Below are 48,639 nucleotides of genomic sequence, written 5' to 3'. Positions count from 1 at the left end.
CCGGAATTGTATTCGGTAGATTTTAGTGGGGAGACGTCATCTGACACAACTTATTCTGTAAGAAGTGAATGTAAACTGAGCAATTACCCTCAAGGAGGAGTTGTTCAGCAGATGAGCCTTTCTACTTACACTAACCTAATTTATTTAACGGTTAAGACGGGCTCATCCGAAAAATTGTTACAAATAGACGTCATGAGAAATATCGCAGATTTAGCACATCCGGGGGAAAAAATTAGTAGGATTAGCGCCTCGGATGAACAAGGTACTTTATATTTTCAATTCGTCTATAACGGAGTAGCCCAAATCGTTGCCGTTAAACAAAAAACTACCAGGCAACAGTTATTTAAGGGAAGTCAATATGTTCTTCTGGGACAAGAAAGTAATAAAGTAATGATCGGCGTACTGGCAAATGGAAATCTTACCAAAGTGCTTAGCATCCCAGACACAGGGCTTAGTACAAAAGTTAATTCGGAGACAACCACGGAATGGGAAGGTAATATTCCCTGGAAAGATTACCAGGTAACATACAGGAGTAATGGCGCAATTGTTTTGTATGATACCAAAGAAGCAATTGTCCTCGATCATGGCAACCAAAAGAAGATAACGATGAAAGGCTCTAGTAATTCCATTACGTTAAATGGGCAAGAGATTGTCGAAGTGATTTCTGGTGAAACAGATACAACTATCTCTGTTACACTACTCTAGCGCTATGCAAAATAACAAGAGATGGTGAATGTGATGAAAAAATTATCCATGAAGAAACTCTTTAGGTTTTCCATAGTCCAGCTTATCTTTGCGGTCATAATCACCCCATTTATTGTCTTTTGGGGACCTTTTAGTGCAATTAAAACGCTAGCGGTAGGATCGATTAGTACGTCTAGACATCCACAGGTACTGAGTCTTTTCTTAACACAAAGTAGTATTGATTCTATCCTTAAAAAGGGCAATGAAGTTATAAGTGCTGAAGGGACTACAGTTCAAAAAACGAATACCGTTACGATCGATGGGATTACCACAGAAGATATTAGCGGCAGTAACATTATGGGTGCATTTAAAGGCAAAGTTATGCTAATTAAGGATCCATCAAAGGTACATGTAGCAACGACAGCTTCCTTAGGCGGATCAGGAGAAATGGTTAGCAAAATTGCCTCTCGATTGAATGCAGTCGCCGCTATCAATGCAGGAGGCTTTGATGATCCCAATGGCAAGGGCAATGGGGGCTATCCCACAGGGATAACCCTTTCGAATAGCCAATTGATTTATAACACGATAGGATCCAAGAAAGATGACATTATAGGCTTATCTTCAAGCGGGACGCTGATCGTGGGACAATATAGTGCGGACCAATTAATGCAAATGAGTGTAAGAGATGCCGTGAGCTTTTTTCCGCAACTCGTTAAAAATGGGCAAGGCTTAATAACTAAAGGTGATGGAGGCTGGGGTGTAAACCCGAGAACTGGGATAGGGCAGTTATCAGACGGAACAATAATGTTTGTAGTTATTGATGGCCGACAAATAGGAACCGTTGGTGCCACACTACGCGATCTACAACAGGTCTTCCTTGATTATGGTGCGAAGACGGCGGCCAATCTCGATGGAGGATCTTCGTCCACCATGGTCTATAAAGGCCAAGTAATCAATAAACCGGCAGATATCTTTGGTGAAAGATATGTACCAACAGCCTTTATCGTTACTCCGTGATGAAGACAAAGAAAGTATACCGATTCCAAAGACGAGTTAGAATCCATCATCCCCGTCGCTTGGCCATCAACTGTGAGGTCAATGGATCAATTAAGGGTTCTTTAACAAATAAATGGTATATTTATTGTGGAGGTGGAAGCAATTTCTCCAATTTCTTCTCGTAGGAAGCCTTAACGCCGTAATAGATCTTGGTTTTCTAAAAGCAGATGTATTTGTTTTTCCCTCGATTACGGATACATTGGGGTTGGTCATTCTCGAGGCCATGACATCAGGATTACCCGTTATAGCAGCCCGAACGGGGCCAAGTTCTGAACAAATCGTTGATGGTTCAACAGGATTACTTTATATGCCAGACGATAAAAATAGTTTTAAGAAAGCTATATTTAAGCTAAGAGACAAGAGCCTGCGGCGAGAAATCGCTAATGCTTATAATGTTGCTCATCACCTTGGGTGGGGTGAGTCTGCTAAACAACTCTTCGAGTTTTATAAGCTTGCCTATAGTTCCCATGGACAACCCAGCTAAGCAGAACTCAATGGAATTGAGCTCTTAACCAGCGAGACTTTGACGGTGAGTAACTAAATAAGAATGAGTAATCCCGAAACCAGCTTATAGCAACGGTTCCGGGATTTTCGCTCATACCGTGTATTTGTATATTATTTCCATAAAAATATTCGCGGTTAAGTGCTATAATTTAATTCATCGACTCAATACGGAAAAATTTGAGATAAGCTTTTTAAAGGAAGCTATTTGTCTTCAATCAAACGTATAAAAAAGAACTGAATTGTTTTGTTCGGAGGCGTAACATGGCTCATACCCGTAATCATAACGATAGGAGGAGAAAGGTTTCTAAATTACGTGCCTTTCTCGTGATATTTTCCACCTTAATTTTAGCATCCGTTGTGGGTGCTGGTTTGTTTGTAGCTAAGGCTGCCACCAACCTCCCCGAATGGGACCCGACCGATTTAACTAATCAGAAGCAAGCATCCATCGTTTATGACAAAGATGGAATCCAAATCGCCCAACTTCATGCCAGTGAAAATCGCATCGCCACGAAGTCTGGGGATATCCCAGACCTTGTCAAAAAAACCTTTGTTGCCGTCGAGGATAAACGCTTCTATAGCCACATTGGGATCGATCCCATTCGAATCGCCGGTTCTGCAATCCACGATATTCTTTCCCAAAGTGCAAAAGAAGGCGCCAGCACGATTACCCAACAGTTAGCCCGAAACGCGTTTATTCAAGATCCCACAGCAAAGACTTTAACACGTAAAATTCAAGAAGCCATTATGGCTGTTGTCCTGGAACACAAATACACCAAAGATGAAATTCTTACCTTTTATCTCAACAAAATTTTCCTCGGAGAATCTTCTTACGGTATCCAAGCGGCTGCTAAAACATACTTCGGCAAAGACTTAAATCAACTGAACCCAGCGGAAATTGCAATGCTCGCGGGGATGCCTCAGGCCCCAAGTGGTTATGATCCCTACTATCATCCCGACGAGGCCAAGAACCGCAGAACGATCGTACTCGGGGTAATGCGAGACTCCGGAATTATTACAGCGGGTGACTATGCCAAGTATAAAGATGAGCCTTTCACCTATGTCGACACGATGAAACAAACCTATGGCGGAGCAAAGAATGCCGTTGTCACAACATCGGATTACAAATTCCCTTACTTTGTGGATTACGTCATTACAACGCTCGAAAATGATTACAATATAACTTCGGATCAAATTTATCATGGCGGTTTAAAAATCTATACTACCGTCGATCCCAAAATTCAATCGACCGCCGAAGCTGCGTTTAAGGATTCTGCCAATTTTCCCAAGAGCGTCGATAGTACCCTTATTCAAGGTGCAATGACCGTTCTTGATCCGACCAGCGGAGCGATTCGTGCTATTGTTGGTGGACGAGATTATACGCCCATGGGGCTCAATCGAGCGACGCAGAGCCAAAGACAGCCAGGTTCTACGATCAAACCGTTGGTTGTCTACGGACCCGCGATTGAGAAGGGTGGCTACTTCCCTGGTACGGTTCTCGATGATATGCCCGTTAGTTATAACGGAGGGAATGGTACGGCCTGGAGCCCCAAAGATTTTGATACGGAGAGCGCCGGCTGGAAAGGCCGTATTACGATGCGTTTTGCTCTGGAGGACTCCGTTAACGTTTATGCTGTTAAGCTGTTGAATCTCATTGGCGTCAATAACGGATGGCAATTCGGAAAAAATCTAGGACTTCCGTTAACGGAAAAAGATAAGGTTCTAAGTCTTGCCTTGGGTACCCCTCAAGTTACGACGTTAAATATGGCTTCCGCTTATGGAGCCTATGCTGACAATGGAGTTAGCGTAACCCCTCATGCCTTTGAAAAAGTTGTTGATTCAGCAGGTGCTGTTGTTGTCGCTCCGCAAATAACCAAGAACCGAGTGATGAAACCCACGACAGCTTATATCATCAATGATATGCTGAGAAGTGTAGTTACCAACGGAACCGCTTACGCAGCACAAATCGGCAATTGGGCGGTGGCCGGTAAAACGGGAACAACCTCTCTTGATCCACAAAAATATGAGAACAAAACAGGAAACCCTGATGCATGGTTTGCTGGCTACACCCCCAGTTATGTCGGTATTGTTTGGATGGGCTATGATTCCGACCCGGACGGTAAACACTATCTTCATCAAGTATTTGGAGGGGGCTACCCAGCTAACCTTTGGAAAAAGGTTATGACGACTGCTTTGGAGGGTACGCAAGTTCAGACTGAATTCCAAAAACCTAACGGTATCGTGAGCGGGCAAATTGACACCAAATCCGGTTTATTACCGAGCTCCTTAACTCCTTCTCAATTTATTCAAACGGAAATTGCCGCGAAGGGAGATCTTCCTACAGAAGTAAGCAATGTCTGGGTTATAAATAGTTCCGGACGATTGGTTTTAAACTTACCCGATCGCGATTCATCTGCAAACTGGCCTTCCGATGAAGCTCCTTATCGTCCTTATGCCAACTCCTTCAACGGAGCACAATCCACTGCACCCGAAAATTCGCAAACCTCAACTGATCCCACTACTCCCGCTTCAAATGTTCAAACCGGGAATTCACCTCCTTCGACTCCTCCGAGCGGACAACCGGCAACGGATAAAACAGCTCCACCAACCGGTGCAGCTCCTGGGCAGACAACTACTCCAACTATTCCAACTCCACCTGCGACTTCTACTAGCCCCACTTCACCCACACCGCCAACCCCAAGCAAAGGTCACTAACTAGAGGTCTGGCAAAGAAAACGGGTTCCGTTTTGAGATTAAAACTCTGAACGGAACCCGTTATAGATAGAAGCGGGTGTTTTTTTAGCGATATTTTGAAAAATGCCCAGAGGTTATGGTAGAATGCGATTATACTTCTAAATTTAAAATCCTGAGGAGGAACATAATGCAGAAAATCCAAATGAATGTCCCGTTGGTCGAAATGGATGGAGATGAGATGACACGAATCATCTGGAAATCCATTAAGGAAATTTTGCTTCAACCCTACATCGAATTAAAAACAGAGTATTACGATCTTGGACTTCAGAAACGGGATGAAACTGAGGATCAAATTACAATTGATGCCGCTATGGCTAATAAAAAATATGGTGTAGCTGTCAAATGTGCAACGATCACACCGAATGCTCAAAGGGTGGAAGAGTACAATCTTAAACAGATGTGGAAAAGTCCTAACGGGACTATCAGAGCGATTTTAGATGGAACTGTTTTTCGTGCTCCAATTCTTGTGAAGGGGATTCAACCCTTATTACCCACTTGGACAAAACCGATTACGATTGCCCGTCATGCTTATGGTGATATTTATAGAAATGTTGAGTATAGAGTAGGCGAGCCTGGTAAGGCCGAGCTTGTTTTTACCAATGAAAAAGGGGAAGAATCTCGTCAGACAATTTTCGAATTTCAAGATAAAGGTGTCATCATGGGGATGCACAATCTTGATCGTTCCATTGAAAGCTTTGCTCGCTCATGTTTTAATTACGCACTTGGCGTGAAACAGGATTTATGGTTTTCAACTAAAGATACGATCTCTAAACAATATGATCATACTTTTAAAGATATTTTTCAAGAAATCTATAATCATGAGTATAAGGAAAGATTTGAAGAGGCTAAGATCGAATATTTCTATACTTTAATCGATGATGCAGTCGCCCGAGTTATTCGCTCCGAAGGGGGATATATTTGGGCTTGTAAAAACTATGATGGCGATGTCATGTCAGACATGGTAGCGACTGCTTTTGGAAGTTTAGCCATGATGACGTCTGTTTTGGTATCACCGGAAGGTAATTTCGAGTTTGAGGCAGCACATGGTACAGTTACTCGGCACTATTATAAGCATCTCAAAGGTGAAGAAACATCGACGAATTCTATTGCTACGATTTTTGCCTGGACTGGTGCGTTAAGAAAACGTGGAGAACTCGATGGCTTGCCTGAATTAGTTCAGTTTGCAAATCAATTAGAGGAAGCTTCATTGAAAACAATTGGAGAAGGCATTATGACGAAAGATCTGGCGCTAATTTCCAACATCCCTAATAAGAAAATTGCCAATACAGTAGATTTTCTTCGAGAAATAAAGCGGACACTCGATAAAATTCGCTAAAAAATATCTTAACTTCCTTATAAATTATATAACTCTTATTTCAAAATTCTATGATTTAAGTTAAAATTAAAATTAGAGATTCTAATCTAATAATTTAAGCTTTTAATAAATTTAGTGTCTCTAAAGTTATAAAATGGGAGGTGAGACGGACTCTTCAACACTATATTAAAATATTCACGAAGTCTGAGAACCGCTCATTCGTACGTAAAGCACTCACAAAAAGTAGTAAATAATAGAGGAGGAAAATATAAATGCAATCTTATTACCGTGAAAGTGATTCAAACAGTCAAGGTAAGTCTTTTGACTTAGCTGAATTAAAGGCAGCACTCCTTCTGACCTTAGATTTAGGATACGAATTTGTCAAAGAAATCTCTCAAAAGCCTTTGGCAATGGGCGAAGAAGTTGTCGAAAAAGCAGGCGAAAAAGGTAAAGACGTGCTTGAAAAAGGTAAAGACGTAGTTGATAAAGGGGTTGACACAGCCAAGAAGTATCCTATCGCAACGCTTTTAGCAGCCTTTGGTCTTGGATTTTTGGTCGTAAAGCTCCTAAAAAGGAAGTAGAAAAATGGAAGTTATAGCGGATTTCGTTATTAAGATTGTTGATCTATTTGACGCAGAATTCACGGAGATTCGAGAAAAAGCGTTTAAGGTGTTAATCGCGATTGGCCTACTTCTCTCAGCCGCTCTGTTAGCCATGGCAGGCTTTGCCATGATTGTGTATGGAATTTTCCTGGCCTTCAGCATATTCATGCCACCTTTTCTTGCTGCCTTTGTCGATGCCTTACTGGCGTTTATCCTGGGAGGAGGGTTGGTTCTGTGCGCAAAAAGAAAGATGGCCTGACCGTTAGAGAGGCTAAACAGCAGCTCAGAGATTGTGCTGCTGGGATCCAACCCAAACAGTTAGTCGTTAAGAATTTCTGGCAGGTAACCTTGGCTAGCTTTGTGGTCGGTATGATATCTGCTGATTCTGTGAAAACTCGGGAAAGTCTTGTAAGTTTAGCCGTCTCGGCCTTAAAGAAAATAATCTAACGCTGATAAACAGCCCAACCGATATTTATTGATCGGTTGGGCTGCTTATACAATAATCAGAAAAATATCATACTAAAATAGGTGAGACTATTTAGACCATTGTTATATTTAATATTGCATTGAGAAGCTTGCTGAATTACCATAATTCCAAAGCTTTCAGTTGCCGGAAACATGCGGTTAGGAAATCTGCAAGGCTTTTCGGGATAAGTACATTTCTGGCAAAGGGTACATCCTTCTGTAGATAAAATGAGAGATTTTTCAAATTCAGCCCGAAAAAATCTGCGCCACTTTCTCGGTAATTGATTCATGAACGATCCGCGCCTCAAGCCATTCCGTAACATTATACCTACTTTTAAGATGGGTTAGAGAACTGAAAATAAAAGCATTTTCAAAATGCTGGCATCTTTTTTTACATTCTTCAACACTTCCTGTTGCAGGAGGACAAGCCCATGAAGTACCATACATACCACATGCATTTTTTACGCATAACCCTCTTACTTCATCAGAAAAAATGACAGTATTGGCTTTCATAAATGCGTATTCATGAATATTGAGATCTCCCTTTTCTCCAGAAATTATCTTTTCTATTCTCGTCATTTTTGCTACCTCTCGTTATAGATGCTACTATAAGATTAGGGGGGATTTTGATGACACTACTGGAAAGAGTAACGGGTACTTTTGATAATTTCAAAATAGTACCTCGGGAATCGATTATCCTGAATCCTGAAGTAAGGAAGATGTGTGCCCAAAATTCCTGCGGCAATTACGGAAAAACCTGGACTTGTCCGCCAGCACTGGCTCCACTCGAGGAAATTCAGGGGAGATTCAATAGCTTCGATAATTTTATTGTGGTATATCAGGTATATCCCTTAAAAAATAGAATGGATTGGCATGGAATGATGGCAGGGGTAGATGACTTCACAGACAAATTGTTAAAACTACAGATGGAGCTAAAAGGCGGAGAAAGATATTTGTTCCTTGGAGCAGGCGGATGCAGGCTTTGCAAAAAATGCACTTATCCGAATGAGCCTTGCCGAAGACCTGAAGAAGCCATCGTTTCAGCTGAAGCTTACGGCATCGACGTAATGAAACTGATGAGAGATAATCAGCTTAAATACAACAATGGACCAAATACGGTAACTTACATCGGGGGCATGCTGTATTAATCTGCTCATAATATTTCCCTTTTCTAAAGGATTCTCCTCTTTTCCGTCGAAGATTATTTGGATAGATATTAAAATAACAAGTTGATTAAGGGGATAACATATGGAAAACGATAGGAAAATTGCAGTTTTAATTGACGCGGATAACGTATCAGATAAATATATAAAATATATATTGGATGAAGTATCTAATCACGGAATACCCACCTATAAGAGAATTTACGGAGATTGGACAAAGCCTCAACTGGGATCCTGGAAGACGGTGCTGCTTAATTACTCTATTACACCCATTCAGCAATATAGCTATACAACAGGTAAAAATTCGACTGATGCGGCATTAATAATTGATGCAATGGATATACTCTATTCAAGTAATGTAGATGCTTTTTGCATTGTCTCAAGTGATAGTGATTTTACAAGACTGGCTGCTCGACTAAGAGAGGCTGGCATGTATGTAATCGGCATGGGTGAAAAGAAAACCCCTATGCCCTTCATATCTGCCTGTGAAATGTTTAAATACCTTGAAGTTTTAGCAGCAATCTCGCCAACTTCTCACGAAACGAATGCCACTCCAAGGCTGGAAAAGCAAGAGAAGCCAAAAGAAGGTATGGCCAGTATCGAAGAACTCATAGAAGCAATAAAAATTATCGTTACGGAGAGTTCAGACGAAGACGGATGGGCATTTTTGGGTGAAGTTGGGAAAAGACTAAATAAGCGTTATTCGGATTTTGATACAAGAAACTATGGTCACACAAAACTAACTCCACTCATATCTTCCTTAAAGCAATTTGAAATTCAGCCACGAAAAACGAGCAATCCCAATATCATCCATTACTATATTAAAAACAAAAAATAGCTTATTAACCACTCTTACAGAAGGGTGGTTTTTAGATTTTGGTATTCCTCAGAAATTCATAATGAAGGATTTCTAGTATATGTAGAGAAAAGTAATATCATGATGGAGTTGAAAAAATAATCCTTAAGAGATGAAAGGAGTTGTTCCATGCTTATAACCTGCGACAGCAACATGCAAATGGGTTATATTTACTTAATGCCAACTAAAACAACCTCAGACTATTCACTTGAGGAGAGCGATATCGGATATTACTTTGATCTTGACAATCTTGAGATTCCTAAAATTAATGGATTAAGTCTAGGTCGAAAATTAAATCAATTGCCTGTCTCCAAAAAAACTTATAGTGAAGCAGTGGATAAAGCCTTTTATTGTGAGTATTGGAACGATCTCAATGAAGAAGGGTACATGGTAGGTATTGAGTTAAGTTTGACTGAAGATAAGTTTTTGCCTTTAGTAGCTAATCAAGCATTCATGATTTACGATACACGTTGGCGAAATCGTGATTTCAGAGTGGTTACCTTGGACGCACATCTCGAGGTTATCAAGAAGAGCAATGTGATCTATCCGTTGACTGCCGAAAAAGATGCTTTTGTAGTCCTGGCGATTGACCCCAACTCGAAGGTGGCTACAGTTAAGGCACTCATCTCGTCAAGAGATGATTTATACCCACTTGATTATTTACGCAACCCTCTTTTCATGCTCTTTAATTCTCAAAGATATTTGGAACAACAGCTTTAATAGGTGAGAAGAAACCCGTTAATTACCCTATCTAATCAAAAGATTGGGATTATTGAATGAGTAACACTAGCCGACCAAGTGGTCGGCGTTTTCTATAAGACATGGAATCAACCCCTGCCAAGAGTAACAGGTTCTGCAACGGTTAACAGAGGAGAAAGTTCAAATGCGACTTCGTAAAAAGTGGTGGGCTAAACCTGAAATGGAAAAAGATCACAAGGTCATTTTTACCCCTTCGGAATTCAAAGGAAAATGGAAAGAGCTCTTCGGTAATGATCATCCAATCCACCTCGAGCTGGGATGTGGAAGAGGACGTTTCATCACCGAATTTGCAAGGATGAATCCAGAGATCAACTACATTGCGATTGATGCCCACAATGAACTTTTGGTTTATGTCTTAAGAAAAGCCAATGAAAACCACCTGGATAATTTAAGAATTGTGCCAATGTATATCGAGAACGTTGGAGACATCTTTGCACCCGATGAAATTGAAAAAATCTACATTAATTTTTGCAATCCCTGGCCCAGCAAAAGACATCATAAAAGAAGATTAACCCATCCTAATTTTCTGAGAATCTATCAAACCTTTTTAAAGAAAGGATCGGAAGTTTGGTTTAAATCAGACGATGAGCTGCTTTTCACAGATAGTCTTGAGTATTTCAAAGACACCGGTTTCAATGAACTATATCGGACATTTGATTTAAAGCAAAGCGATTTTCACGGGAACATCCAGACAGAATACGAAGAGAAATTTAGCAATCAAGGAATCAAAATAAAGTTCGGCCGGTTCAAGAATAACTTCCTGGGCCAAACAGTGGCAATGAATGATGAAATTAAAACAATCAAAGCAGGGTAAATATCATGTCGATTGGGAAAAATTCCTTCTGAAATTAATAATGTTAAGGAGGTTATTATGAAAGTTACTTTAGCTTACGGAAGAAATGGCTTGAGCGTAAACGTTCCTAGTTATTCTACGGTTATCGAACCCACCCATCTGGAGCCAATTGAGAACGATCATGAGGCTGTGTTGCGTGCTCTGCGCAACCCGAGAGGGACTAAACCTTTAAGAGAACTGGTTAAGTCTAGTGATCGGGTTGTCATTGTAATCAGTGACATTACCAGACCGACCCCGAATCAAAAGTTGGTTCCTTGGATACTTGAGGAACTTACCCATGTTCCCTTAGAGAATGTTACGATCATTAACGGACTCGGGACTCATCGTGACCAAACACGAGAAGAACTTTGCGAAATGTTAGGGGAAACGATTGTCGATACCGTTCGCATTATTAACCATCATTGTCAAGAAAAATCAGAACTGACGCATCTTGGCACAAGTAGCTTTGGTTGCGAAGTATACCTCAATAAAGAATATGTTGAGGCCGACTTTAGGATTGTGACGGGGTTCATCGAACCTCACTTTTTTGCTGGCTTTTCCGGAGGACCAAAGGGAATTATGCCAGGTATCGCGGGGATTGAAACGATCCTAACCTTTCATAATGCCAAAATGATCGGCCATCCGTTAGCTACTTGGGGTATCTTAGATAATAATCCCCTTCAAGAAATGACGAGGGAAATCAATACGTTTTGTAAACCGGATTTTCTTCTTAATGTCGCGCTGAATGGGGAAAAGGAGATTACCCAGGTTTTTGCAGGTGAGTTAGCTGAGGCTCATGGGATAGGGTGCTCTTTCGTCAAACAACATGCCATGCATAAATGTGATCAGCGCTATGACGTTGTGATAACAACAAACGCGGGTTACCCACTGGATCAAAACCTCTATCAAGCTGTCAAAGGCATGGACGCCGCACGAATGATTGTCAGGCAAGGAGGTACAATCATTTGCGCAGCAGAATGCAGCGATGGTATGCCTGCTCACGGAAACTTTATCAAGATTTTAGAAATGCGTGAGTCGCCAAAGAAAATCCTGGAGATGATTGAGGATCCTTCTTTTCAAATGTTCGACCAATGGGAAGCTCAAAGACTGGCTATGATCCAGGAATGGGCTGATGTTTACCTGTATTCGACCTTACCCGATGAATCGGCCCAAATAGCAAAGATTACCCCGACGAAAGATATTGAACAGACGCTAAGCGAACTCAAAGGTAAATACGGCTCCGAAATGAGTATTGCGGTTTTGCCCCTAGGACCGCTGACGATTCCTTATGTGGAAGAGTAAGAAGTCGATATTCCAAGGATAATATTAAACAACGATACACTCTCTGATAAAAAAGAGAGTGTATTTTCATAACTAATATTAAACTAGGATGAAGCGAACCCTTGTTCGTAATAGAGGAACGAGCTATAATGTACTAATAAATGGAAGTTACTGATTCCTTAGAAAACGGAGAGGGGTGATTAAGATGGAAAATGGCGTTAATTATGGCGGAAGGAAAGTTAGAAACTTGCGGTTGCGCGCGGAAATCGCAACTCAGAAGGAGCTTGCCGAGCGAACGGGAATTTCACCGACGATTATCAGTGATCTGGAACGTGGCCGGCGGGAAATGAATCCCACTTGGGCCATGCGGATTGCTGAGGCCGTGGGTACCTCCTGGGAGACTTTGCTGGAGGATAAATGAACTGAAACGTGTAATTTCATAACCAATCGTGAGTGAACCTGTTGACTGGTTGCTCATCGTTGGATAAACTAAAAACAGAACAGATGTTCTCGGGCAGGGAAACAGTTCACGAACTCTTCCTGCCCGGAGAAGAGTGAACATTCCTTGTTAAAAGCAGTCGGCAGGTCCGGCTGCTTTTTCCTGCGATGCAAGTGGTTAAGTCCAGCAGGATAAGGCAACTATGGCAATCGCTGCGCTATGGCTTGCGCTGGCCAAGTTTTCTTTATTTCTTGAGAACATCTGTTTAAAACAGAGAAAGGAGGTATTAGAACCAAAATCATAATAAGAGCATATGAATCTTAGAGAAAAAGAGTCGAGGAAAAGGAGGGTTAAGTCGTGGAGGAGATCAAACGGGTTAAGTCTATAGCCGTCCTGGAAATGAGAGGAGAGATTAAATAAATGGATTGGCAAAAAATCGTAATTCATCATTCTGCAAGTCCGACGAGTGTTCGCCGGGGAGAGGACATTTTACCCGTGAATGCTGGCATGATTCGCGAGTGGCATCTAACCAAAGGCTGGAGTGATATCGGCTATCACTTTGTGATTCTACCTGATGGCCGCTGTGAGGAAGGGCGACCGCTTTATCGGCCAGGGGCACATTGCAACGTCGGAAATCGGAATTTCATCGGGATCGGGATTTGTTTAGTCGGGAACTTCAGCCAACTCGAGGAAGTCCCCGAGGCCCAGATGAATGGCCTCCTTGACAAAGTTACGGCCTTGATGGCTGCCTTTCATTTAAGTCTCCCTGATGTCGAGTTACATCGGGAAGTCCCAGGAACGGCAACAGAATGTCCGGGCCGCTATTTTCCAGCGGATATTTTAAGGAAGGAACTTCAGGATAGATTGAGTATATAGTGGACTAGGAGAAGGCTTAGGAGTGCCGATGAAGCATTTCTAAGCTTTTTTAAAACACGTGCTTTGACCCAAGAAGTCTTACAAAATCGAATATTCCAGAAAACTAAATCTATTCAGTTGAATCATGTTGATACTGAAAGGGTTTAACAAGATAATAGCGAAATAGTTAAGTGTGAAGTGATGTTTTGGCAGTGAAATTGGTATCTCAGGAGGAAGATAACATGCCGGATATTCTGTTCTTAGCGCCTTATCCTGATATCGCCCAAGTAGCCCAAAAGATCTGTGAGGGTACTAATGATATTACTATCGCTGTTGCTAGGATGGACGAGGCGGTCGAACGTGCGCGAGCGGCTGAACAAAATAAATATCATGTTCTGGTTAGCAGGGGAGTCACAGGCTGGAAGATTCGTAATTCCGGGATTGCCCTGCCTTTGGTAGAGGTATCGATTGGCGGATACGATATCGTTCGCGCTTATTTTGAAGCAAAAAAGATGGGAAAGAAGATTGGAATTGTCGACGTTGAAGAAGTTGTCAACAACCTGGATATTGATTCTTTTGCTGAGATAGTAGACGATACGATCCTCAAGTACACCTGCTGTAATGACCTAGAGGATATTAGCAAAGGAATTCAGTCTCTTCGTGAACAGGGTGTAGAAGTCGTTATGGGGAAAGTGGCAATGGCTAATGAAGCTCGTAGGCAAGGGATGAATTCCGTTGTTATCTCATCAGGGCTTGATTCTGTTCGACAGGCAATCAATGAAGCACGAAGAGTGAACATGGTTCGCAAACAGGAAATGAAAAAAGCCGAACAATTTAAGGCAATCTTAGATTTCTCGTATGATGGAATCATAGCGCTTGACAAGGTAGGGAAAATTACGGTCTTTAATAAGGCTGCCGAAAAAGCCTCAGGATGGAATGCTGAGAAAGCAATTGGTAAGTATATTACCAATGTTATTCCTAAAGCGCATTGTCAAAAACTATTAGAAACGGGAGAACCAGAAATAGCGGAGTTTTTAGAAATTGGCGAGACTAAGGTGATTGCCAATCGTGTGCCGATAATCGTCGACAATAAAGTAGAGGGAGTTGTAACCACCTTTCAACAAATAGAAAGGTTGCAAAAGTTAGAGGGCAAGGTGAGGAGAAAACTTGCCGATCGAGGTTTAGTTACTAAGTATAATTTTGATGATATTCTCGGCAATAGCCTTGCAATAAAAAACACAATAAACTTAGCTAGTGAGTACTCAGAAGTTGACTCAACTGTTTTGATCCATGGCCAGACGGGGTCCGGCAAGGAAATGTTCGCTCATTCAATTCATAATGCGAGCAAAAGGAAGAATGAACCTTTTGTCGCCGTGAATTGTGCCGCCTTACCCGAGAGTTTATTAGAAAGCGAATTATTCGGTTATGTCGAAGGGGCCTTTACCGGAGCACGCAAAGCAGGAAAAGCCGGTATGTTTGAAATGGCTCATAAAGGGACTCTGCTTTTGGACGAAGTGGGAGAAATGTCTCCTATGCTTCAAGCTCGATTACTAAGAGTAATCGAACAGGGTGAAGTTATGCGCTTAGGAGATAGCAGTATTATCCCTGTGGATGTTCGTCTGATTGCTGCTACGCACAGGAATTTAAGACAAATGGTCGAACAATCAAAATTCCGCGAAGATCTTTTCTTTAGGCTTAATGTACTTTCCTTAAATGTTCCACCTCTCAGAGTGCGGGGAAGTGATATTATCTTGATCGCCTACAAGTTCCTGAATGAGTTTTGTTCGAGGCGAGGAAAACCACTTGGAAAGTTTTCGGCCGAGGTTGAGGACATCCTCTTAAATTATGACTGGCCAGGTAATCTTCGAGAACTTCGTAATGCGATGGAAAGGCTTGCGATGAGGTCATGGCAAGAAGAAATAAAATTGGAGGATATCTCGAGTGCGCTTTTGCTCGATGAAGAAATTTCTTCCCCAGGAAATTGCCTAATAATAGCAAAGAAGGTTATTAATAAGGAAATTGATAACAATCCCGAACAAGGGTTTAACGATAACTGGATGAGTACGGTTGAGAAACAAGTAATCAAGCAAGTATTGGTAGAGACAGGAGGAAATAAGACTGAAGCGGCTCGCCGTCTTGGAATAAGCAGAACCACACTCTGGAGAAAACTTCAGTCTTAAAATAACGGATGTAACAATACGAAACGTATTGTTACATATAAAAACGCCGTGTGTTGCAATTAAGAAACACATGGCGTTTTTGTTTAGATTTTGTGAACATTAAACTGCGCTAAATATCATATAAACAAATATATTTTTCTATTCGTAAATACGTTTAAAACCGCTTGCCATAAATGGAAATACCGAAAAATGAGAATGTCTATATAATTCTGGACAATTTGAATCTTCTATTGGCATGCTTTTTGCTTATATTTAATGTGAAGATCAAAAATAGATTATTGTAAGGAGGTGGATAAGTATGGTAGCTAAGAACTTACCTACCGTTCCCTCAGGTGATCCTGGGGCTCTTGCTAAAGCAGCGAATGGTGCAATCCAAAGGATCAATCGTCCGGAAATAACAGATCCGGCGAGGGTGAATCCTATTGTTCTCCTTTATTGTCCAGATGGAGCCCTCTCCTTGGACGAAAAAGGAATTGCGATTAGCTATAAGCTATGCAAAGGCTGTGGAATTTGTGCCAAAGAAAGTGAAGGCATTGCGATGGTTCCCGAATATACAGGCCCTAAAGGAGTTTTTTAGGCAAAGGAGGTTGATGTAATGAATAAAATACTCATCACAGGAAGTGAAGCGGCAGCCCTTGGAGCCAAACTCGCTAAAATTGAAGTGCTCGCTTACTACCCGATTACCCCAGCTTTTCCAGCAATGGAAAGGTTGAGCAAATACATTGATGATGAAGAGCTCAATTGCAAATTTATCAGGGTGGAATCAGATCATAGTGCCTTGGCCGCTGTTCTGGGAGCTTCCTTGGCTGGTGCTCGCAGTTATACGGTGACTAATTCTCAAGGCTTATTACTCATGACCGAGGTTGCTTATCATGCCGCAGGACTGCGTCAGCCAATCGTGATGGGTGTCGCGAACAGGGCTTTGTCGGCACCTCATAGTCGTTTCCCTGAGCAGGGTGATGCCGTTTCTCAAGGAGCAAGTGGCTGGATTCAACTGTTTTGCGAAAACAACCAGGACGTTTTGGATAATACGATCCAAGCCTTTAGAATCGCCGAAAAACTGAGAAATCCAGTCATGGTTAACTACGAGGGTTATATTCAGTCTCATACTTTAGAGGAAGTATTTGCACCTGACCCGGAAAAAGTGACTGCTTTTCTCCCTTTGAACCGTCAACCGGCTCTCGACCTAAATAATCCCAGAGGGGTCAATACAGTTACAAGTCCTGAATTCTATCCTGATTATAAATATCAACAAAACGAGGCGATGGTTCAGGCTTTGACCCTCATCCCAAGTGTTGCTCAAGAATATAGTCAAGAATTCGGTGCTAAATCCTGTGGCTTAGTTGATGGCTATCGTCTCGAGGACGCTGAGCATGCCATTGTCGCCATGGGGTCAATCGTCAGCACAGCCAGACTCTTCGTCGATGAAATGCGGAAACAAGGCAAGAAAATAGGCCTGCTTAAAGTCAAGACGTGGAGACCTTTCCCTGCCCAAGCCATCCTTGAGTATTTGCAAAAGGTTCATTATGTCACTGTCCTTGATAAAAATATTGTATTCGGTGTTGGCGGTGCTCTGGCAACAGATATCAAGGCTGCAGCCTATGGCCAAGGTAACCAAGTTATCAACGGTGTTATCTTGGGACTCGGAGGCGGCAAGTGTGGTATTGAGGAAATCCAAGAGGCCGTTGAGCATACAGAAAGCAGCGAGGCAGACAAAAATAGATCCGAATGGATCGGACTGTAAAGGAGGGAATAAAAGATGATCGACTTCAAGAATCTGCCACAAGAGGAATTGTTTGGACAAGGCAATGTCGGATGTAAAGGCTGTGGAGCTGCAATCGCGGGAAGACAGGCGATGAAGGTTCTTGGTGAAAGAACAATAATCACCATCCCTGCTTCCTGTATGGCAACACTTGGTGGAAATAACACCAAGACAACTTGGAAAATGCCGTTCTACCATACCCTTTTTGAGTGTGCACCAGCTGTTTCATCAGGAATTAGGGCAGCCTTAGAGATCCAAGGAATCAAAGATGTTAACGTGGTATCCTGGGCTGGGGATGCTGGAAGTGCAGATATCGGGTTCCAGTCTCTCACCGGAGCGGCCGAACGTCAGGAACACATGATTCATGTACTTTATGACAATGAGATGTATATGAACACGGGTGGGCAGACAGGCAGCCAGACTCCTTTGTTTGCAATTACAAGTAATGGATCACTGGGAAAACCGGTTCATAAAAAGAACATGCTGGCGATCATGGAAGCGCACGGGATTGATTATGTCGCAAGTGCTAATATTGCTTATCCAGAAGATCTAATGGCCAAATTCAAAAAGGCCAGCACCAAAAAAGGCTTCTCTTATATTCATATCTTAGCCCCCTGTCACCGTGGTTGGGGAATCAAACCGGAAGAAACTATCGAAATCTCCAGAAAAGCGACAGAAAGCGGTCTTTGGGAGCTTTTTGAAGTCGATGAAGGAAAGAGAACCCGAACCTATGAGCCTAGCTTCAGCCCTGTTGCCGATTATTTAAAGTCTCAGGGTAGATTTAAGAATCTGACAACCGAGCAAATCGCAGCCTATCAGAAATCGGTCAATAGTTATTACGGGAGAGGGGAGTGAGCTGAGTGGTAGAACTAAGATTTCATGGACGTTTTGGTCAACCCGTGGGGAAAGTGACAAGGACTCTAGCTAAACAGCTCATGTCCGAAGGTAAGCATGTTCAAGTATTTGATAGTTTTGCCGCTTTTCGTCCCGGTAACCCCATGAGCTCTACCTTAAGGGTCTCTGAGGATGTTATCCTCGAACGTTCAGCAAATGACACAACCCCAGATGTTGTGGTCGTCCTGGATAACAGTCTTTTTGGGGTTGCTGATGTAACTAAAGGCCTCAAATCTGGGGGCACGATTATGGCCCTAGGGGTTGGCTCAGATGTCCTAGGTGAAAAAGCCCAAAATGTAAAATTTGTTCCAATTGATCCCGGTTTTAAAGGCGGAGCTGAAACTGAGTTAGAACTCCTCAAAGTATTGAAAAAAAATAGTATCTTATAAGAAATGGCTTAAGTTTATAAGCAATTATACTCTTCTAAAAAAGGATAGTTAGGAGGAAGATTATGTTCAGCGTTAGATTTCTGGCAGGTACAGGTTTTGCCCATTTTCTAGCAAGTAACATGGATATGATATCCTTGTTATTGCTAGCGGTCGCCATTGTCATTTCTATTTGGAAAAATACCAACCTTGGAACTCTTTCCCTGGGCCTAGCTCTGATTGTTGGTTATTTCATCGGTGGAGTACCAATTAAGACTTTGATCGCAGGATATCCAACCAGCTTGCTCATCATGCTCGCCGGTGTAACGTTTCTTTTTGGTATTGCTCAGACGAATGGGACTTTGGAGAAGATTACAGGATATGCCGTTAAATCTGCAAAAGGTAATATCGCTGTAATTCCTATCGTTTTATTCTTCTTAGCATTTGCCATTTCTTCGATCGGGCCTGGACAGATTTCTACGGCAGCTTTGTTAGCCGCCCCTGTTATGGTTCTGGCTACAGAAGTGGAAATTCCTCCCCTTTTGATGGCGTTGGTCGTCGGTAGTGGTGCTCAGGCTGGTGCTATGTCCCCACTTGCTCAAAACGGAATTATCGGTAACGCCGTTTTAGCGAAGATGGGTATTACTAACATGGCTATGACCTTGTGGCTCAATATGCTGATTGCTAACGCAGTTTGTGCAGTACTTGCTTATTGCCTCTTTGGCGGACTGAAGTTATGGAAAAAACGGAATGATGCCAACAGTCCTGCCTTGGTTTTAGCTAAAATGAAGATTGAACCTTTTAATTTTCAACAGAAATGTACCTTGGTTTCCATAGGAATTTTGGTTATAGCTGTTGTATTCTTTAGTCTTGATATTGGGTTCACCGCTTTCTTACTAGGTTCCATTCTCATCCTTATGAAATGTGGCGACGAGAAAGCTGCTTTCAAAGCAATGCCGTGGGGAGCTATCATGCTCGTAACCGGTGTATCCGTTATGGTTTCCCTGATGTCGAATATCGGTGGTATGAGTCTCTTTGCTGCCATTATGGCAAAATTCTCCACACCTTTTACCGCCAATTTGGTAATTGGTTTCTTCTCAGGTCTTGTATCGGCATATGCCAGTACTTCCGGGGTTATTATGCCGGCATTCCTGCCCATGGCTCCACTCCTTCTCCAGAAAATCGGTGCCAACCCAGCTGCTTTGCCCGGCTTACTCACAACGATCGTTGTTTGTGGTCACCTCACGGACTTGAGCCCGCTTTCTACGACAGGAGCTGTGTTCATCTCCGGTGCTCCTGATAATGTTGACTCCAAACCATTATTTAAAGGTATGATGATTTGGGGCTTGTCGATGTCTGTCTTCGGAGCAGTTCTCGCCTGGATTCTTTACACATTCATTGGTATTGTTTAATATTTAGCCCCCCTAGCCTTCCTAGGGGGGTTCCCTCTAATTTTAAGACAATAATATCTGGTTCAAAAAGGGGGCTTTTTAATGCAATTTTTCTCACGATCTCTAGCCCAGGCTGCTTCATTAACTGAGGTTGTTCCCGGACAAAAAATTAATCTCAAAGTTGATCTCATTTTAGGGCATGATGGGACTTGGTCCAAACTGCTCACTGCCTGGAAGAATTCGAAATTTAAAAGAGCACCGGGAAATAAGGTCCTGCTCACTATCGATCATGCTTACCCAGCACCGACTATTCAGGAGCGTGTTCTTCAACAAGAACTTTTTCAAATCTCTAAAGATAAGGATCTTAGGTTATATAATCATGGGGAAGGGGTATTGCATCAAGTCGTAGCTGAAGAAGAATCTTTATGGCCGGGGATGATTATTGTGGGAGCCGACGGTCATGTCGCTACTTCTGGGGCCTTTGGTGCTCTGGCGTTCTCCCTTTCTCCTGAAAAATTGGTGAACCCACTCGAAACGGGCTTTTATAAATTTACCGTACCTGAAATTATAACGATTTCCTTAGAGAACCAATTACAGTCCAATGTCTTGGCCAGGGATATAGCCCTTTATATCATCGGGAGCCTGGGACAGAATATTAAGGGTAAGGCAGTAGCTTTAACCGGTTCCTATCTGGAGCAAGCCAGTATCGCTAGTAAAATGACTTTATGCAATTTACTCCCAGAAGCAGGAGTTAGCACAGCCTTTGTCCTTCTTTCCCGAGAAGAAGCTGAAGGAGAAGTATACTGTATCGACGTTAGTATTATTGAACCGATGATTGCAGTGCCCCCGGCTCCAACCAATGTACAGCCAGTGAAGGACTTAGCAGGAAAGAAAATCACCGTAGCCATAATCGGAGGTTGTTCAGCTGGAAGGATCGAGGACATGATTGAATGCGCTTCTGTCTTAAAAGATAGGAAGATAGATCCCGAGGTTACACTCATAGTCACGCCTGCCTCCAGTAAAATAGCTAACGAAATGGATGAGATGGGATTAACTTCTATTCTTAGAAAAAGCGGCGCAGTAGTAATGCCTCCGGGCTGTGGCCCGTGTCCAGGCAAACACTTTGGACTGCTTTCGCCCCAAGACGTAGCCCTAACAACGACCATTCGGAATTCACCAGGACGTATAGGCTCTGAGGAAGCAGAAATCTTTCTTGCCTCACCGCTGACGGTCGTAAGCTCGGCACTTAATGGAGTGATTACAAAACCCGAGTAACCACTAAATACTCGCTATTTGGAGGAAAATCCTATGGCTAGTGAAAATGCGTCGCCCAAAATCACCGTTAGGCCAAAAGAAGTTGAATATGCCATAAAATTGCTGCTGACATCCTTAGTTTTTGGAGCCGTTTTAGGATATTCCAATATTTCTGTATCACCAGATAATGAAAAATTCATGATTTACTCATACATTATTCTATTGGGTTTGCTTTTTAACGGCTATTTTGCTTATAAAATATCTCAAAACCGGAATTGGGCCAGAAAATTCTATATCGTATTTACCTTGATTAGCCTTATTATTTATGTACCTCAGTTAACGACGTTATTTTTAGCGACACCATTCAATGGTTTTTTACAATTAGTGAATATGCTCCTACAGTTAATAGCTGTGTATTTCCTCATGCAAAAAGAGACCAAGGAATGGTTTCTGCTTATAAATAATAAGAACCTCTAAGGTTTATTAAAACCTGGTTTTTAGAAAAATGGGATATTATAGAACTGCCTGACTTTCTTAGGCAGTTCTTTTGTTCTACTAACAGAAAGTATAAGTCTGGGGGCAGATAGTATAAGTGCAACCAGCGGTTTTCTTTCTCCTACGATGCATGTATTTATGTCCGGCAGGATAAGTGCAACTAGGGCTTCTGCCTTCGCTTTGCTTGGCACAAGCCAAGTTTTCTTTATCCTACGATGCAAGTGGTTAAGTCCGGCAGGATAAGGCAACTAGGACTACCACCTTCGCTAGGGCTTGGTGCTAGCCAAGTTTTCTTTATCCTACGATGCAAGTGGTTAAGTCCGGCAGGATAAGGCAACTAGGGCTAGCATCTTCGCTAGGGCTTGGTGCTAGCCAAGTTTTCTTTATCGCTAAAGCTCGGCGAAAGCCGGGTTCTCTTTACTAAGGTAACGTTAAGCGACAAATAATTTGCTCGTTTTTAGCAAATTCTAAAGACAGAAACTCGGGTGGAGGTTGATATAGATGTATATGCTTAGTGGTCTTGTGATGATTGGTGTATCACTGTGGCTAATATCAGTCAAGTACAACGAAGCTTACGCAGAACTGATTACTGATAAAGGTGAAGGCAGGAACTTCCAGAGAGATTAGAATCAAATCCTTGTCTCCTCTTTATTATTCTTAATATTTGGAATATACTAAATATATGACGAGTGCTAGGTAATAATAGGGAGGGAATAGGATGGAAGACCTTGCTTTAGAAGCTCGTAATCGAGCCGGGAACAACTTTAAAGAAGGATTTAATTGTGCTGAATCTCTTGTTAAAGCCTTTAACGAGCTGGGCAACAACTCTATGAACCCTGATATTATTAAAATGGCGACGGGTTTTGGTGGTGGTTTAGGTCATGCAGGATGCATGTGTGGAGCATTAGCGGGTTCTGCCATGATATTAGGAATTTTTAGAGGGCGCACCAGTGTAACGGAAAGCAGGGAACCTGCTTATGAGCTAACAAAAGAGTTTCATGATCGCTTTAACACAAAGTTTGGAGCAACGTGTTGTCGAGCCCTGAATCCGTACGAATTTGATTCCCCGGAGCACTTGCGCAATTGCCTGAAAATAACAGGGGGAACAGGCAAACTCCTTATGGAATTCATCCAGGAAAAGAAGCTCTTAGCCGCCTCAATCAATATTTCACAGTAATGAAATTTCCTGGAATATTAAAACCAGCCAGTAACATGGCTGGTTTTGAATTTTAGAACAGGATTTTCAGTTATTTTAGAGAATTGTACGAAAGCAAGATATAATAAGTCTCTCTGAAGTTGTGTTAAATCGGGAAGAAAGATATTTAAAGGAGTTGTCATGTTAGAGATTTTTTTAATGAGTCTCATCATGGGTTTCTCGGGTGCCATTATGCCGGGCCCTTTGTTGACCGTTACGATCAACGAAAGCTTGCATCGCGGTGCGAAAGCAGGACCTTTGATTGTCCTCGGTCATGCGATTTTGGAATTGGTCTTAGTCCTCGCCATCTTTTTCGGCTTGGGAAGTGCTCTTACAACACCCGGGGTTAAAGGAACCATCGGATTAGTGGGCGGAGGCTTTCTCATATGGATGGCTTATGGGATTTTGAAAGAGGCCTTAAACCAAGCTAGTCTGAACTTAAACGGGAATAGTCAAGTCCAACGACTTAACCCTATAATTGCGGGGATTACTGTGAGTGCCTCTAATCCTTATTGGTCCCTGTGGTGGGCAACAGCAGGAGCGGGCTCACTCCTACTCTCGGCAAAAGCAGGAGTGTTCGGGGCCCTTAGCTTTTACCTTGGCCATATCTTATCGGATTTTCTTTGGTACACAGGAGTTTCATGTGCCATAGCCAAGAGTAAAACATTCTTTACCGCACGCGTTTATCAAGTTGTTTTGGGTTTCTGTGGGCTATTTTTAATCGGTTTGGCCGGATACTTTATCTATTCTGGGATAAGATTTTGGTTTGGCCCCGTAGCCTAGCCTATGGAAACGTGGAGGAAATTGACCTATGGAGTATTCCGTTGAAAAACGAACTGAAGTTTGTTCTAAAATAACATGAAAATGGGGGCTAACAAATGTACAGCTTTAAGAACGATTACAGCGAAGGGGCGCATCCTAGAATCTTGAATGCTTTGATCGAATCAAACCTTGAGCAGGACGAAGGGTATGGAGAGGATCGCTATTCACGACAAGCGATCGAACTGTTAAAAGCAAGAATCGGACGAAACGACATCGATATTCACCTACTTTCAGGGGGTACACAAACGAATTTTACCGCTATTTCAGCGTTCTTAAGGCCACATGAAGCAGCGATAGCGGCAAATACTGGTCATATCTTGGGACATGAGACAGGAGCGGTCGAGGCCACAGGGCATAAAATTATATCGATTGAAGTTAGCGACGGGAAACTTAATCCTTCGTTGATTAAAGAGGTACTCGAGGCTCATCCTGACGAGCACATGGTAAAGCCGAAACTCGTTTATATCTCCAATACAACAGAAATAGGTTCAATCTATCAGAAGCGTGAACTGGAACAGATCAGTGAGTTCTGTAAAGAGAACAATCTTATCTTGTTCATGGATGGTGCCAGGTTGGGTTCAGCTTTGTGCTCCGTTGAGAATGACCTTGAACTTTCCGATCTGGCAACGCTTGTTGATGCTTTCTATATTGGGGGAACCAAGAATGGAGCACTCCTCGGTGAAGCTCTCGTGATTTGCCGTGATTCACTGAAGGAGGATTTCCGATATCATATGAAGCAGAAAGGAGCGCTCCTTGCTAAAGGAAGACTCCTCGGAATCCAGTTTCTTGAGCTTTTCAGGGACAATCTGTATTTTGATCTCGCACGGCACGCCAATACGATGGCAGGCTTACTGAGTGAGGCAATTAACGAAGCAGGCTACGGCTTCCTGTCACACTCACCCTCTAATCAGATATTTCCGATTCTGCCCAATTCATTAATCGCTGAGCTCCAAGATGACTATTCATTTTCTATCTGGAAAAAGATCGATTCAGATCACTCTGCTATTCGCCTGGTTACCTCCTGGGCAACTCAAGAGGAAGCAGTATCCGCTTTTATTGCTCTCCTCCAGAAACTCGCAGGGCGCAGCTAATACTTTTTAGGTTAACTCAGCTAAGCTATAATAATTTAAATTGATGCTTTCGGAAAAAAATAACAGGCTTATAAATGACTTTTAAGGGCACTTTAATTAGAGAAATCAAAGGTGATCAATTATCGTATATTAAATTGGAGGTGCTGTTTTTTATGTTTACTGACAAAATTTTGACGTGTAGAGACTGTGGTCAGGAGTTTACCTTTTCCGCTTCAGAACAAGAGTTTTACGCTGAAAAGGGATTCACAAATGAACCCAGTCGTTGTCCCCAGTGCCGTGCAGCAAAAAAACAACAAACGAGAGGGAATAGTCGCGGCGGATATGATCGCCCTCAGCGCGAAATGTTTCCTGCAGTTTGTGCCAATTGCGGAAAACAAACTGAGGTTCCTTTTCGACCCTCTGGTGACAAGCCAGTATATTGCCGTGAATGTTACCAATCACACTCCCGAGATAATTATTAAGTTTCATAGAAACGTCTCCCTGGCTCCCCTAAGAAGCTCTAGAACTTCATTGTTTTAGGGCTTTGTTTTTTACTTTTACTACGCTTTCATGGGTTCTGTGAATGAAGCAAACCTGTATTGACAACGAATTTTCAAACAGCTGGTTAAGTCGAACATCGAAATCTTCTCTACGTTGAATAACAATGGTATAATAGCATTATATAGAAAAGATAAAGGTGGGTGTGCCTGATGAAATGGGAAGAAGTACGAAGGATCTACCCGGAACGGTTTGTTAAAATTCAGATACTGAATTCTCATGTAGAAAATAATATCAGATTCATCGATGATATGGCAGTAATTCAAGCTTTCGTAGATGAGAAGGAAGCAACCCGCGAGTTAGTTAGAGCAAAAGATGAAATCCTTGTTTATCACACTGGTAAAGAGAAAATTGAAGTTCCTATCAAGCAAATATTGGGTTTCCGAGGTGCAAGCAAATGAAGATTGAGTTTCAAGATGGACTTCTATTTACCTCGATTCAAATATCTTTTCGCGGTATTACGAAAGTGATTGATAACGTAGTGATTGACACTGGAGCAGCAGAGAGCATTATTTCAGCCGATGCGGTTGAGGATCTTGGAATTTTTGTTGAACCAGAGGATAGTGTAAATTCCTTCTATGGAGTAGGGGGGAGTTTGCATAACTTTTTCTCGAAGGATATAGATGAAATTAAGTTAGGTCATATTTTATTAGATAAACCCAAAATGGACTTTGGTGTGATCGATTCCAAAGGTGATATTAATGGACTTCTTGGATTAGATCTACTTATGAAGATAGGTGCCGTTATAGACTTGAATAGATTAACATTAACCTCCGACGCATAATGGACAATAGTATTTTCTGAAGATGGGGGCTAAGCTCTAGAACTTAATTGTTTTAGGGCTTTGTTTATACGGAAAAGTATTCACATTAATAGGCTATTTCTAAAAAAGTAAGGAATGAAAAGTATTGAATATACTCGATGAGATCAAAGGTCAGTTACGTGAGTCCCTAGACGAGGAGAAAGCCGCTTATTTACCACGATTTTTCCAAGCAGGTGAGGGAGGCTATGGAGAAGGTGATCAGTTTCTAGGAGTTACCGTCCCTATCCAGAGAAAAATAGCTCGGAAATATTATAAACAGATTGAGCTGATGGACGTTGAAACGTTATTAAAGGAACCGATTCATGAATATCGTCTTGTTGCCCTGTTTATTTTGGTCAGTAAATTTGAAAAGTCAACCGCTGAGCAAGAACAGGAAGCGATTGTGAATTTTTATCTTAATAATATTCAATGCGTGAATAACTGGGATCTGGTTGATTCTTCTGCTTATAAGATCCTAGGACCCTTTCTTTTTGCTAAAGACAAAGGAATCCTTTATGATTTCGCCCAATCCTCTAACTTATGGAAGCAGAGAATCGCCATTATTTCTACGTTTTATTTTATAAAACAGGGGCACTTTGATGATGCTTTAGAGATAAGTGAAATTTTGTTACACCATAAACATGACCTTATTCATAAGGCTGTCGGTTGGATGTTGAGGGAAATTGGAAACAGGAATTTTAAAATAGAATTCAATTTTCTAAAAGATCACTATAATGAAATGCCACGTACGATGTTACGTTATGCTATCGAAAAGTATGAACCAGACCTAAGACAACGATTTTTAAAAGGTCGAGTCTAAAACCGAAAAATGCTTCTCGAATTCGCAACTCAAGGCATGACGCTCTATCCAGGTGATGTTATCTTGACAGGATCGCCAAAGGGGACTGGGGCGATGAAAATCGGGGACTTAATCGAAGTCGAACTTGAAGGCATCGGTCGATTAAGTAATGTTGTCGCAGCAGGTCAAAAGATGGCTATAAGCGCAAAGTAGATAATTTATGCTCGAACTCCGCACCACGTTGATCGTGATGTGGAGTTCGTTTTTCTAGGTGGATATAAATGGATATTAGAGATGAAGGTAATTATTACACGTAAAAGTAGTATAATTAAGTAAACCACAGCATAGAGTATAGATTACACAATATGGAGGAGTTCGATGGAGGTTAAACCACTTAAAAAGTTAAAACTCTACGGGTTCAATAATTTGACGAAGTCGTTAAGTTTTAATATGTACGATATTTGTTATGCGAAGACACCAGAACATCGGGATGCCTATATTGAGTATATCGACGAAGAATATAATGCAGAAAGACTGACAAGTATTTTAACCGAAGTAGCCCGAATCATTGGGGCTAATATCCTCAATATCGCACAACAAGATTATGATCCCCAAGGGGCGAGTGTCACCATGCTTATTGCCGAGGAACACTGTGAACCTGACAAATCACCAGATGATAATCCCTTTGAACCGGTGGTCACTGCAAAAGCGAAACCCCTTCCTGAAGCGGTCGTGGCCCATTTAGATAAAAGCCATATTACTGTACACACCTATCCAGAAAGTCATCCCCATGGAGGTATAAGTACATTTCGTGCAGACATTGATGTCTCGACATGCGGACAAATCTCACCTCTGAAGGTACTCAACTATCTTATTACGAACTTTTCTTCTGATATTGTTACCGTTGATTACCGTGTTCGGGGGTTCACACGCGATATTGATGGCAAGAAAATCTTTATCGATCATAAAATCAATTCAATTCAAAATTATATCGATCGTAAAACGCGTGATCTTTATCAGATGATTGATGTTAACGTCTATCAGGAAAAAATCTTCCATACGAAGATGCTTCTTAAGGATTTCGACCTCGATAATTATCTTTTTGGGACAGCGAAAAAAGAACTTTCCGCTGGAGAAAAACGAAAGATCAAGCAACGTCTAAAAAAAGAAATGACTGAAATTTTCTATGGACAAAATATGCCTAAAATGTAACATGTTAAAATTTGTTTAACAAACCACGAGAAAGGGTAATCATTTGACCAAGGAAACTGTGGTCAGGAGTTTACCCTTTCCGCTTCAGAACAGGAGTTATACGCTGAAAAACGATTCTCAAATGAAACCCTGTCGTTGTTCCAGCGCCGTGCAGCTAAAAAACAACAAACTGAGGTTTCTTTTTAATGTTCAGCTTTTCCTTCGCCTTCAGAGATCAGTTTGAATTTCCGTTTTCCTTGAAAGAAAAGGAATAACGCAAAGATTAAAGCCCCTAGAGTATCGAAAATGATATCCGTCATGGTATCGTCTATCCCAACCCCTTGATAAAGGAATCCAAAGGTTTTATCCATTAAATATTCATAGATTTCCCATATAGCCCCCGAAGCAACAGCAAAAAAAAAGGAGAATAAGGCCAGTAAAATACGGCTGAGCCCTGAATCCATCTTCTTGCTGCGAAGGAGATACATAGCGATTAAAAATCCGAGATTAGCAAAGATTAGCCCAGAAAAACCATGGAGCATTTTGTCCCACCACCAAAACCGGACATAGAAATGATTTGCAGTTCCCAGGAAGATGGACGCATAGATAAAAAGGAGAAAAACGCTTATTAGATTGTGAGGAAATTCTATTCACAATCGTTTTTCGATAAAAAAGGGTAGCGACATAAATATCAGCGTGAGCAGCGACATACCGAAGGATGCCCATTTATTTTGGTAAATCTCTCCGCATCCGGCAAGGATAATCGATACGCTTAAAAGGAGATATAGCCAAAACGTAAAACGCTTCATTTCTATCATTCACCTTTCGCCATTCCGCTTGATAGTCTCATGCTATCCGGTTAGGATATAATGACTAGGTTGCTCAGTTTGACTTTATTGTAATCTTGAATAAATTCATTGGCATTCTTGAAAGAAATTGAGCCAATTGGTTGAAAATGAGGCGCAGACAGAGTGCGGAGAAATTGGCACGAGCAAATCGGTCTAAGCTTTTTTGCAATTTCTAAAGAATATTAATGTTTGTTATGGAAATTGGTCAATAATATTAAATGAATTATATTTCTAGCGAGGAGATGGAGATAACATGGGGAAGCCGCGATCTGACGAAAGGACTGCAGGGGTCCACCATTATAGCCGTAGTGAAAGACCGTTGAATAAACCTATGATAGGGATTGTCAGTTTATTGATCTTACTTTTCTTATTCTTTATAGGGTTTCTTCGTGCACCCTTCGAACCTTTTGAGACGCTTCGTAACTTTTGGGTATCAAGTGCGATGACGTCGATGAACCACCAGTACTTGGCAAAATGGTTCTTCAGCGATGCGGAGATTCAAAAGATTTTAAAAAGCAATCAAGTCGTATCTATGGGTAATTCTAATCCATCTTTAATTAATACACGTGGTACTTCCGGCAATAACGGGATGGAACTCCTTGACGTTAGCCAAAAGGGATTTAAAGGATATTTGCTTAAAATTAATGATCCTGCGCGCGTCAAGGTCGGAGCAACACGTTTTCTTGGTAAGACGGGAGAAAGAGCAGAAGATATTGCCGCGGAGACCGGGGCTGTCGCCGTCATTAATGGAGGAGAATTCAACGATCCACTAGGAAACGGAAATGGTGGGCAACCTTTGGGAATCCTCATCTCAGGAGGAAAAATTCTCTACAAAGATCGCGGGAAAATGTATGATATTATCGGTATGGATCGTAATAATGTTCTTGTTCTCGGTCATTACTCCTTGTCCCAAATTCAGAAAATGGGCATTCGAGATGCAGTGACATTTAGTCCTTTTCTGGTAGTTAATGGTCAACGCGCGATTACACGTGGAGATGGTGGATGGGGCATTGCTCCTCGGACCGCCATAGGGCAGCTGCGAGACGGTACGATCTTGATGCTGGTTATTGATGGACGCCAAATTGGTTCCCTCGGCGCAACCTTAAAAGAAGTCCAGGATATTATGCTCGAATACGGGGCTTATAATGTCGCTAATCTTGATGGTGGAGCCTCAACTATTCTCTATTATCAGCATGAGATTATTAATCACCCGTCGAGTCAGTACGGTGAACGCCGCATACCATCCTTTTTTATCGTAAAATGAACGACCATTTGCTTCGACGATGAAGTACTTGTGCCTTGAACCGTTTTTTCACCGTGGTTCCAAGAATGACCCAAGCTCGTTCGGCTCAATAATTAATGATGGTCTAATCAGAGTCAACACTGCCAGCTCCGCCCGAGCCAGACCGGTCGCTGTCATCATGTACGGGGAAATCAGGGAGAAGGGGTAGTGCCACTTAATTATGGAGAAGTTGCCGCCTGGCATCTCGATCCCATCGAAAAGAAGCCCTTATTCCACTTTTACCCGGGAAGCTGGATTTTTTCTGTGGCAGGTTATGGGTGTAATCTCAGCTGTACCTTCTGTCAAAATCACGAAATTTCCCAGTCCTGTCAACAAGGGACACGGGTAACCCCTGCCCGCTTAGCTGAACTTGCCCAGACTAAAGATTCCCTTGGACTTTGCTTTACATATTCTGAGCCTTCAACCTGGTTCGAAATGGCCAATGACAAAACTGAGGAGATTCGCGAGCTATCCCAATGGTTACGAAAACTGAATACTCCTTTGGCTTGGCACTTAAGTCGTTATTTTCCGGCGTACAAACTCGATCTCCCTCCAACCGAAAAAGAAAGCTTACTTAAGCTCTGGAAATTGGCCCAGGAGGAAGTTGAATATGTCTATCTGGGTAATGTTAGCGGGGGAGATTCGACTTACTGCCCTCATTGTGGGAAGGAAGTGATTATCCGAGAAAACGCTCGGATTCTTAACCTTGTGCAAGATGGGCATTGCCCGGAGTGTGACTACAAATTTTTCGGCGTGGGGCTTTAGCTTGCCTTTTGCCTTTGGCTGTGACCTTATCCATTTATGGCTATCATTTTCGCAAGATTTTTGAGAAGACAGCCTAACACTAAATGAAGCACCTGAGAAAGGTGCTTTTTTCTATAACTAACCCATTTTCGTGAGTGTTGTTGGCCCTTGGTGAAAGTTTCGATACCAACATCCAATATATCCGACGTCTGACTTGTTCAATTGTAAAGATGCCAATTGTTGCCAACCCTATCAAAAAACGATATATTGATAATTAAAAGTCCAGATTATTAGGATGAGAGGAGTGACAGAATGAAAATACTAAGGTTCTTACTGTTTTTTATTCCAATAAGTTTAATTGGGGAGTATATGCACTTCTCACCGACACTAATGTTTGTTCTTTCCGCCTTAGCGATTATCCCCTTGGCTGGGCTAATGGGGGAAGCTACAGAAGAAATATCCTTCTACTCAGGACCTCGGATAGGAGGGTTTCTCAATGCAACCTTTGGTAATGCCACTGAGTTGATTATTGCTTTTTTTGCATTAAAAGCAGGGCTTTTCGATGTAGTTAAAGCGTCTATTGCCGGTTCAGTTATTGGAAATATTTTATTGGTACTAGGCGCCAGCATGCTCGTAGGAGGCATAAAGTATAAATCGCAGAGTTTTAATAGACAAGCGATTGAAGTCTCTTCAAGCATGTTATTATTTGCTGTGATAGGATTAACGATCCCCGCGATTTTCACCCACACTGTCGCCCCCGAGCTGCTGACTACCCGCTATGAAGTACTAAGCGTTCTTGTAGCAGTTATTATGTTTGTCATTTATTTAATGAGCTTATTCTTTTCTTTTTATACCCATAAAGATCTCTACTCTGTTGATCATAGTGAAGAAAGCATTTCAAAATGGTCTCTTCCAAAGGCAATTTCAATTCTAATCGTCTCAACCGTACTTATTGGCTTGGAAAGTGAATTTTTTGTGAGTGCTGTTGGACCGATGACGCAGGCGATCGGACTAAGTGAATTCTTTGTAGGAATTATTTTGGTACCGCTTATTGGTAATGCGGCCGAACATAGCACAGCCATTACGATGGCCTACAAAGACAAAATGGATATCGCCGTCGAAATTGCATTGGGTTCAAGCTTGCAGATTATTCTCTTTGTCACACCCATTCTCATCTTACTCAGTTTGTTATTTTCGCCCATGAGCATCATCTTCAATGAGTTCGAGTTGATCGCTCTAATCTTTGCGGTTCTTATTGCCAATCGCGTAGCTAATGATGGAGAATCCAATTGGTTGGAGGGGGTTCAGCTTCTCGCGGTCTATTTAATAATTGCTGTTTCATTTTTTGTACTATGAGTATTACAATCAGACCACGTTGTTTTACAAACATAAGGGGATGATCTACAACAGGAAGGATAACCCTAAAGGATTGTATACAGTGTATTATTCTAAAACAACTAGACAAAGACGTATTAAGTGATATGATAATAAACATCAAAGAGGCAATGAGGCCATGCGATGATCTGGTTGACAGAGGTTTGTGCGATTTTTTATGTGTTTAAGAGTTTAAGAGAATAAAATAGGGTATAATTCGTGGTTATACCCTATTCATATGAGCGGGCACCAAACCAAGGTTTGGAGCGTAAGAGTGATCAAGAGAGCCCTTATCCAAGAATAGTTATTCTAGGATAGGTGGCTCTTTTTTTAATTTGCAGGTGGTTTTAAATCCTTGGCCAATGAAGTTAGTGGAGCATAGTTTACAATTTAGCTTTGGGTAGACTGAAGTAAAATGTTGCCCCTTCATCTACCTTTCCTGTCATCCAGGCTAAACCATGATGTCTTTTTAAAATTTTTTGAACAATGACGAGACCGACACCTGAACCTTCAAACTCATTTTCTGAATGGAGTCTCTGAAAGACACTAAATAATCTGGAAGCATAGCGCATATCAAAGCCTGCGCCATTATCTTTTACGGAGATAATAAATTCAATTTCATTTTCTTCCGATGAAATTTCTAGACATGCATTTTTTCGATTACGGGTGTATTTTAGAGCATTAGAGAGGATATTTACAGCGAGGATTTCAATCATTATAGGGTCACCTTGAATAAGGGGGAGATTTTTAATCGTAAAGCTTACATTTCTTTGGGGTTCAAGTTTGATGAGTGTTTCGTAAACCTTCCTGAATAACTGCTCTAAATTAATAGGTTCGATGGTCATAGGCATTTCACTCATTCTAGAAAGTTCAAGTAAATGGTTAACAAGCTTAATAATTTCCTTTGACTTATCCTGAATATTACTAATCAATTCATGGCCTTCATGATCCAGTATATCTGAATAATCTAAAGCCAAATATTCGGTCAGTTTGTTGAGAGAGAGCAACGGAGCTTTTAAGTCATGGGAAACGGTATAGCAAAAACTATCAAGTTCTTGATTGGCTTTAATTAAGGATTCAGTTTGTTTTTTTAGCTTGATATGGGTATGAACGCGAGCAAGAAGTTCCGAAGTCGTAAAGGGCTTAACGACATAATCTTGAGCACCTAATTCAAATCCTTTTGCAATGCTTTCCGAATCATCACTAGAGGTCAGAAAGATAATAGGAATGCTGCTAAAATCACTTTCGGTTTTTATGATTCTACAGATTTCAAAGCCATCCATTTCTGGCATATAGACATCTAAAAGAATAAGGTCAGGTGGATGTTGCTCAATTAACTTAAAAGCAGTACTTCCTTTGGTAGCGATGCGCACGCGATAGTTGCTTTCACGTAACATCGTTACAGCCGTTTCAATATATTCTGGTGTATCATCGATCAAGAGAATTTCTGGCTGATTCATTGATGGGGTATTATGCAAGAAGACCAACTCCATTAATCTATTTAATACTATCCAAATTCTAAAGGAATAGATCAGTTAAAACAAGTAATTAAATGAGACTTACGTGGAGTTGATTCAAGATGCCTTCAAAAATTATCATTAAACAATCGACGATTAGTACCTTGACGGTAGGAGTCTTCTTCCTTATTTCTATATTGCTTGGCAGTAGTATTTTATACATGAGTTCAAGTATCAAAGATGAACAGAATGCCGAAAAGAGAAGAACGGAATTTAAGCAACTGGGTATTGATCTAGCCAATGCCTCAGATTATTTAACCAATGAAGCGCGTAAGTATGCGGTAACAAGAGATGATATCCACATGAATAAATACTGGGAGGAAATTAAAGTTACGAAAACTCGGGACCATGTGATAACCCGCCTGGGGGAACTCAATTCTCCCCAAGAAGAGATGGCCCTGTTAGCTGAGGCGAAAATGAATTCTGATGCGCTGGTGGAGACCGAGCGTCATTCCATGCGGCTGATTCTTGAAACATTGAGGATACCAGAGGAACAAATGCCGTTAGAAGTTGCCACTTATCGGCTAAGTTCTGAAGAACAAAAGTTTAGTAAAGAGGACAAACTAGCGAAAGCACGGGACATCATGTTTGACGAAAAGTATGATTCGGATAAACTGGCGATTATGGGCCCGATTGAAGAATTCCAACAAATTATGAATGCCCGTTTGGAAGCCGAACTCGAGATAGCTCGAAATGCTACCCGCAGAGCGGCAATTTTGCAAGCAATCCTTGCTGTTTTTATCATTGGTGCAGTTGCGTTATTACTACGAATCTTATTTACCCAAGTAACGTATCCCATCAAAAATTACACCGAACTTTTGAAGGTGTTTTCCTTTAGCCAAGAAAACTTTAGCTTAGTGGCGGAAGGCTCTTGGGAACTTCGATTGCTTGCCAATACCTTCAATGACTTATATCAGTCTTTTCAGGAAGAATTAGTCAAAAGGAAACAAGCTGAAGAAAAAATGAAAGCTGCTAAGGAAGAAGCGGAGAAAGCTAATAATGCCAAAAGCGAATTTTTAGCCAATATGAGTCATGAGATAAGGACCCCGATAAACACAATGATTGGCTATCTCTATTTACTCGAGCGCATGAAATTCACGTCAAAACAAAAACAATACCTGCAATATATAGATATGGCAGCTAAAAGCCTATTGGAAATTGTTAATGAAATCCTTGATTTTTCTAAAATTGAGGCTGGGCGAATGCTCTTGGAAACAGTTGAATTTAACCTCTACGAGACAGTCCAGGAGATCTGCAGCATGTTTGAACTCGAAGCCCAGCGCAAAGGCTTAAATTTTCGCTGTTGCCTGCAACCCGATGTTCCACGTTATGTAAAAGGGGATGTTACAAAATTAAAGGAAGTAATTGTAAATCTTTTATCGAATGGGCTTAAGTTCACGGATAAGGGTAAACTAGAACTTTTAGTTGAAGTTATGAGAAACGAGGGAAACCAGGTTCAACTTCGTTTTAACATTTCAGATACTGGAATAGGCATATCTGAGGAACAAAGGAATCATTTGTTTGAAGTATTTACACAGGGTGATGCCTCAACTTCACGAAAGTATGGGGGAACCGGCTTAGGACTTGCAATCTCAAAAAGAATTGTGCACCTCATGTCAGGGGAAATGAATGTCAGTAGTGTTGTTGGGAAAGGGTCAAGCTTTTGGTTTACAGTAAACTTGGAAATTGCTGTTCATGCACAGCAATTTCCGCAAGAAGGAAAGCTGAACCCGCTTAGTTTTGCTGCTAAGAAACTCCTTTTAACCGAAGATAATAGAGTAAATTTACAAATGACCCAAGAAATTCTTGAGCGTTTTGGGTTTGAAGTCGACATTACCCAGAGCGGTTTTGAAGCCGTTCAACTGGCAAGTAGAACACGCTATGATGCTATTTTAATGGATATTCGCATGCCTAAAATGGATGGTTATGAAACGGCTCGGCGTATTTTAGAGATCAAGGGTAAAGATGCCCCGCCCATTATCGCTTTATCGGCAGACGCCGTTGAGGGCGTCTCTGAAAAGGCACGCTTGGCAGGAATGAGCGGTTATTTAACGAAACCGATAAATCCTGTGAAATTGGCTGAGGCCTTGAAAAGCTTTGTTGATCTTGGATCCACTGAAGAAATCAAGAGAGAAATGGATAACCCAGCCCTCGAAAAAAATATGTGGATTGATTTTGTAAGCGGTATCGATCGTTTAGGGGGTAAACAAGAGAACTATAAGCATATCCTTGAAACGTTCATGGATAACCATAAAAATGACTATAAGCAATTAAATCAGCTTTTGGCAAACGGTAATTTTGATGAAGTAAAAATACTACTCCATACGCTAAAGGGAGTTTCAGCCAATATTGGAGCAATCAAGCTGAACGAAGTATCCCGGCAATTAGAAAATGCCTTAGGTAACCGGAAGGAAGAGATGATTACCAAGGAAAAAAGTCGATTGGAAAGAGTCCTTAAAGAAACTATTAAAATTGCGAATCAGTTTGTCACGAACTCACCCCTGGAAGCTGAAGTCATTTCCGTTAGAAATGAAGATATACCTAACACGTTGATTAAACTAGTTAAGCTCTTGGAAGAGGGAGATGCCGAGGCCATAACGGTGCTTGCATCGTGTAATCCTTTTCTTGAGAAAGAGTTGGATAGTCTGGACTATAAGCAACTGAAGGAGGAAATTATCTCGTACAATTTTGAAGAAGCAGCCCTTTTTATAAAGACGGGGAGGTTAGGGGAGTGTTTAAAGTTTTAATCGTTGATGATGACAAATCCGTGAGGTACATGTTAAAGAGATATAGAAATTGGGCTGACTATGGATTCGAGATGGAAGAGGAAGCCAGTGATGGTAAAGAAGCTTTAGGAAAACTTACAGATCGTCACATCGATCTCATCATAACCGATATTAAAATGCCAGGCATGAACGGGATAGAGTTTCTCAGTGAGCTCCGATTAAGGAAATGGGATATCTGTACAATTTTACTGAGTACTCATAGCGATTTTGAGTACGCGAAACAAGGAATACGATTAGGTGCCTTCGATTTTATGAGCAAACCGTTGGATGATAATATTCTCGGTGAAGCCTTAGAAAGAACGAAAGCCTTTTTAGAAGAAAAAACTAAACAAAAAATTAGAGTTAAAAAAGAACATATACTGATTGAAGAAACCCTTACGCTTTTTTATCCCAAAAATAAAGAAAAACGAATAGCCAATCTTATATTATCCGGAAATTGGGCAGCCTTGGCTGAAGCAGAAACTGCATTTACAGAATTAAGCAAATTACTGGATCAGGACTTGTTTAAAACGGCCAAATTACTGGAAAACATGATTTTAAACCTTAGCGGGGCCCTAATAATGGAGTTTTCTTGGCTAACGAAGGTTGAAAATGCAGCGTTTAACCCTGTTCTGCAGAATACCGGGTCCCTGAGTGAGATGAAATCAGAGTTTCTTGATCGTATTAAGGATTTAGTCAGCGTGATAAAGAAATACGATCTTCATCAAAGCGATAGTATGATTAGAAAGACGTGTCAATATTTAATCGATCATCTTGGCGATGATATTACACTCGAATTAATTGCGAATGAAGTCCATGTGAGTAAAGATTATCTGGGAAAAGTATTTAAACAAAAAATCGGTATAAATTTCAACGATTATTCGACAAAGGTCAAAATGGAATATGCTAAGCATTTACTTGGAACTAATCAGTATAAGAACTATGAAGTAAGCGAAAAACTTGGCTATAGCAGTTCAGACTATTTTTGCCGGTTATTTAAAAGCTATACTGGCTTTACTCCCTCCCAGTTTCGAAAATCAGCGGGCTAGAATCTTTAGCGTAAAATTTTATCATCGTTTTTTTAGGGTAAAAAAGCTGTTCTGTGGGGTATGTTTTTATTCGAATCAATGTGACAATTACATCAACGACTAACCAGCAAAGGCGCTGTGAGGAATGAAAAGTATCTCAAGGGATACAGAAAACATTTCTCACAGCGCCTTTTGACTTGGTTCGGTAGCGCTATCGTTATTCTTCAGCATAGATTATGGCCAGTCTTGCTGTCAAAGATTGAGGAGGGTGATAGGACATGAAAAATTATTTCTCATCAAAAATGAAAAAACGCCTAACGGGAGCTATCTCCTTAACGCTGATTGCTGGATTGCTTGTTACAGGATGTGCCTCTACTCAGACAAGCACACCAGCTGAAACCACGAGCGCAGGAGATACCATTAAAGTTGGAATACTACATTCATTAAGTGGAACGATGGCCATTAGTGAGGTATCGGTCAAAGATGCAGAAATGATGGCTATTGACGAGATCAATGCATCTGGTGGTGTACTAGGTAAGAAAATTAAACCAATTATCGAAGATGGTGCTTCAGACTGGCCTACCTTTGCAGAAAAGGCCAAGAAACTGTTACAACAAGATAAGGTAGCAACCGTATTTGGCGGCTGGACTTCAGCTAGCCGCAAGGCAATGTTGCCTGTATTCGAAGAGAATAATGGTTTACTCTGGTACCCTGTTCAATATGAAGGCATGGAAGCCTCACCCAATATTTTCTACACCGGTGCTGCTCCTAATCAGCAGATCGTTCCAGCAGTAGACTGGTTATTCAAGAATAAAGGAAAGAAATTCTTTCTGCTAGGATCTGATTATGTGTTTCCAAGAACCGCTAATAAAATTATTAAAGCTCAAGTCAAAGCGCTAGGTGGTGAAGTGCTGGCTGAAGAGTACACACCCCTTGGGCATACCGACTATAGTACCATTATCAACAAGATCAAAGCCTCCAAGCCTGATATCGTGTTCAACACATTGAATGGTGATAGTAACGTTGCCTTCTTCAAGCAGCTTAAGGATGCAGGAATTACTTCAAAAGATCTGACAACTCTTTCCGTAAGTGTCGCTGAGGAAGAAGTCCGTGGTATTGGCGCAGCTAACATGGCAGGTCATTTAGTATCCTGGAATTATTACCAAACCACAAATACGCCTGAAAATGCTCAATTCGTAAAGAATTACAAAGCAAAATATGGTGTTGACCGTGTAACCGATGATCCGATCGAAGCGGCTTATGATGCAGTGTACTTATGGGCAGCTACTGCTGAAAAAGCAGGTTCTACTGATGTAGATAAGGTCAAGGAAGCTGCTAAGGGAATTGAATTTAAAGCCCCTGAAGGTCTGGTTAAAATTGAGGGGGAAAATCAACACCTCTGGAAACCTGTAAGGATTGGTGAGGTAACTGCGGATGGTCAGATTAAGGAAATATGGAGTACCGAATCAACAGTCAAACCAGATCCCTACCTGAAATCCTACGACTGGGCCAAGGGACTCAGCAATTAGTTACTAACTTTGGGTATTATGATTGAACGGTGCAAGTCAGATAAACTTGCACCGTTGCTCCTAGGATGCTCATGATAAGGTGGTGGAAAAATGGAAACGTATATCATGCAAATATTTAATGGACTTAGTGTCAGCTCTATTTATATACTAGCTGCTCTAGGACTTGTCATAACCTTTGGTCTAATGAAAATCATCAATATGTCACACGGTGAGTTCATCATGATTGGCGCCTATGTTACTTATCTTATTCAAAATCTATTTATAGGTTATCTGGATAAGAGCTTTTTGGGATTATATTTTATAATGGCTATTCCAGCATCGTTTATCGTTGCCGGTCTTATTGGATTTATTCTCGAAGGTACAGTGATACGCCACCTTTACAATAGGCCGTTGGATAGCATCTTAGCAACTTGGGGTGTTAGTTTAGTACTCCAGCAACTTGCGAGAAATATCTTTGGAGCTCCTAATGTTGATGTGCAAAGCCCTAGTTGGTTGGCAGGCGGACTCGTCCTAAGCCAAGGGCTACAATTACCCTATAAACGACTGTTTATTATCGCTTTAGTCATTGCTTGTCTCATGGGTATGTTCGTATTGCTTTATAAAAGTAAAACTGGACTACGAATTCGAGCGGTCATGCAGAATCGGGAAATGGCTGAGAGCATGGGGATAAATACACGAAGAGTGGATGCTTTAACGTTTGCTATTGGCTCTGGACTTGCTGGAATTGCCGGATGTGCTTTAACCCTACTCGGCTCGATCGGGTCCACCCTCGGGACAAATTATATTGTCGATACGTTTATGGTTGTTGTCCTTGGAGGAGTAGGAACACTCATGGGAACCGTTGCTGGTGGACTTTTAATTGGGACAGCGAACACTATACTTGAATTTCTTACAAATACATCCTTGGCCAAGGTCCTTGTCTTTATTTTGATTATTGCCTTCCTACAATGGAAGCCCAAAGGGCTGTTTAATATCAGCAGTCGTTCGTTAGACGAATAAAAATAAAGATTACGGAAAGGGGGATATCAATGATTGAGGTTCAAGGCTCGAGGTTTAATATTCGAAATTTTATTAAATCAAACGAAACATTCGTCTTTGCCTTTATAATTTTAGCTTTAATAATTGCTCCGTCATTTCTATCAATTTTTAGGGTCAATTTACTTGGGAAATTTATAGCTTATGCTATTTTGGCAATTGGCTTAGATTTAATCTGGGGATATACAGGGATTTTAAGTCTTGGGCACGGTGTGTTTTTTGGACTTGGTGCATACTCTATGGCAATGTACCTTAAGTTAGAAGCTGCCCAAGGAAAGCTACCGGATTTTATGTCTTGGAGCGGGCGGGAAGTCCTGCCGTGGTTTTGGAAACCCTTCAGCAGTAGTGGCTTTGCAATTGCTATGGCAATTCTGATTCCGACCGTTTTGGCGCTCTTAATTGGTTTTTTTACCTTTAAGAATCGGATCAGGGGAGTTTATTTCTCCATCTTGTCCCAAGCTCTATCCATGATTTTTGTTGTACTCTTTGTAGGGCAACAGGCTTATACCGGTGGAACAAACGGCCTGACAAATTATAAAAGTATTTTTGGCTTTTCCTTAGCGAATAACTCGACAAAACTCGCTTTATATTATATTTCGATTGGCCTCCTAGTTTTGACCTATCTCCTTTGCAACGTAGTGGTTAAACGAAGAATAGGTAGGATTCTTATCGCCATCAGGGACGGAGAAAATCGAGTTAGGTTCTTGGGATATAATCCTACAACCTATAAAGTTTTTGTTTATTGTCTCTCTGCTGCCATAGCAGGGCTTGCCGGTGCAATCTTTGTGCCCCAGGTAGGTATTATTTCCCCGTCTGCAATGGGAATCGTGCCCTCGATTGAAATGATTATTTGGGTAGCCATTGGTGGGCGCGGAACCTTGATCGGCGCTGTAATTGGGGCGATATTTGTCAATGCCTTGAAAAGCAGTATCAGTGAAAGTTTCCCTGATGTGTGGTCTTACTTTATTGGGTTCGCTTTTATTTTTGTCGTATTGTTGATGCCTGACGGTATCGTCGGCTTGGTTAAAAAAATAGCAGGAAAATTTAGAACTCATGGACTGAAGGACAATCAGCAGCGGGACACTGATGAAGCGGCTTAATCAACGATTTAGATTGGAAGGCGATGGAGGTATGGAGTCGATATTACAGATTGATGATTTAACCATAAGTTTCAATGGATTTAAAGCGGTTAATCATGTAAAGACAGAGATCGAGAAAGGCGAAATCCGTTTTTTTATTGGACCGAACGGCGCTGGCAAAACAACCCTACTTGATGCAATTTGCGGGCGGGTTAGGCCTCAGTCAGGTCAAGTTATGTTTGCTGGCGAGATAGATATTTCTCGTTATTCAGAGCATGAGATTGTCAATATCGGTATAGGAAGAAAATTTCAGGTGCCCTCCGTATTTACGCATATGACTGTTAATGAAAATATGGAACTTGCTGCAGTGAAAGACCATTCACTGTATTCCTCCATTTTTCATAAGCCCCAAAAAGAGCAAATGGAGAGGATTGAAGATATCTTAGTCACAATAGGTCTATATGAAAAACGATTTAACACCCCGAAAGCATTATCCCATGGTGAAAAGCAGTGGCTCGAAATCGGCATGCTCCTCGCCCAAGAGCCTAAACTTATGCTATTGGATGAGCCCGTTGCCGGAATGGGCCGAGCAGAAACAGATAAGACCGGAGAACTTCTGACGAAAATAGCTCAAAATTGTACCATTATTGTTGTGGAACATGACATGCAATTCGTACGAGATTTTGCATCAAAGGTTACAGTCCTTCATGAAGGAGCAATATTGGATGAGGGCAGTGTCTATGACGTTCAGAATAATCAAAAGGTCATCGATGTGTACCTAGGACGAGGTGGGAAACGCGATGCTTAAGGTAAAAAGGCTAGAGGCCTATTATGAGGAAAGTATTATTCTTAATCAAGTTGATCTGATAGCCCCTAAGGGGGAAGTTGTCTGCCTTATCGGACGAAACGGGGTAGGAAAAACGACTTTTTTAAAAAGTGTTATGGGATTGGTTAACACCCCGAAGGGGAGTATTAAGTTTAACGAAGAAGAAATGATTTCGAAACCCACCTATTATAGGGCCAGGCAAGGGATCAGCTATGTGCCACAAGGAAGAGATATTTTCCCTCAATTAACTGTCGAAGAAAACCTTTTGCTTGGCCTGGAGGTACGTAGTGGCAAGGGAAGTATCGATGAGAAAATCTACGAATTGTTTCCGGTTTTGAAAGCCATGCTAAAAAGAAAAGGGGGAGACTTAAGCGGTGGGCAGCAGCAACAGCTGGCAATTGCCCGAGCCCTTGTATCTAAGCCCAAATTACTGATTCTCGATGAACCCACCGAAGGAATTCAGCCTTCTGTGATTTTGGAAATCGGCCGCGTCATTAAACGATTAAAACAGGAGGAGAAATTAACCATCCTGATTGTAGAGCAGTATTTAGACTTTGTCGTCGAGGTATCCGATTATTATTACGTTATGGAAAAAGGACGTATCGTGGCAAAAGGTCTTACTCAGGAGATTAATAAAGAGGAAATCCAGAAGTGTATGGCTATTTAATCAAGATAAGGAACAGGGCGGGAGGTTAGACAATGCATCTCAATCCGACTGAGAAAGATAAATTATGGGTTTATATCGCAGGGCAGGTCGCACAAGAGCGCTTAAAACGTGGCTTAAAACTGAATTATCCGGAAGCAATATCCTTAATTTCTGCTGAACTCTTGGAACGAATCCGGGATGGGTATTCTGTCGCTCAACTCATGGAAATGGGGACAAAGATTCTGACACGTGACCAGGTGATGGAGGGAATCCCGGAAATGATTGAGGAAATTCAGGTTGAAGGAACCTTTCCTGATGGGACCAAATTAGTGACCGTTCATCATCCGATTATTTAACTCCATGATAAAGGAAGTGTAAGTTAATGATACCCGGAGAAATCAAATTAGCGGAAGGTGCTATCGAAGCGAACCAAAACTTAAAAACAGAAACCCTAACGGTTGAAAATACGGGTGACCGGCCCATCCAAATCGGCTCTCATTTTCATTTCTTTGAAGTGAACCGGTATTTGGTCTTTGAGCGGGCCTTAGCTTGGGGAATGCATTTAAATATTCCCTCGGGGACTGCTGTCCGTTTTGAACCCGGTGAAAGCCGTACGGTGAAGCTTGTTCAATATTCAGGTAAGGGTCCTTGGTTTGGAGCCAATAACTTAACCGCTGGTAGTATGGATAAATCGAAATGTATAGAACGAGCAAAAGAGAAAGGTTTTATTAAATAAGGTTAGGGGGAGCAACTGTGATTTTGAGTATGTCGCGCCGTCAACATGCAGATATGTATGGACCGACTACCGGCGATAAAATTCGCTTGGCAGATACAGAATTATGGCTAGAAGTAGAAGATGATCTGACCCGGCCGGGTGACGAAGCAAAATTTGGCGGCGGTAAGGTTATTCGCGATGGTATGGGGCAAGACCCCCAAGCCTTGGAGGAAGCAATGGATTTGGTCATTACGAATGCAGTAATCATTGACCATTGGGGGATTATCAAGGCTGACATAGGGATTAAGGACGGACGTATTTATGGCCTTGGTCAGGCCGGAAATCCCCAGACGATGGCTGGGGTTACTCTACCGATTGGGGCTGGCACCGAAGTGATTGCCGGGGAGAACTATATTATTACTGCAGGTGGAATTGACAGCCATATTCACTTTATTTCTCCACAGCAAATTGAAACAGCGATTGCTTCGGGTATCACAACCATGTTAGGAGGCGGTACCGGCCCGGCGGCGGGAACGAATGCTACAACCTGTACCCCTGGTGAATGGAACATGTACCGGATGCTGCAGTCTGCTGAAGCCTTTCCCATCAATATGGGTTTTTATGGGAAAGGAAATAATTCACTTCCTGAACCTCTGATAGCTCAAGTTAAAGCTGGCGCAATGGGCCTTAAACTTCATGAAGATTGGGGATCAACACCTGCCGCGATTGACTGCTGCCTAAAAGTTGCGGATGAATTTGATATTCAGGTCGCTATTCATACGGATACTCTTAATGAAGCAGGATTTGTAGAAGATACAATTGCGGCGATTGCTGGGCGCACAATCCATACGTTTCATACCGAAGGAGCGGGAGGTGGTCACGCACCGGACATTATTAAAGTAGCCTCCTTGCCTAATGTCTTGCCCTCATCAACCAATCCAACCCGGCCGTTCACCGTAAATACCCTGGAAGAACATCTCGATATGTTAATGGTTTGTCATCATCTGGATAAACGAGTCCCGGAAGATATCGCTTTTGCTGATTCCCGTATCCGCCCGGAAACGATTGCAGCTGAAGATATTTTACATGATTTAGGCGTCATCTCCATGATGTCTTCTGATTCCCAAGCGATGGGGCGGGTTGGCGAAGTTATCATCAGAACTTGGCAGACAGCGCATAAGATGAAGCTTCAGCGAGGTCCTCTGGAAGCGGATAGCCTAGCAAATGACAATAACCGAATCAAACGCTATATCAGCAAATATACCATCAATCCTGCCATCACCCAGGGGATTAGTCATCTTGTCGGTTCGGTTGAAAAGGGAAAATTAGCAGACCTTGTACTGTGGAATCCCAAGTTTTTCGGGGTAAAACCAGCCATGGTGATTAAAGGCGGGTTTATTATGTATGCCGCCATGGGCGATGCCAATGCCTCCATTCCCACACCCCAACCCGTTATCCAACGGCCCATGTTTGCTTCATTTGGCAAAGCCATCGCCGCTTGTTCCGTAACGTTTATATCTCAGGCAGCCGATGCAGATAAGTTAACTCAAGAACTGAAACTGGATAAACAACTTGTTCCAGTGAAGAACTGCCGTAATATTGGCAAGGCCGACATGAAACATAACTTTGCTACACCCAAAATTACTGTGGATCCTGAAACCTATCAAGTGACCGCAGATGGAGAGATACTGACGTGCGAACCTGCTGAAGTGCTGCCCCTGGCTCAGCGCTACTTTATGTTTTAATATTTAAGATTACATCCTATCATGAGGAGTTTTTAAGCGATGATCATTAATCAAGTGATTGGTAAACTGACAGAATTGGAACACGACCATCCTCACGAAAAAGGAGCTTTAACCGTTGAACAGGTATTCCTTTCCTGGGACGAACTTCAGAAAAGGATTCTTCGTAAAACAACAGATGTAGGCCGGGATATAGGAATCCAGCTGGAAAGCGGGCATTTACATCCTGGGGATATTCTTTATCGTGAAGATAACCACGTTATCGTCGTAAGCGTCAAAGAAGAGGCGGTTTTGATTGTTCCGGTTAAGAATATGAAGGAAATGGGATTGGCTGCGCATGCTATCGGTAATATGCATGCTCCGATTGAGGTAAAGAGTGATTCTTTGATTACCCCGTATAATCCGGTACTCGTTGAGCAGCTATCTAAGATGGGGTTGTCCCCGGTAAAAGAGGACCGGGCTTTTGCGCCATGATTGACCCACTTTCTTTAGAAAAAGGACTGCGACTAATGCAGTTGGCCGATTCATCCTTTCCTTCAGGAGGCTTCACCCAATCTTTTGGACTCGAAACATTTATTCAGCGCGGTGACATCAATACCAAACAAGACTTAGCCCGGTTTATGCAGACCTATCTTTATTATACTTGGCGGCCTACGGATTTACTTGGAGTAAAACTTGCTTGGCAGGCTACACAGAAATCGGATAAGAAGCTTCTTTATTTACTCGACAGACGGTTAAATGCTATGAAGTTACCGTCTGAAAGCTGTGAGGGCAGTCTTAAGATGGGGAGAAGACTGCGACAATTACTCTCGGCAATCGATACTGATTATACTGCAGAAGTTAATTTTCCCTTTGGTCACCATGCCATTATTTTGGGCCATTATGGAGCTATTGTAAACCTCGAATTACCCGTGCTGCTCGCCGCTTTTGCGCATCTGAGTACGACCTCTCTCGTTGCGAACGGTGTACGCGCTATTCCATTGGGACAAACGAATGGACAGCAGGTGCTCTCGGAACTTCAACCTTTGCTTAATACGTGCATACAATGGGCCACCACCGCAACTGTAACGGATTGGGGCGGAAGTGCACCCGCTTTCGATTGGGCTGGTATGGCTCATGAACAATTATATTCCCGGATATTTATGTCTTAGGCCGTTAAACAGCTGACTAAAGGAGGAATTTTGCATGTGGCCGATTCGTATCGGGGTAGGAGGTCCTGTTGGATCAGGTAAAACTGCCCTTGTAGAAAAACTAACTCGCTACCTAGCAACAGATTATAGTGTTGCAGTAATAACCAATGATATATTTACCAAAGAAGATGCTGAATTTCTTTGCCGTAACGGCATTTTGCCACCGGATCGAATCATCGGTGTCGAAACCGGAGGATGTCCCCACACCGCTATAAGGGAAGATGCCTCAATGAATCTGGAAGCAGTTGAGACCCTGAAAGAAAGATTTCCAGATTTGAAAATCATTTTTATCGAAAGCGGCGGGGATAATTTAGCCGCTACCTTTAGTCCAGAATTAGCTGATGTTGCGATTTATATTATTGATGTAGCCCAGGGAGAAAAAATTCCCCGCAAAGGCGGCCCTGGAATTACCCGATCCGACCTTTTGATCATCAATAAAACGGATCTCGCCCCTCATGTCGAGGCCAGTTTGGACGTGATGGCTCAAGATTCGTTGCACATGCGCGGTGAACGGCCTTTTATGTTTACCAATCTGAAAAATGAAGAAGGGTTAGATCAGGTCTTACTGTGGATACGTGAAAACGTCATCATGGAGGATATGGCGCAATGATTGCACCGTTAAAACACGGTATTCTTCACGTTGAAATTCAGCAGGAAAAGGGTAGAAGTTATATCAGCTCTCTGCGGCAAAGAATGCCGCTGCGGGCTTCAAGTCCTCTCTTTTTTAGTGATAAGGGAGCGGTTTTTTTCTTTATCATGAATCCCGCTGCCGGCCTTCTGCAAGGAGACCAGCACAGTATTTCTGTACGGATAAAACAGAATTCGCAGGCCGTTATTTTTGGGCAAGGGGCGACCAAGGTCTTCCGCTCACCGCAAAGAAATCTTTCAAGACAATTTACAACCTTGATTGTAGAGCAAGGAGCTAGACTCGAATATATGCCAGAAGTGGTCATACCTTTTGCCGAAGCCTGTTTGTACAGTCGTACAAATCTCCGGATTTCAAGTGAAGCCTCGGCCTTTATTTGGGAAATTACAGCACCCGGGCGAGTAGCCCGGCAAGAGCTGTTTCAATATCATTTGCTGGATCAGCAAACCAATATTTTTCTTGATAAGGAAATAATTTATAGTGATCGGTTTAAATTGGAGCCGCAAAAGGTACCCTCCTTTTTGCAAACCTGGAACAGCCCGCTTGGCGTCATGCATGGATATACACATATGGGCACCTTCTGGGCGATTGATCCTCATCTGCAAGCAGTGATGTCCCAATTACTGCAGCGCAACACGGAAGATGAACCCGATTTTCTGGAACAGATTGCTGAGCGTTATAAGGTTTTAATTGCCGGAACTGCCATTCATAAGCAGGCCTATTGCTTCCGAGCCTTGGGCCCTAGTGCGGAAAATATTCAAGAGGCTTATAAAGAAATCTGGAGAATCTTGCGTTTGCGCTTATATAATGAGCCAGAGTGGCCTTGGCGAAAATATTAAAACCCATTATCAAACGGTTAACCCTTCGTATTTTTTTATTTGAAGAAAATATTTAGAAGCATTTGGCAAAGGCCTATTTGAAGAAAATCTATTGACAATACTCCTGTTATGTAATAGTATAAATCCATTCCTTACTCAACGAAAATAATTATATAGGAATACTTAACATTATTTTACAACTAAATAGGCAATTATCCTTATTAAGAGTGACCGAGGGACTGGCCCAATGACGTCCGGCAACCCCCTATACGGGAAGGTGCTAAATCCTGCAGAATGACTTTCATTCTGAAAGATAAGTCGAAACAAGAGTTGTATTTCGATACCCCTTTCAGTTTGAAAGGGGTATTTTTTTATACTAACAGAAAGTATAAATTTTTGGCAGATAAACTCTAAGTGCAACCAGCGGTTTCGCTTTCCTACGATGAATGCGGTTAAGTTCGGCAGGATAAGGCGACTAAGGCCACCGCTTTGGCGCTGACCAAGTCTTCTATATC

General features: G+C 41.8%; 53 protein-coding genes, 2 pseudogenes and 1 riboswitch. Of the genes and pseudogenes, 50 read left to right on the top strand and 5 right to left on the bottom strand.

Going from position 1 to position 48,639, the window contains the following annotated elements:
* The 8 genes and pseudogenes from VM640_RS07545 to VM640_RS07510 all read left to right on the top strand — a co-directional run.
* Positions 1-705 (top strand): annotated as a pseudogene (locus VM640_RS07545) (hypothetical protein); the annotation flags it as partial.
* A 33-nt stretch (positions 706-738) separates the two neighbouring features.
* A complete protein-coding gene (locus VM640_RS07540) occupies positions 739-1,701 on the top strand; it encodes a phosphodiester glycosidase family protein (protein WP_325390877.1) in 963 nt (320 codons plus the stop codon).
* A 124-nt stretch (positions 1,702-1,825) separates the two neighbouring features.
* Positions 1,826-2,224, top strand: coding sequence for a glycosyltransferase (locus VM640_RS07535; protein ID WP_325390875.1), 399 nt, complete (start codon positions 1,826-1,828; stop codon positions 2,222-2,224).
* 281 nt (positions 2,225-2,505) lie between these two features.
* Entirely contained in the window at positions 2,506-4,956 is a 2,451-nt protein-coding gene (locus VM640_RS07530; protein ID WP_325390873.1) for a transglycosylase domain-containing protein, read from the top strand.
* Positions 4,957-5,122: 166 nt separating this feature from the next.
* Entirely contained in the window at positions 5,123-6,331 is a 1,209-nt protein-coding gene (locus VM640_RS07525) for an NADP-dependent isocitrate dehydrogenase (protein ID WP_325390872.1), read from the top strand.
* A 251-nt stretch (positions 6,332-6,582) separates the two neighbouring features.
* Positions 6,583-6,891 (top strand): hypothetical protein, encoded by a 309-nt coding sequence (locus VM640_RS07520; protein WP_325390870.1) that lies wholly within the window; start codon positions 6,583-6,585, stop codon positions 6,889-6,891.
* A gap of 4 nt (positions 6,892-6,895) precedes the next feature.
* Positions 6,896-7,171 (top strand): hypothetical protein, encoded by a 276-nt coding sequence (locus VM640_RS07515; protein WP_325390868.1) that lies wholly within the window; start codon positions 6,896-6,898, stop codon positions 7,169-7,171.
* Positions 7,147-7,359, top strand: a complete 213-nt coding sequence (locus VM640_RS07510; protein WP_325390866.1) for a hypothetical protein — start codon at positions 7,147-7,149, stop codon at positions 7,357-7,359. The genes VM640_RS07515 and VM640_RS07510 overlap by 25 nt, the downstream gene beginning before the upstream one ends.
* A 56-nt stretch (positions 7,360-7,415) precedes the next feature.
* Here the strand turns inward: VM640_RS07510 and VM640_RS17260 are convergent, their stop codons facing one another.
* Together VM640_RS17260 and VM640_RS17255 are read right to left on the bottom strand one after the other, a co-directional pair.
* Complete coding sequence (locus VM640_RS17260; protein ID WP_475394574.1) at positions 7,416-7,667, bottom strand: DUF2284 domain-containing protein; 252 nt, start codon at positions 7,665-7,667, stop codon at positions 7,416-7,418.
* The gene (locus VM640_RS17255) at positions 7,624-7,956 is read right to left on the bottom strand and encodes a DUF2284 domain-containing protein (protein WP_475394573.1); all 333 of its coding nucleotides are present in this window, start codon (positions 7,954-7,956) and stop codon (positions 7,624-7,626) included. Before VM640_RS17255 ends, VM640_RS17260 begins: the two co-directional genes overlap by 44 nt.
* Positions 7,957-8,006: 50 nt before the next feature.
* Between VM640_RS17255 and VM640_RS07500 the strand changes: the two genes are divergently transcribed.
* The 25 genes and pseudogenes from VM640_RS07500 to VM640_RS07380 all read left to right on the top strand — a co-directional run.
* Positions 8,007-8,525: a DUF2284 domain-containing protein gene (locus VM640_RS07500; protein ID WP_325390864.1), complete on the top strand. Its 519-nt coding sequence runs from the start codon at positions 8,007-8,009 to the stop codon at positions 8,523-8,525.
* A gap of 100 nt (positions 8,526-8,625) precedes the next feature.
* Complete coding sequence (locus tag VM640_RS07495; protein WP_325390862.1) at positions 8,626-9,378, top strand: NYN domain-containing protein; 753 nt, start codon at positions 8,626-8,628, stop codon at positions 9,376-9,378.
* Positions 9,379-9,525: 147 nt separating this feature from the next.
* Positions 9,526-10,116, top strand: a complete 591-nt coding sequence (locus VM640_RS07490; RefSeq protein ID WP_325390860.1) for a hypothetical protein — start codon at positions 9,526-9,528, stop codon at positions 10,114-10,116.
* A 163-nt stretch (positions 10,117-10,279) separates the two neighbouring features.
* Entirely contained in the window at positions 10,280-10,969 is a 690-nt protein-coding gene (gene trmB, locus VM640_RS07485) for a tRNA (guanosine(46)-N7)-methyltransferase TrmB (protein ID WP_325390858.1), read from the top strand.
* Positions 10,970-11,026: 57 nt separating this feature from the next.
* The gene (larA, locus tag VM640_RS07480) at positions 11,027-12,289 is read left to right on the top strand and encodes a nickel-dependent lactate racemase (RefSeq protein ID WP_325390856.1); all 1,263 of its coding nucleotides are present in this window, start codon (positions 11,027-11,029) and stop codon (positions 12,287-12,289) included.
* A 184-nt stretch (positions 12,290-12,473) separates the two neighbouring features.
* A complete protein-coding gene (locus VM640_RS07475; RefSeq protein WP_325390854.1) occupies positions 12,474-12,689 on the top strand; it encodes a helix-turn-helix domain-containing protein in 216 nt (71 codons plus the stop codon).
* A gap of 438 nt (positions 12,690-13,127) precedes the next feature.
* Positions 13,128-13,583: a peptidoglycan recognition protein family protein gene (locus VM640_RS07470; RefSeq protein ID WP_325390852.1), complete on the top strand. Its 456-nt coding sequence runs from the start codon at positions 13,128-13,130 to the stop codon at positions 13,581-13,583.
* Positions 13,584-13,804: 221 nt separating this feature from the next.
* Positions 13,805-15,742, top strand: a complete 1,938-nt coding sequence (locus VM640_RS07465; RefSeq protein WP_325390850.1) for a sigma 54-interacting transcriptional regulator — start codon at positions 13,805-13,807, stop codon at positions 15,740-15,742.
* Between the two features lie 298 nt (positions 15,743-16,040).
* Positions 16,041-16,319 carry a 2-oxoacid:ferredoxin oxidoreductase subunit alpha gene (locus VM640_RS07460; protein WP_325390848.1) on the top strand — a complete coding sequence of 93 codons (279 nt, stop codon included), beginning with the start codon at positions 16,041-16,043 and terminating at the stop codon, positions 16,317-16,319.
* Positions 16,320-16,337: 18 nt separating this feature from the next.
* A complete protein-coding gene (locus tag VM640_RS07455) occupies positions 16,338-17,486 on the top strand; it encodes a transketolase C-terminal domain-containing protein (RefSeq protein ID WP_325390846.1) in 1,149 nt (382 codons plus the stop codon).
* A gap of 15 nt (positions 17,487-17,501) precedes the next feature.
* Complete coding sequence (locus VM640_RS07450) at positions 17,502-18,359, top strand: thiamine pyrophosphate-dependent enzyme (RefSeq protein ID WP_325390844.1); 858 nt, start codon at positions 17,502-17,504, stop codon at positions 18,357-18,359.
* Between the two features lie 5 nt (positions 18,360-18,364).
* The gene (locus VM640_RS07445; protein WP_325390843.1) at positions 18,365-18,787 is read left to right on the top strand and encodes a 2-oxoacid:acceptor oxidoreductase family protein; all 423 of its coding nucleotides are present in this window, start codon (positions 18,365-18,367) and stop codon (positions 18,785-18,787) included.
* Positions 18,788-18,849: 62 nt separating this feature from the next.
* A complete protein-coding gene (locus VM640_RS07440) occupies positions 18,850-20,175 on the top strand; it encodes an SLC13 family permease (RefSeq protein WP_325390841.1) in 1,326 nt (441 codons plus the stop codon).
* An 81-nt stretch (positions 20,176-20,256) separates the two neighbouring features.
* Positions 20,257-21,429: an aconitase family protein gene (locus VM640_RS07435; protein ID WP_325390839.1), complete on the top strand. Its 1,173-nt coding sequence runs from the start codon at positions 20,257-20,259 to the stop codon at positions 21,427-21,429.
* A 33-nt stretch (positions 21,430-21,462) separates the two neighbouring features.
* Positions 21,463-21,885, top strand: coding sequence for a hypothetical protein (locus VM640_RS07430; RefSeq protein ID WP_325390837.1), 423 nt, complete (start codon positions 21,463-21,465; stop codon positions 21,883-21,885).
* A gap of 736 nt (positions 21,886-22,621) precedes the next feature.
* Positions 22,622-23,080, top strand: a complete 459-nt coding sequence (locus tag VM640_RS07425) for a C-GCAxxG-C-C family (seleno)protein (protein WP_325390835.1) — start codon at positions 22,622-22,624, stop codon at positions 23,078-23,080.
* A gap of 159 nt (positions 23,081-23,239) precedes the next feature.
* Positions 23,240-23,881 carry a LysE family transporter gene (locus VM640_RS07420; protein WP_325390833.1) on the top strand — a complete coding sequence of 214 codons (642 nt, stop codon included), beginning with the start codon at positions 23,240-23,242 and terminating at the stop codon, positions 23,879-23,881.
* A 95-nt stretch (positions 23,882-23,976) separates the two neighbouring features.
* Positions 23,977-25,011 (top strand): threonine aldolase family protein, encoded by a 1,035-nt coding sequence (locus VM640_RS07415; RefSeq protein WP_325390831.1) that lies wholly within the window; start codon positions 23,977-23,979, stop codon positions 25,009-25,011.
* A 152-nt stretch (positions 25,012-25,163) separates the two neighbouring features.
* The gene (locus VM640_RS07410) at positions 25,164-25,472 is read left to right on the top strand and encodes a zinc-ribbon domain containing protein (RefSeq protein WP_325390829.1); all 309 of its coding nucleotides are present in this window, start codon (positions 25,164-25,166) and stop codon (positions 25,470-25,472) included.
* Positions 25,473-25,700: 228 nt separating this feature from the next.
* Positions 25,701-25,949 carry a hypothetical protein gene (locus VM640_RS07405; RefSeq protein ID WP_325390827.1) on the top strand — a complete coding sequence of 83 codons (249 nt, stop codon included), beginning with the start codon at positions 25,701-25,703 and terminating at the stop codon, positions 25,947-25,949.
* The gene (locus VM640_RS07400; protein ID WP_325390825.1) at positions 25,946-26,332 is read left to right on the top strand and encodes a retropepsin-like aspartic protease; all 387 of its coding nucleotides are present in this window, start codon (positions 25,946-25,948) and stop codon (positions 26,330-26,332) included. The genes VM640_RS07405 and VM640_RS07400 overlap by 4 nt, the downstream gene beginning before the upstream one ends.
* 124 nt (positions 26,333-26,456) lie before the next feature.
* Positions 26,457-27,170: a DNA alkylation repair protein gene (locus tag VM640_RS07395; RefSeq protein ID WP_325390823.1), complete on the top strand. Its 714-nt coding sequence runs from the start codon at positions 26,457-26,459 to the stop codon at positions 27,168-27,170.
* 9 nt (positions 27,171-27,179) lie between these two features.
* Positions 27,180-27,362, top strand: a complete 183-nt coding sequence (locus tag VM640_RS07390; protein WP_325390821.1) for a fumarylacetoacetate hydrolase family protein — start codon at positions 27,180-27,182, stop codon at positions 27,360-27,362.
* A gap of 165 nt (positions 27,363-27,527) precedes the next feature.
* Entirely contained in the window at positions 27,528-28,361 is an 834-nt protein-coding gene (gene speD / locus VM640_RS07385; protein WP_325390819.1) for an adenosylmethionine decarboxylase, read from the top strand.
* 66 nt (positions 28,362-28,427) lie between these two features.
* Positions 28,428-28,547: pseudogene (locus VM640_RS07380) on the top strand (zinc-binding protein); the annotation flags it as partial.
* On the opposite strand, the gene VM640_RS07375 reads toward VM640_RS07380, so the two are convergent.
* Positions 28,544-28,990: a DUF2238 domain-containing protein gene (locus VM640_RS07375; protein WP_475394575.1), complete on the bottom strand. Its 447-nt coding sequence runs from the start codon at positions 28,988-28,990 to the stop codon at positions 28,544-28,546. The pseudogene VM640_RS07380 and the gene VM640_RS07375 sit on opposite strands and share 4 nt — an antisense overlap.
* A complete protein-coding gene (locus VM640_RS07370) occupies positions 28,991-29,158 on the bottom strand; it encodes a hypothetical protein (RefSeq protein ID WP_325390815.1) in 168 nt (55 codons plus the stop codon).
* Between the two features lie 283 nt (positions 29,159-29,441).
* Here VM640_RS07370 and VM640_RS07365 point away from each other — a divergent pair, with 283 nt between their 5' ends.
* The 3 genes from VM640_RS07365 to cax all read left to right on the top strand — a co-directional run bounded on the left by VM640_RS07365 (position 29,442) and on the right by cax (position 32,570).
* The gene (locus VM640_RS07365; RefSeq protein ID WP_325390813.1) at positions 29,442-30,452 is read left to right on the top strand and encodes a phosphodiester glycosidase family protein; all 1,011 of its coding nucleotides are present in this window, start codon (positions 29,442-29,444) and stop codon (positions 30,450-30,452) included.
* A gap of 186 nt (positions 30,453-30,638) precedes the next feature.
* On the top strand, positions 30,639-31,235 hold the full coding sequence (locus tag VM640_RS07360) for a hypothetical protein (protein ID WP_325390811.1): 597 nt from the start codon (positions 30,639-30,641) through the stop codon (positions 31,233-31,235).
* 291 nt (positions 31,236-31,526) lie between these two features.
* Positions 31,527-32,570, top strand: a complete 1,044-nt coding sequence (cax, locus tag VM640_RS07355; protein ID WP_325390809.1) for a calcium/proton exchanger — start codon at positions 31,527-31,529, stop codon at positions 32,568-32,570.
* Between the two features lie 401 nt (positions 32,571-32,971).
* Here cax and VM640_RS07350 read toward each other — a convergent pair whose 3' ends face one another.
* Entirely contained in the window at positions 32,972-34,048 is a 1,077-nt protein-coding gene (locus VM640_RS07350; protein WP_325390807.1) for a response regulator, read from the bottom strand.
* A 119-nt stretch (positions 34,049-34,167) separates the two neighbouring features.
* Between VM640_RS07350 and VM640_RS07345 the strand changes: the two genes are divergently transcribed.
* The 14 genes from VM640_RS07345 to VM640_RS07280 all read left to right on the top strand — a co-directional run bounded on the left by VM640_RS07345 (position 34,168) and on the right by VM640_RS07280 (position 48,145).
* The gene (locus VM640_RS07345) at positions 34,168-36,852 is read left to right on the top strand and encodes a hybrid sensor histidine kinase/response regulator (protein ID WP_325390805.1); all 2,685 of its coding nucleotides are present in this window, start codon (positions 34,168-34,170) and stop codon (positions 36,850-36,852) included.
* Positions 36,837-37,919, top strand: coding sequence for a response regulator transcription factor (locus VM640_RS07340; protein ID WP_325390803.1), 1,083 nt, complete (start codon positions 36,837-36,839; stop codon positions 37,917-37,919). The genes VM640_RS07345 and VM640_RS07340 overlap by 16 nt, the downstream gene beginning before the upstream one ends.
* 281 nt (positions 37,920-38,200) lie before the next feature.
* Complete coding sequence (gene urtA / locus VM640_RS07335; RefSeq protein ID WP_414647929.1) at positions 38,201-39,427, top strand: urea ABC transporter substrate-binding protein; 1,227 nt, start codon at positions 38,201-38,203, stop codon at positions 39,425-39,427.
* A gap of 90 nt (positions 39,428-39,517) precedes the next feature.
* Entirely contained in the window at positions 39,518-40,426 is a 909-nt protein-coding gene (urtB, locus tag VM640_RS07330) for an urea ABC transporter permease subunit UrtB (protein ID WP_325390799.1), read from the top strand.
* 29 nt (positions 40,427-40,455) lie between these two features.
* The gene (gene urtC, locus VM640_RS07325; protein WP_325390797.1) at positions 40,456-41,562 is read left to right on the top strand and encodes an urea ABC transporter permease subunit UrtC; all 1,107 of its coding nucleotides are present in this window, start codon (positions 40,456-40,458) and stop codon (positions 41,560-41,562) included.
* A gap of 31 nt (positions 41,563-41,593) precedes the next feature.
* Complete coding sequence (urtD, locus tag VM640_RS07320) at positions 41,594-42,349, top strand: urea ABC transporter ATP-binding protein UrtD (protein WP_325390795.1); 756 nt, start codon at positions 41,594-41,596, stop codon at positions 42,347-42,349.
* Positions 42,342-43,034: an urea ABC transporter ATP-binding subunit UrtE gene (gene urtE, locus VM640_RS07315; RefSeq protein WP_325390793.1), complete on the top strand. Its 693-nt coding sequence runs from the start codon at positions 42,342-42,344 to the stop codon at positions 43,032-43,034. The genes urtD and urtE overlap by 8 nt, the downstream gene beginning before the upstream one ends.
* A gap of 32 nt (positions 43,035-43,066) precedes the next feature.
* On the top strand, positions 43,067-43,369 hold the full coding sequence (locus tag VM640_RS07310) for an urease subunit gamma (protein WP_325390791.1): 303 nt from the start codon (positions 43,067-43,069) through the stop codon (positions 43,367-43,369).
* A gap of 26 nt (positions 43,370-43,395) precedes the next feature.
* The gene (locus VM640_RS07305; protein WP_325390789.1) at positions 43,396-43,749 is read left to right on the top strand and encodes an urease subunit beta; all 354 of its coding nucleotides are present in this window, start codon (positions 43,396-43,398) and stop codon (positions 43,747-43,749) included.
* A 17-nt stretch (positions 43,750-43,766) separates the two neighbouring features.
* Complete coding sequence (ureC, locus tag VM640_RS07300; protein WP_325390787.1) at positions 43,767-45,473, top strand: urease subunit alpha; 1,707 nt, start codon at positions 43,767-43,769, stop codon at positions 45,471-45,473.
* A 39-nt stretch (positions 45,474-45,512) separates the two neighbouring features.
* Positions 45,513-45,944 (top strand): urease accessory protein UreE, encoded by a 432-nt coding sequence (locus VM640_RS07295; protein ID WP_325390785.1) that lies wholly within the window; start codon positions 45,513-45,515, stop codon positions 45,942-45,944.
* Positions 45,941-46,621: an urease accessory protein UreF gene (locus tag VM640_RS07290; RefSeq protein WP_325390783.1), complete on the top strand. Its 681-nt coding sequence runs from the start codon at positions 45,941-45,943 to the stop codon at positions 46,619-46,621. Before VM640_RS07295 ends, VM640_RS07290 begins: the two co-directional genes overlap by 4 nt.
* 34 nt (positions 46,622-46,655) lie before the next feature.
* The gene (gene ureG / locus VM640_RS07285; protein ID WP_325390781.1) at positions 46,656-47,270 is read left to right on the top strand and encodes an urease accessory protein UreG; all 615 of its coding nucleotides are present in this window, start codon (positions 46,656-46,658) and stop codon (positions 47,268-47,270) included.
* Complete coding sequence (locus VM640_RS07280; protein ID WP_325390779.1) at positions 47,267-48,145, top strand: urease accessory protein UreD; 879 nt, start codon at positions 47,267-47,269, stop codon at positions 48,143-48,145. The genes ureG and VM640_RS07280 overlap by 4 nt, the downstream gene beginning before the upstream one ends.
* Before the next feature lie 194 nt (positions 48,146-48,339).
* A riboswitch (SAM riboswitch) is annotated at positions 48,340-48,444 on the top strand.
* Positions 48,445-48,639 lie beyond the last annotated feature (195 nt).

The sequence above is a fragment of the Desulfitobacterium sp. genome (genome assembly GCF_035539115.1).
In the GTDB taxonomy this organism is placed as follows: Bacteria; Bacillota; Desulfitobacteriia; order Desulfitobacteriales; family Desulfitobacteriaceae; genus Desulfitobacterium_A.
The sequence above is the reverse complement of the archived record's forward strand: the minus strand, read 5'-3'. Positions and strand labels throughout refer to the sequence as shown.

What these genes read in the sequence shown, in the direction of transcription:
- VM640_RS07540 (WP_325390877.1), top strand. Translation starts at nt 739, where the DNA reads ATGAAAAAATTATCCATGAAGAAACTCTTTAGGTTTTCCATAGTCCAG.
- VM640_RS07530 (WP_325390873.1), top strand. Translation starts at nt 2,506, where the DNA reads ATGGCTCATACCCGTAATCATAACGATAGGAGGAGAAAGGTTTCTAAA.
- VM640_RS07525 (WP_325390872.1), top strand. Translation starts at nt 5,123, where the DNA reads ATGCAGAAAATCCAAATGAATGTCCCGTTGGTCGAAATGGATGGAGAT.
- VM640_RS07520 (WP_325390870.1), top strand. Translation starts at nt 6,583, where the DNA reads ATGCAATCTTATTACCGTGAAAGTGATTCAAACAGTCAAGGTAAGTCT.
- VM640_RS07515 (WP_325390868.1), top strand. Translation starts at nt 6,896, where the DNA reads ATGGAAGTTATAGCGGATTTCGTTATTAAGATTGTTGATCTATTTGAC.
- VM640_RS17260 (WP_475394574.1), bottom strand. Translation starts at nt 7,667, where the DNA reads ATGAATCAATTACCGAGAAAGTGGCGCAGATTTTTTCGGGCTGAATTT.
- VM640_RS17255 (WP_475394573.1), bottom strand. Translation starts at nt 7,956, where the DNA reads ATGACGAGAATAGAAAAGATAATTTCTGGAGAAAAGGGAGATCTCAAT.
- VM640_RS07500 (WP_325390864.1), top strand. Translation starts at nt 8,007, where the DNA reads ATGACACTACTGGAAAGAGTAACGGGTACTTTTGATAATTTCAAAATA.
- VM640_RS07495 (WP_325390862.1), top strand. Translation starts at nt 8,626, where the DNA reads ATGGAAAACGATAGGAAAATTGCAGTTTTAATTGACGCGGATAACGTA.
- VM640_RS07490 (WP_325390860.1), top strand. Translation starts at nt 9,526, where the DNA reads ATGCTTATAACCTGCGACAGCAACATGCAAATGGGTTATATTTACTTA.
- trmB (WP_325390858.1), top strand. Translation starts at nt 10,280, where the DNA reads ATGCGACTTCGTAAAAAGTGGTGGGCTAAACCTGAAATGGAAAAAGAT.
- larA (WP_325390856.1), top strand. Translation starts at nt 11,027, where the DNA reads ATGAAAGTTACTTTAGCTTACGGAAGAAATGGCTTGAGCGTAAACGTT.
- VM640_RS07475 (WP_325390854.1), top strand. Translation starts at nt 12,474, where the DNA reads ATGGAAAATGGCGTTAATTATGGCGGAAGGAAAGTTAGAAACTTGCGG.
- VM640_RS07470 (WP_325390852.1), top strand. Translation starts at nt 13,128, where the DNA reads ATGGATTGGCAAAAAATCGTAATTCATCATTCTGCAAGTCCGACGAGT.
- VM640_RS07465 (WP_325390850.1), top strand. Translation starts at nt 13,805, where the DNA reads ATGCCGGATATTCTGTTCTTAGCGCCTTATCCTGATATCGCCCAAGTA.
- VM640_RS07460 (WP_325390848.1), top strand. Translation starts at nt 16,041, where the DNA reads ATGGTAGCTAAGAACTTACCTACCGTTCCCTCAGGTGATCCTGGGGCT.
- VM640_RS07455 (WP_325390846.1), top strand. Translation starts at nt 16,338, where the DNA reads ATGAATAAAATACTCATCACAGGAAGTGAAGCGGCAGCCCTTGGAGCC.
- VM640_RS07450 (WP_325390844.1), top strand. Translation starts at nt 17,502, where the DNA reads ATGATCGACTTCAAGAATCTGCCACAAGAGGAATTGTTTGGACAAGGC.
- VM640_RS07440 (WP_325390841.1), top strand. Translation starts at nt 18,850, where the DNA reads ATGTTCAGCGTTAGATTTCTGGCAGGTACAGGTTTTGCCCATTTTCTA.
- VM640_RS07435 (WP_325390839.1), top strand. Translation starts at nt 20,257, where the DNA reads ATGCAATTTTTCTCACGATCTCTAGCCCAGGCTGCTTCATTAACTGAG.
- VM640_RS07430 (WP_325390837.1), top strand. Translation starts at nt 21,463, where the DNA reads ATGGCTAGTGAAAATGCGTCGCCCAAAATCACCGTTAGGCCAAAAGAA.
- VM640_RS07425 (WP_325390835.1), top strand. Translation starts at nt 22,622, where the DNA reads ATGGAAGACCTTGCTTTAGAAGCTCGTAATCGAGCCGGGAACAACTTT.
- VM640_RS07420 (WP_325390833.1), top strand. Translation starts at nt 23,240, where the DNA reads ATGTTAGAGATTTTTTTAATGAGTCTCATCATGGGTTTCTCGGGTGCC.
- VM640_RS07415 (WP_325390831.1), top strand. Translation starts at nt 23,977, where the DNA reads ATGTACAGCTTTAAGAACGATTACAGCGAAGGGGCGCATCCTAGAATC.
- VM640_RS07410 (WP_325390829.1), top strand. Translation starts at nt 25,164, where the DNA reads ATGTTTACTGACAAAATTTTGACGTGTAGAGACTGTGGTCAGGAGTTT.
- VM640_RS07405 (WP_325390827.1), top strand. Translation starts at nt 25,701, where the DNA reads ATGAAATGGGAAGAAGTACGAAGGATCTACCCGGAACGGTTTGTTAAA.
- VM640_RS07400 (WP_325390825.1), top strand. Translation starts at nt 25,946, where the DNA reads ATGAAGATTGAGTTTCAAGATGGACTTCTATTTACCTCGATTCAAATA.
- VM640_RS07390 (WP_325390821.1), top strand. Translation starts at nt 27,180, where the DNA reads ATGCTTCTCGAATTCGCAACTCAAGGCATGACGCTCTATCCAGGTGAT.
- speD (WP_325390819.1), top strand. Translation starts at nt 27,528, where the DNA reads ATGGAGGTTAAACCACTTAAAAAGTTAAAACTCTACGGGTTCAATAAT.
- VM640_RS07370 (WP_325390815.1), bottom strand. Translation starts at nt 29,158, where the DNA reads ATGATAGAAATGAAGCGTTTTACGTTTTGGCTATATCTCCTTTTAAGC.
- VM640_RS07365 (WP_325390813.1), top strand. Translation starts at nt 29,442, where the DNA reads ATGGGGAAGCCGCGATCTGACGAAAGGACTGCAGGGGTCCACCATTAT.
- cax (WP_325390809.1), top strand. Translation starts at nt 31,527, where the DNA reads ATGAAAATACTAAGGTTCTTACTGTTTTTTATTCCAATAAGTTTAATT.
- VM640_RS07350 (WP_325390807.1), bottom strand. Translation starts at nt 34,048, where the DNA reads ATGAATCAGCCAGAAATTCTCTTGATCGATGATACACCAGAATATATT.
- VM640_RS07345 (WP_325390805.1), top strand. Translation starts at nt 34,168, where the DNA reads ATGCCTTCAAAAATTATCATTAAACAATCGACGATTAGTACCTTGACG.
- urtA (WP_414647929.1), top strand. Translation starts at nt 38,201, where the DNA reads ATGAAAAAACGCCTAACGGGAGCTATCTCCTTAACGCTGATTGCTGGA.
- urtB (WP_325390799.1), top strand. Translation starts at nt 39,518, where the DNA reads ATGGAAACGTATATCATGCAAATATTTAATGGACTTAGTGTCAGCTCT.
- urtC (WP_325390797.1), top strand. Translation starts at nt 40,456, where the DNA reads ATGATTGAGGTTCAAGGCTCGAGGTTTAATATTCGAAATTTTATTAAA.
- urtD (WP_325390795.1), top strand. Translation starts at nt 41,594, where the DNA reads ATGGAGTCGATATTACAGATTGATGATTTAACCATAAGTTTCAATGGA.
- urtE (WP_325390793.1), top strand. Translation starts at nt 42,342, where the DNA reads ATGCTTAAGGTAAAAAGGCTAGAGGCCTATTATGAGGAAAGTATTATT.
- VM640_RS07310 (WP_325390791.1), top strand. Translation starts at nt 43,067, where the DNA reads ATGCATCTCAATCCGACTGAGAAAGATAAATTATGGGTTTATATCGCA.
- VM640_RS07305 (WP_325390789.1), top strand. Translation starts at nt 43,396, where the DNA reads ATGATACCCGGAGAAATCAAATTAGCGGAAGGTGCTATCGAAGCGAAC.
- VM640_RS07295 (WP_325390785.1), top strand. Translation starts at nt 45,513, where the DNA reads ATGATCATTAATCAAGTGATTGGTAAACTGACAGAATTGGAACACGAC.
- VM640_RS07290 (WP_325390783.1), top strand. Translation starts at nt 45,941, where the DNA reads ATGATTGACCCACTTTCTTTAGAAAAAGGACTGCGACTAATGCAGTTG.
- ureG (WP_325390781.1), top strand. Translation starts at nt 46,656, where the DNA reads ATGTGGCCGATTCGTATCGGGGTAGGAGGTCCTGTTGGATCAGGTAAA.
- VM640_RS07280 (WP_325390779.1), top strand. Translation starts at nt 47,267, where the DNA reads ATGATTGCACCGTTAAAACACGGTATTCTTCACGTTGAAATTCAGCAG.